Raw genomic sequence first — 57,671 nt, forward strand, 5'->3', positions numbered from 1 at the left:
TTGCCGGTTTCCGGGTCGTATTTGGAGAAGATGTCCGCTGTGATCTCGATCAGATAGCTGTCAAGCTCACCTTTGTTCCAGTCCGTGAAGATTTCATGCAGTTCCTCTACAGAAACGTTCAATACGGATTTGAGCAAGTGGTACGCCTCACCAATCAATTGCATGTCACCGTATTCGATACCGTTGTGCACCATTTTAACATAGTGTCCCGCACCGTCAGGTCCGATATACGTGCTGCATGCATCGTCGCCAACTTTAGCCGAGATGGCTGTCAGAATCGGTTCTACCAGTTCATAAGCACTTTCCTGACCACCAGGCATAATTGCCGGGCCTTTCAGAGCGCCCTCCTCACCACCGGATACACCTGCGCCAATGAAGCGGAAGCCTTTCGCTTCCAGCTCTTTGCTGCGACGCTGTGTATCAGGGAAGTAAGCATTACCACCATCAATAATGATGTCCCCTTGATCCAGATGCGGAAGAAGTTGCTCAATCGTTGCGTCGGTTGCTTTACCTGCCTGCACCATGATCAAAATTTTGCGCGGGGATTCCAGAGATGCTACGAACTCTTCGATGGAGAACGTACCGATAAGATTTTTACCTTCTGCTTCTTTCAGAAGATCATGTGTTTTCTCCGGGGAACGGTTAAATACCGCTACAGAAAACCCTTTGCTTTCGATGTTAAAAGCAAGGTTTTTACCCATTACTGCCAGTCCAATAACACCAATCTGTTGTTTACTCATTATGTCCTCCCAATACTCCATGAATGATATATATTTTTAGTTAAAACTCGTTCTCGTTCAAGCGCAGCTTATTGTACTGTTTTTTTCCAGTCAGCTGCAAATTTCTCCATCCCTTGATCTGTGAGCGGATGTTTGGAGATTTGTTCAATGACAGCGAATGGAACTGTTGCAATATGTGCTCCAGCCATCGCTACACGTGTAACGTGATCCGGATGTCTTACAGATGCTGCAATGATCTGTGCATCCAGGTTATGTGTACGGAACAGTTCAGCTACTTTAGCTACCAGTTGCACGCCGTCTTCGGAGATGTCATCGAGACGTCCCAAGAACGGAGATACGTATGTTGCACCTGCACGAGCTGCAAGCAGCGCCTGATTCACAGTGAAGATCAATGTCACGTTTGTTTTAACACCTTTTTTAGTCAAGTAGCGGCAAGCTTCCAGACCTGCAAGTGTCATTGGCAGTTTAATCGTAATATTTTTGTCGTTGTTGTTGATTTTGATCAATTCATTGGCTTGTGCGATCATCTCTTCAGCAGTCAGTGCATCAGGCGTAACTTCAGCCGAAACGGACTCAACCTCAGGGACAAGACGCAGAATTTCCTCAATGCGATCCTCGAATTTCACGCCCTCTTTAGCTACCAGAGAAGGGTTAGTTGTTACACCGGACAAGACGCCGATTTTATACGCTTTTTGAATATCTTCCACGTTAGCTGTATCAATAAAAAATTTCATGACTGAATAACCTCCGATTAGTTTGATTTTGTATTTTTTGAATTAGATGTTGCCGTTAACTGCCATAGGTACATCGCTGTCTTCCTCGGAAATCAGCTCTGTCGGCTCATCAAACCACCAGTGGTGACCATCTGCCTCCAACATAGCATCCGATTCCGCAGGACCATAACTTCCGGCAGCATACAAGTGAAGCGGAAGCAGGTTTTCATTAAAAGCATCCAGAATTGGCTGCACCCAAGCCCAGGATAATTCGACTTCATCCCAATGTGCAAAAAATGTTGGATCACCATGCAGCGCATCGCGAATCAGGTTCTCATAAGCCTCGGCCAGATCTCCCTGATCTGGAGCAAGATCAATGTGAACCGGCTTGAATTCACCTTTATTTTCAGGATCACTTGCATTCAATTGAAGCGTCATGCTTTGATCCGGGCTCATCTCGATCACAAGCAGATTTGGCTTCGAGCCGTTGTTCTTGATCAGGTGTCCTTGGCCTGAAGGCTCCTTGAACTCAATCACGATTCGTGTTGACTTCTCCTTCATTCTTTTACCCGTACGGATGTAAAACGGAACACCTCTCCAGAAGAAATCATCAATTTGCAGCTTGGCCGCAATAAATGTGTCATTCATCGTGTTCTCGGCTACGCCAGGCTCATCCGTGTATGCATGTACTGATTTGCCTTGAATGCTGCCCGCAGCATACTGTCCGCGAATGATACTTGCACCGACCGTCTGCTTTTGCAAAGGCTGGATGGATTCCATGATGTGCTTTTTCTTCTGTCCCACATTTTCGGAAGTGCTGTTGTACGGAAGCTGAATAGCCATCATCATCAATAATTGCAGCATATGGTTCTGGAACATATCGCGAACAGCGCCAACATGATCATAATAGGATGCGCGTTCTTCAACACCTACAGTCTCATTGGCAGTAATTTGCACATTGGAGATGTAACGGTTGTTCCAGAGAGCCTTCATAATCGGATTGCTCTGATGGAGTGTCTCCAGCTTCTGTACCATCGGTTTGCCCAAGTAGTGGTCAATCCGGTAAATCTCTTCTTCCGTAAACGATTCGCTCAGCTTGCGATTGAGGTCACGAGCAGATTGCAGGTCATGACCGAACGGTTTCTCAATAACAAGACGTTTCCAGCCTTGTGTAGAGCCCAGTCCGCTTGACTGAATATTTTCAGCAATCGGTTCGAAGAACTCTGGTCCAACAGAAAGATAAAACAAGCGGTTGGATGGAATGCCTAGCTCGGCTTCTCTTTGTTCAACCAAGTGCAGTAACTTTATATAATCTTCCTTATGGCTGATATTCAATACACTGTAACGGAAAGCTTTCACAAATGATTTGATCGAAGCATGATCCCCCTGACGTCTGGAGAATTCATGTAAAGATTTTTCCACTTGAGCCTGGAAAAATTCATCTGACCACTCTCTGCGGCCCATGCCGATCAGGGAAAAGGTTTCAGGAAGCTTACGCTCAAGATATAGATTATATAGGGCAGGATATATTTTTCTTTTGGCTAAATCGCCAGTAGCTCCAAATAAAACAATCGTAGTTGGTTCCATCTCTTACCGTGCTCCTTCCAAGTAACTCTGGTTTCTTTGTTGTAGTTACACTATAATACGTTTTATAGCTATACAAGTAATTAATATATTTCACAGGAGCTATAGAAGATATCTATGACAACAAATTATGAGCTATATAAAGTCTTTTATTGGGCTGCCAAAACAGGCAGTCTGACTCAGGCCGCCAAAGCTTTGTACATTACACAACCAAGCGTCAGTCATGCCATTAAACAGCTGGAGGAAAGCTTTGGACTCACGCTCTTTTACCGAAATTCTAAAGGTGTCGCATTGACTCAGGAGGGCGCGAGTCTGTATTCCTATATTGAACAATCTCAAATTCTGATCTCGCTCGCAGAAGAAAAGATGGCTGCACTCAAAAACCTGGACAACGGAGAACTGCGGATCGGAGGCAGCGACTCCCTGTTCAAGCATTACATGCTGTCGTACATCGAGGAATTTCACATTCAGTACCCTAACATCAAGCTTCATTTGAGTCACGGCACAACGCCGGAAGTCATTACGTTTCTGAAGGAAGGCAAAATTGATCTCGGTGTTGTGCGAATGCCGATCGTTGACCCGCAGCTGGAAGTTCGTGAGAGCATTCAGCTCAAGGATTGCTTTGTTGCTGGCGAGCGTTATGCCCAGTTGAAAGGGAAGGTGCTCACCCTTGAAATGCTGCTCGAGCATGAGCTTATTCTTTTCTCCAGAAACAGCCGGGTTCGTATGGCAATTACAGAGTTGTTCAACAGCTACAATTACACATTGAAACCCGAGATCGAAGTCGGCAGTGTTGATCTTCTCATTGAATTTGCTCGCCGGGGACTGGGTATCTCCTATGTCACACGCGAATTCATTTCCAAGGAGCTGGAGAATGGCTCTCTGTTCGAGATCCAGCTGGACGTACCACTCCCGCCTTCTCACGTAGGAATCATGACGAAACGCAACATGCCGATTTCCTCGGCTGCCAATCGTTTTATGGATTTGATTTTCAAGGGACAGACCGGGTAGCACTCAGTCATCCGTCTTTCATTAAACATAAACAGCCACCGGATTCCCGCATTAGCGGGAACCTTGTGGCTGTTTATGTTACTATTTTGGACTTGGTGACTGCACTGAAAACGACACAACGTGCCTCTTCCATACGTAGAGCTCAGCATATGTGAGTACTTAATGGCTAACAAGATACGATGCGTCCAGAATCAGAGCAACTTTACCATTCCCCAGAATGGTAGCCCCGGATAGATGGTTCATAGCTCCAAGATACGTTCCAAGTGTCTTGATGACCACCTCCTGATTGCCGATAATCTCATCGACCGCATAAGCTGCAACTTTATCAACCGAGCGAACAATGACGATCGGAATCGTTTTGGAACGACGCTCCGAATTTGCATAATTCAGCTTCTCACTCAAGCGATTAAAGGGCACAATACGCCCATGATTAAGAATGGATTGCTGACCCTGAATCATCTGAATATCCGTTGGCATGATTCGCACAATTTCGGCTACGTTGTACATCGGCAGAATCAGAACGCGACCCGAAACCTTTACCAGCAGTCCCTTGATAATGGCGAGGGTTAGTGGCAGCCGAATCGTAAAGGTCGTGCCCACGCCAACCTGTGTATCAATATCTATGATGCCGTTCAGTCTTCCGATCTGGCTACGCACAATATCCATACCAACGCCTCGGCCGGATACGTCACTTACTGTCGAAGCTGTGGAAAATCCAGGCTCGAAGATCAGATGAACAGCCTCGTCAGCATTCAATCGTGCAGCCTGTTCTTCATTAATGATCCCTTTAGCCAAAGCAGAAGCTTTGATCTTGTCACCATCAATACCCCGGCCATCATCCGAATAACGGATGACAACATGATTTTCCTCATGAAATGAAGTTAATGTAATACGACCTTTTGTTGGTTTCCCGTTTGCTGCACGTTCTTGCTCACTTTCAATGCCATGATCGGCACTATTCCGAATGAGATGGATTAACGGATCGCTTAACTCCTCAATAATCATCCGATCCAGCTCGGTCTCTCCTCCATGAATCACAAGCTCCAGATCTTTACCCAGCTTCTGCGACAAGTCACGTACCAGTCTCGGAAATCGGTTAAACAATTGATCAATGGGCAGCATACGTGTCTTCATGACCCCATCCTGTAATTCCTTGATTACCCGTCCCATATGATCGGATACTCCACCAATATTCTGAATTAGCAATGAAGTATCCTTTCGGGCACCAGAGCTGCTCAGATCAGCCAGGGATGTCTGATCAATCAATAGCTCACCTACCAGATTCATCAGATGATCAAGACGCTCCACACTTACCCGAACGGTAGGTTGCATCGTCTTTGCCTTATCCTCACTCACAGGTGAAGCGGGGTCAGGCATACTCCCACCGATCTCATTCTCTGGTTTTGACAGCTCCAGCGTGGCAGCTGCTTCACTGCTTTGCAACAGGTAAGGCTTCACCTCAATGGACTGAATATCTGAATCACCGGAAAGTAACTTTTTGATTACGTTATCACTTAATGACGAGGCAATGATCATGACAAACTGTCTGTAGTGTTCGTCTTGTTCATCCTTATTCGGATCATCAAGATCTATATCTTCTGTAGAACACGAGAGCACTGTTCCGCCGCCTTCCTCCAAACGCTTACGGAGAATGTGATATCTCGGCCCTTTCATCAAACAATCCTCTCGAAGCAGTATTTGCACAGCATACAATTGCTGACCCTTCAGGACAGCTTCTTGTGCAACGTTTGCATTAACCGGCTTCAGTGAAACAGATTGCAGTTTCACATCTATTTTAGGCTTGCGAATTAAGGCGTGTATCTCATCTACAACCGCTCGAACATCGGTATAGGGCTCCTCTCGTACATACTGATCACGCAGCTCCTTCATGGCATCCAGCGAACGAAAAAGTGTATCAATCAGCTCTGCCGTAACTTCCGGCTTCTCGGAGCGAACCCATTCCAGTGCAAATTCCACCTCATGAGTTAAATCGCTTAATTCACGAAAATCCATGGTAGATGCCGAGCCCTTGATCGTGTGAGCTGACCGGAATAACGTCTGAACCAGTTCAGCAGAAAATGATTGCTCCAGCGCAAGTAAAGATTGATCCATTCGTTCCAATTGATCATTCAGTTCTTCGATAAAAATGTCACGGTAGGCAGACAAGTCCATCATCATATGAATTCCTCCTAACCGCCCAATATCTCATCCAGCTTCAAAATACCCACCAGTTCGTCTCCTTGTTGACCGATCCCTTGAAAGAACGCCTCAAGGTGACGTCCATGCCCTGCGGAAGGGGGATGAATCTCTGAATAGGTCGTCACTTTATTGACTCGATCAACAATCAAGCCGATGTATTCTTCCTGATAACGAACCACAATAATTCTTGTGGCTCTCGTTTCAGGTTCATCAGGCATGCCAAGCAAGCCGCGCAGACTCATCACACAAACAACCTTACCGCGCAAATTCATGACACCTTTGATTTCAGGCCGGCTGAACGGAATATCCGTGATACTGAGCATTTTGATAATCTCATGAATCTCTTCTATGCGAATTGCACAAGTCTCTGCGCCAACAGCCAGTTCAATATATTGCTCTTTCTGAAGTGAAGACATCGTTTCACCCTCAATTCGTTGTATTTACTGGGTTTTGAAAGCTGCTGCGGATTGCGCCAGCTCTTCAGCCAGATGTGCCAGGGACTGACAAGTTGCCGCGGTTTCCTCTGAAGCAGCCGCAGACTCCTCACTGGAAGCCGAGATGGACTCCACAGAGCTCATAACCTCCGCAGCCTGGGCGGCTTCTTCTTCACATGCAGCCGCAATCTCATTCACTTTCTGTGATGAGTTGTTCACCATGTCAATAATTTGGTCGAAAGCTGCTCCCGTTTTGGAAGATTGCTCCACGCTGTCTGCAACAGCCTGTACACTTTGTCTTGTATTTTCCTGCATCACTTTAATAATGGTGGTAATCTCTTTCGTTGCTTCACCGCTTCGTTCAGCCAGCTTGCGAACTTCGTCAGCAACAACAGCGAAACCTCTGCCCTGCTCTCCGGCACGAGCCGCTTCAATCGCAGCATTCAGTGCAAGCAGGTTAGTTTGTTCAGCGATATCGTCAATGACTTCGATAATGTCGCCAATCTTACGTGAATCCTCTTCAAGCTTGGCCATCTTCGTATTTACAGCCTGCATGCCTTCCAACGAGGTTTGCACTACATGACCGCCTTCACGTGCAGTTTTCACAGTATCATTGGACAGTTCCGCCGCTTCCTCAGCGCTAGCCGCTACCGAATTAATAGCCAAGGAGAGCTCCTTGAAGAGTTCCGAAATGTTGCCGGCTTCACTGGATTGACTTGTGCTGGTGCTTGCAATTTCCTGTGTACTTGCGGAGATTTGCTCCGAGGACGCCGCTACACTTTGGGAATTCATCACAATGTTGTTGATTAACAATCTCAGATTATCCACCATACGGTTAAGTGCACCTGCCAATCGACCCACTTCATCCTTGCTGGAAATATCTGATTTAAGCGTCAAATTGCCGTTTGCTACTTCAGTTGCAAGTTCGAGCATAGCCATGAGCGGTCTCGAGATGGAACGAGAGATGATATATCCGATTAGAATGCTAAAGAGTACAGAACCAATAACCATAACAATGGTGACAGCAAATGCATTCGAGTATGCCTCTTCGGATTTGGCATTTGCTTCTGCGGCCAGATTTACATTGAGCTCTGTAAGTTTGGTCAGTGTAGCATTGACTTGATCACCTGGAGGTTTAAGAGACTCTCTCAAAAATGAGATGAATTTAGCTTGATCATTTGAGAGTGCCAATGTAATTCCCTCGTTATACAACTGTATGTAGCCGTTATATTGATCATTCAGTTCAGTAAGTAATGCAGCTTCTTGCTCCGTATTTGCGAGTGAACGATACGCGGAAAGACGACTTTCCAACGATGTCTGAATTTTAGTAATATTTTCTCTAATGTCACTTCTCTTAGTTGCATCCGTTTCTGTGCCAAGATCACGGATATTAACACGCATTCTTTGATACTCAATCTGAGCACTGGATAATTCCCTGACAGAGATCAGATTGCTGTTGTACATGTCTTGCATACGTTCATTCGTACTTCTTAATGTGAATATAGAATATATTCCAAGTGCTGCTAGAATTAAGGACACAACCAAAAATGCTGATATAATTTTTGTTGCTGTTTTCAAGTTGCCAAACCACTTCATTTGATCTCCTCCTAATGATTGTAGTGTCCAGTTAGATATTTAGCTTGCGAGCCCCTTCCCAGGCCGAGCCCTAGACAGTATACGATCTATTTCGACAGAAATGTAATAAAACTGAATAGATTATTTAAATATTTGTAATTTTTCACTTTTATGCATAATTTATTTGAATAAAAAGCCCCTATCATTCGTAACAACTATATTATTAACCTTTGATTTCCACATTATATTTTCATTTTTGCGAAAATCAGCACTGAACCAAAAGATATCCCGTCTAATCGACTATTTAATCTTTTTGAACTACCTTTTATATACACCAGTACTATAATCCTTAATATTTCTTAACATTTCTTCACACCTCTTAATAGTTCTTTCGTCTTATACGAATCGAAATCTATTCGCGTTTGGTTAGCGTTCAGCATAGTAACTTTACATTTTTGTATCTTTTACGTTCTTCAAGAAAAGTAAAGACCTATTTTGAGATTCAGAAAAAAATAACCAAACTCTCTGAAAAGAGAGCTTGATTATTAATTATAGCCTCTATTCTAGTTCTGCCAAACACTTCTCAATTCGCTTCGGAATGATCCTGAACAGCTCGTCCCACGTTATAAAGATCTCAGGATTCCATATGTACTCCTCAAATTCCATACTTGGAATAAATGCTTTCGTTTGCAAATACGCCTTCACTTTCTGATCTATTTGCTCATTCGTTTGAAAATAAGCTTCAAACATCTCATTTACAAGCAAACCCGCTTCTCCTGCATCAGGACCTGCTGCGGTATACAGATTTGGCAGTAGCTCAAACACCACTGGCAGCGGTGAAAACGCATGTTTCCCCGGCTGAGAGTACAAGCATACCCGCTGACCCATCAGGTTTGTCTTCTCTTTTAGAATCCCTCGCAATACTCTGCCATGAAAGCTGGCCTCGCAATCCACTACTTGCCCGTCATGTCCCACATGAATCCAGATATGTTCCATCTCATATAAGTGACCAATCTCATAATCCCACCATATTGCATATTCGATAACATATTGAACGATCTCTGTCGGGAATTGAATCTCTCTGCGGAAGGAGGATGATAATCCGGGCTGTTCAAACAAAGAGACCCCCACCAAGTCAGGGTAGAACGGTTCGTTCCGATCAAACAGGATAACAGGGGCATACCTCAAAGCGACTTCAATCATTTCATGTTCTGACATTGACATGTACGCTGCCTCACTTTCTATGGTGTAACTTCTCGGCGAAGAGAAACGAAATATGCTGGCTCGTCTCTTGCAGAGCGGTATCCCATTCCATATTAATCATTCAAGCAAAAACCTGCAAGCCGATTACTATGGCCGCAGGCTTTGTCTTTATTATATAACGGTGAACATAACGCTTGACTTAGCAGTTCATTCAGGCCGGAACGTTGTCTTGGTGGATAACGGCATCGTTGCAGCCTTTCCCTTCGCGGATTGATTAGAAGCCGCACTGTCACATCCTATCGGCGGGCCGAGAATTGCATCATTTTTGATCGACGCAACTGCTTTGGCATAAGCCTCTTCATCCAGACAGTATGCACGGTGAGCCACCTCAGACGGTGTAGCGGCAAGAAAATCTGCGCCAAATACGATATCAGGCGTTGGCTGATCAAATATGGTCAGTACGTACACGTCATCTGTCTCCGCAACAAACCAATGAAACCAGCCTTTTGGGAACACGCAGACCTGGCCCGGCTTCAGGCGATACGTAATCCGTTCGCGTGTGAAAGGATTAAACACCGAAGCAGTAATCTCCCCCCTGATAACGATAACCATCTCTGTTACATTGGTGTGCCAATGAGGCTGCACGATAATGCCCTTGCTCAGATATACGTTAAAAAAACCATTAGCAATCGTTGGCAATTGTTCTCCGAACAGCTGTGTGACATAATTTTGCGGATCTCTGCGGTAGTTTACAACAGCATTGGAGTCTGCGGCTAGTGGCACGTTTGGGGATTGCAATATCGGATTAATCATGAATGAACATCTCCTCCTTGGGCATACATCTCGTTGTTGTACTCTATGCGGAGAAATCACTGATTAATACTACACCCAAGCTTTACTAACCGTTGAAGCATCTATATGCAAAAAGAACACGAAAAGCCTCTTTCTTCACAGCACTGTGAAGAAAGAGATCTTGTCATATAACAACAATTCTGGATTTCAACTTCTTGCCTATAATTATACCTGCCACAATCTGAGCAAGTAATGACAATATAGATAACTTCCAGTCCAGAAGCATAATAAGAGGGGATAAAATCATACTAAGCTTGAGAAAGGTATCCCATTTCTCCCTGATGACCAGTTCTCCCTCCATCCAAACTACAGATATTGCAAAGATAAACATAATACTAAGTGAGACGGTTATAAAAGAAGTACCTAAATACACTCTATCCCATATGTTATTCTCCAGAATCGCAAGTGAAACGAACCATAGAACCGTAAAAAATATTGCAAAAATAATCAAAATGGGTTTTAAAGGATTAAATATTTTAAAGACCGAATCGAATGCATCTCCTGTTACTTCGCGAGAATCCAACATATTTCTTTGTTTGTCCACCCTGCTAATCTCTGCCTGAATAAGCACCATAACTGTTGCCAGGCTCTCCCTGTCCCTTCGCAGGTAAAACCCTTGTATTAATTTCCGAATATCTTCCGAGAAGCTCGAACCACATTCGCCTAACTTTTCAAACAAATTTTCCAGATTCCCGGAGCCATCCGGTCGAGCCTGATAACGAGCGATAGCTGCCTCCACCTTAATATGAGCGTCCAGCTTCCTTTGAACCCGATTCAGTTTGTTTTGAGTATCCTTCTCTTTCATCATTTTAAATTCTTTATAAAGCCAAATGACAATGGTACATATAGCAGTATAAATAACCGAAAATACCGGCTTTGCTTGTATGTATCCAAATAAATGCTGTAACATCTACTTTCCACCTTTGATTATAGTTATGAACAAGCGCCCTTTATTTGAGCTGCCTTGATGATTATGTTAACATAGTGGCAGCGATTTCCATGTTCTGCATTCACAACTTCATTTACTGGTCACACAGAAAGGACACTATGAATCTCTCAAGTCTTCAACATACACTAGAAAAGTCAATCCCACAACTCGATCTGCGGAGCTGTCTGATCCGCGTGCGCGGTGAGATGCTTTACAAGCATTATCGCAATATACAGGCGGAGACAGAGATCGCCAAAATCAATTCATGTACCAAAAGCTTGATTTCCGCGCTTATCTGTATTGCCATGGATCGAGGGCTGCTGCCCGAGGCAAGCACGCCCATCTCAGCCTTTTTCCCACAGCTTACATCTGATTCCGACCCGCGTAAACCAGCAATTACACTGGAACAGCTGCTTACGATGACAGCCGGGTTTAACTGGGACGAATTCGGCGGGCAAAATTCGTTTCCACGAATGACCCGAACGGATCATTGGGTTGCTTTTGCTATAGAACAGCGTTTACGTCATGAGCCGGGCACACACATGGAATATAATTCAGGAGTCTCCCAAATCCTGTCTTCCATCCTGATGCAGCATGCAGGAATGAGTGTTGCAGCATTTGCGGAGCGATATCTGTTCGGCCATCTCGGCATTCACGATTATGAATGGGAGCAGGACCCTCAGGGGGTGCATACAGGCGGGTTTGGGATGAAGCTATTGCCCGCAGATTTACTCAAATTCGGACAACTTTTTCTGCAGCAAGGAATGTGGGAGGGGAAAAGGCTCATATCCAGCGAACTGGTTCAACGTTCCACACAGGCTTTCATCACGGTGCCCCCTCCTAACCATGGAAGTTACGGCTGGCACTGGTGGGTGGATCAATACGAGCCTGCAAACGCTAATGAGAACATTGCCGGAAGCCTCGTATTGGAGAACACCTCTGCAGAACAACAGACCCCGCTGCATTATTACTATGCCAGAGGATTCGGCGGGCAGTATGTGTACGTTGTTCCCGAACTGGAGCTTGTGACTGTGCTGACCAATGATAAACGTAAAAAAGAAAAGCCCCCACTGGACGTATTTCCAAGATTAATCGTTCCTGAACTATGGAGGCTCGCTCGCTGCTCCGGCAACAGCTCTGGGGATTAGGCACATTTCATCCGATGATCTTCCTGAAGATTTACTTATAGATACTCCCTTGCCCCCACCTTACTCGGCAGAACTTTAAACCAGGAAACGAGTAAGCGTGAGGGTCTTATTATGTTCTCAGCATCTGCTCCACTGCCAGCGTGATTGGATATGGGCCCGAATCCTGATTGGATATCACAACAAGCTGCACACCGTACTCAGGATATACACCCGACATAAATGAAACGCCCGGATCAAAACCCATCACATGGCATTTAAACGTCTTCTCTGCCTCAAGCTCCAGCCAGACGCCTAGGCCGTAATGTTCCTCATCTTCATCATGCGCGTGTGACGTTAACAGGTTACGTGTCATCTCTTCACTCAATAACGTATTCCCCTGCAGAGCATCCCAGAAACGAATCATATCCGGTGCGGTCACATATGCTCCACCATCTGGTCCACCTTGTACAGGAATCGTGAAGATATTGCTTGCCCACGACCCGTCTTCAGCGTCAATATATCCTATAGCGGTATGACGTGGCAGTTGATCTGTCCGAAAATAACCCGAATCCTCCATACCGCATCGTTTGAAAATATGCTCCTGCACATAGCTGGCAAAGGGAACGCCCGTATGTTGCTCCACAATGAGACCCAGCACGATAAAGGCTGCATTGTTATAGTGGAATCGCTCCCCAGGTGCCGACTTCATCGGCAGATGCTGGAACAGGGGCAGAAAATCCCGAGGCTGTTGCATCCTGTACACGGGTCTGTCTTTCCACAGCTCCGAAAAATCATGCATAACCTCCTCATCGAAATAATCAGGTATGCCCGAAGTATGTGTCAATAAATGATGAACCGTAATTTGCGGGTCCCATGCCGGGAAAGTCACATTCAGAACATCCTGTAATCTGGACTCAAGTGAAAACTTACCTTGCTCAATCAACTGAGCGATACTTACCGCCGTGAAAATTTTACATCCTGAAGCGATACCAAAACGTGTATTCACATCATTCGAAAGCTCATCACTCCGGTTCGCATATCCACGTGTCAATTGAAACAACGTCTGACCATCCTGCTTGCACAGCACAACACCTGAGAAATTATTTTGCTCCATAACCTCTTTCACTTTTTCCATCGCCTTCTTATGATCGAGCATATTGAATTCACCTGCACTTTCTTGTGATTAGTTGGTTCGTTCATACCGCTGACCCGAAGCTCTCGCATGAATCAAATAATATAACGAAAGATAGATCGTGATCAGAAACGTTGCGAAGAACATACAAAACGCCAAGGAGGACCGGTTCACACTTTCATGCATCAATTGCAGAAGCGTCTCGCGGTTGGTTAAGGCATCCCAGCTGTTTAACCGGTATACACGCCCAAGCAAAACGCCATAACTGGCAAGTGCTGTTGCTCCCCATACAAAAACCCAAGAAGCCATGCGCCCCAAACGTTGATAAATTACACCTTGAAGCTGATACATAGAGAAAAATCCAATCAGCAGACCTGTCCATACAAACATCAGCACAACACTCAGATCATACCAGTAGTTGAAGCTCACACCGTTTCCAGAGAAATATCTGGAACTTCGGGAGGATAGATGAAGCAGATCGGTAACGATATACGAGGAATTGGGAAAAAAGAGCAGCCACAGCATGCCACTCGGAATCGCAAGCCATATCGCTAATTTCCATTTCAATTGGCTGAGCGCATAGGTTATGGAGGAGAATATAAATGGAAGCCAGCCCAGAAACAGATTCCAGATCAGGAAGCGGAAATACCGCTGATTCAGCCAATCGGCCGCCACATAGTATAAGGCCACTGTAACCACCGTGACTGCGCTGAGAAAAATAAACATATGCAGCCCATTTAGTTTTTTCAAAGCATACAACCTCACTTGTTGTAAAATCCAAAGCATTCTTCAATAATTACATATATTTACCTCTTTTCAATCTACTAGCATCATACCATATCTGTCTAACCCATCTCCATATTGCCAAAGAAACGCCAAAGCAAAAGGACACTCGGCTGAGTGTCCATAAACTGATGCGGAAACAATGTGAGTTTTTCATTCAACACGATTCACCGGCTGCACTGACACCAGTTTATCAGGATTAACGATAAGATATATTCCCTTGATCCGCTCGCTTGAAGCATGCATCTCCAGACACAGCACCTCAGTCAACCTGTCTTCTTTCATCAAAACCAGCTGCAGCTCACCATTAATCCAGGCAGGTAACCATTCCCGTTCTCTTAATGATTTCAGCACTCGTGGAGAAGTAAGAATGGCAAGCACACCCTTGGGTACACGCATCGTTCTCATAATCGTACGTACAACGCCGCCTCCGTCCGCTGTAAACACAGGCTCATCCGTTAGCAGCTCCAGCATCGCAGAGACATCATGCCGAAGAAAAGCCGTTGTGAATCGCCTAAGCACCTGCTCCTTAACTCTCCAATCCGCATTAGTCGGCTCGGCTGTCGCTGCATGCTCAGGCAGATGACCTCTGGCACGACGATAGATTTGACGACAGTTACTTTCCGTTTTTCCCAGCCATTCCGCTATCTCGGCATAGTCATGCTGAAAGGCTTCACGCAGGACAAAAACCGCCCGTTCCATAGGAGATAGACGCTCTAACATGACCAGATAAGCGTAAGATATCATCTCTTTTTGCTCAAGCGCCTGCTCCGGTATATCACTCGTCTCATACACACCCAGCGGCTCAGGAAGCCATTCTCCAACATATTGCTCCCGTTGGTTACGGGCAGAATTTAATACATTCAGGCTTCGATTCATCATTATTTTTCCAATGTACGTTTTGGGGTGATGAATTTCCTCATTTTTCATGCTTTGTAGAGTTGTGAAGCAGTCCTGCACCAGATCCTCTGCTTCTGTCACACTGCCCAGCATGCGGTAGGCGATGGAGAAAGCATAGTTTTTATATTGCAAATACAACGCACCAACATCCAGAGAAGACACTTGCGTAGTATGTTTATGTTGATCAGAATGAAGCTTGGATTGCACCGTATATCGCCTCCTCTGGCTTGATTCGTCTAAAGATCGAGCTAAAAACAACCGGGGTACATACCTGTCGTAATCGCTATACGGTTCCAGTTATTGATGGAGTTGATTGCCATGATCAGATCGACGATTTCATTTTCGCTGAAGTATTCTCCTGCTTTAGTATATAGCTCAGTCGAAATGCCCAGCTCTGATATTAATGTGATTGCCTCCGCCAGTTCAAGCATAACACGCTGCTTGTCTGTGAATATCGGCACTTCGCGCCAAACACTGAGTAGAAGAATATGATCACTGTAATCGCCCAGCTTCATTAAATCCTTAGCATGCATGTCCAAACAAAATGCACAGCCATTGATCTGCGAAACGCGAATCTTTAACAGCTCGTACAACACCTTGTCTTCAAATTGCCCGGACACATATTGCTCCATCGCCATCATCGCTTTATATGCTCCCGGACTAACCACTCTGTAATTCATTCGTAAATTCATGTTTTATTCGCCTCCATCATTTGATCTACATCATGAAGACAAACGACATATCCTGTTTGTGACAGCGTTATACAAAATTGAATCCATAATCAAAGCAGGCTCACCGTTTTGCAGCTTGAGCTGGAATTTATATAGAGCAATCCCGAGGACCAAAAAACCTGGAGGGTCGTGCGTATCCCCAGATTTTCAGTCTTCGGCGTTTCTGTGGAGCTAAATCGTTCAATGGTATAGCACGCCTATGTTCATTTTAGCTGAAACGTGATGATCCCAGTAGATAAACAGGTAAATAAGATCCCCTATGCTTCTTTATTTGAAGTTTGATGCACTGGGAGCTCGGTGTAATATGGGCATCCTGGTTCATGAATAATACGAGGGTCAACCCATGTGCCCCAGTATGGAAGACGATTTGCGTAGGGGGGGATATGGGGCGGAATGTTCGGCTGCACATTAGGCTGAATATTCGGTCCAGCATTAGGCATCGGGTTCGAAGCAGGGACAGTCTGTGTTTTGCAATTCGGCGGAGGGCCAATGATGACCGTATTCTGTATGGGCGCCAGTGCCTCCTGCACTTTCTGTTCGTCCAGACAATACGTGTGTGCCAACAATTGGGCAGGGGTCAACCGTAAAATGTCGGAGCCAAATATCGCTTCAGGCACAGGTGCATCAAAAATCGCGAGCAGATGTGTGTCATCGACTGTCGCCACTTCATAGTGCCACCAGCCTTGCGGAACATTGGCCGCTTGCCCCGGAGTAATCGGAAAATGGAGCAATTCATTCGTAAACGGGTTAATTAGAGAGACCACTGCTGCACCGCTAATACAATAAACAAGCTCGGTTGCATTTTGATGAATGTGAGGTTCAACGACATTTCCTTTACTGAGAAAAATATCAAGCAGCGATGTGTTGCCTAATGTGTTCAGCTGTTGTACTGAAAGTGCGTTAATGTAGTTATACTCATCCTTCTTAAAGAACGGATTTTTGCTTAGATCATAAGTAAATTGTGTGGTTGATAAGGTGTAGTCCATATATGAGGTTGACAAAATATAACGCCTGCCCTTCGCTCTCGGTTTAGGTCGTACCTATATCCTCAGCTTATGCCCATAGCCCATTTCTGTGAGCCCAATTCGGACATTTGAATTGCACTGTGTCAGCCCGGGCTCTTGCCGCATAGGCTGATATCATCCATTCAGATATTGGAGGCTTGTTATATGTCGTATGTACCGGGTTCAACAACAACCCAGCAGCCTGTTACTTATCCTTATTATCCGCCACCTCCCCCACCACCGCCGTATCCTTATCCCTACCCTTATCCTTATCCACCCGTAGTGCCTCTTCCCCTGCCGCTTCCCTATCCCATCGGAGGACCGGGCCCGTGGTGGCATGGCGGATATCCGGGGCATTATCCCGGATATCCGGGCGGCCCACACATCGGTGGACCCGGTGGGCCGGGCGGTCTCGGGGGACCCGGTGGACCTGGAGGTCCCGGCGGGTTCCATGGTCATCGTTTTTTCCAGTGGTAACATCTGAAAGTCCAAACGTTTAACCCCACAAAAGGCATCACGCAGAAGCTATGGATTAAGCTTCTACCGTGATGCCTTTTCATCTTCTTTATTTTTCTAGCCACATGTCAATGTACAAGGTGCACTTAGTATTCAATAGCATCCAGAAGGCTCAGGTTGCGGTTCGACATTTGAAGCAATTCTGTAAAGGAAGCAGCAGCATAATACACAAAATCCGGATCATGGACATGCATAATAATCTGCCCGTATGTACCTGCCACCGCCGGATCAAAGTCAAACAGCAGATATATTGAACCGCCAGCCATAGCAGCAAAAGGAATCCATGAGGTGTTGAATAAATACGGCTTGATCTCCGGGTCCAGCTCACGAATTTCTTCAGCCTTATAGTGCTCCTCCAGCCTCTCATCCACATCACAAAAAAATCGCTTGGTCTCCTGAATCTCCTCCAGCGACATCAGATAAAACGGAAGACAGCGCCCCTGCTCCGCATCCCCTGGATACAGCACATGCATACCATAGCCACTACCATTGGTATGACGGTAAAAAGCACGAAAATCCTCAGGCAGGCGAACATTATACTGCTGCTCGAACCTTTCCAGTTCTTCCTCTGCCACCCCTTCCAGCAGAAGGTATTGGTCATATAACAAGCGAATCTCTTCATCCTGAATTTTATCGTGCAACAGCTGATTCAGCTCATCCCGTAATCTGTCCATAGTCATATGTAGCTCAGACTTCATACCCCTTCACCTTCCGTATTGCCTCTTTTTTGTACATACTGCTCATATTCCCAGAAGGCCTCCTGCTCTCCGCCGTCTTCGACCAAAATCATGACTGCATACGAGAACATACTGAGCCACTGCTCCATTACAACCACCTGCTCGTCCGAGATCAGATGATTACTGCGAAGCATGCCTGCCGGTTCAATCGCCCATGCTCTCGCCAGATGAGGAATGCTCCACAAACAAGCCATCACTTCGCGATCTAACATAGGACGAGCAAGCTCTCGGGCCAGCACGCGTAATATGCTCATCAGCTCATGAAAGTTCTCTTCGATTAAATGACCGCGAAAGGGCCGAAGACTGCCCAGAAAACCTTGCTCCACTTTAGGATGAGTAACATCATCACAAGCGAATGCGTGACATTTTAATAAAAAAACGGCCTCTTCGCGTTCCATTCCTATCATCTCCAGCCTGAAATCTCTCATTCGATATTACCAGCGCAGCGGCTCCTCATCACGCCACAAAACATAACGCTCCAGTTCACGCAGTGTGCCTGTGCCTATGCCGTATTCATCCATACTTTGCGAACACAGATCAAGCAGATGCAGCATACCGCCGTATGTTCCGACTGCAAGCTGCGACTGATCGGGAGATACAGCCAGAGAATAGATCGTTGAGCCGACAAAATGCCGCCAAAGCTCCTGTCCTGCATTATTGATGCAATATAAATAACCGTAAGCATCACCAATGATCATACCTGCTTCAATCTCAACCATCGTATATACACGAGCGTTCTCGTCCATGATCGGCCATTCTTCCGAGTCTTCATGACCCTCCATATCAGCTAATCGGAGCTGAATGGTGACCCCGTTATAGAAATGACATGCATTAAACCAGACATGCTGATGATCCCGGCTGAATGCTGCACAATGCGGATAACTGGACTGCGGCTCAATCTGAACTACTTTGTTCATTTTTCGATCCATAACGGTATGGCTGCTCATCTGGCTGCCCCATGCAATCCAGCGTTCATCATATGAAACAGCAGCATGCCCCATCGATAAGCGGGTATCTTCATATTCGTACTCTTGAATCTCGCCCACGTCCGGATGAAGAATCGTCACCTTCGCCTGCTCCAGCAGGTATATCCCCAATTCAGATTGAAGCAGTAACGTCCGCCCATGGTCAACAGGTATCAGCTTTTCTAACGTATATTCGGGATGGGGAGAGTCCGCAAGGGATTCAATTCCGGGTAAAACGGCCCTGATCTGCTCCTGGATCTCACTCCAGTGATACCATGCCACCTGTTCTCCTTCCAGCCTGCAGTCAGGCTGACGGATGACACGGACCCCTTCGCTATTTGCGAGAGCAATGTACCTTCCATCTGGCGAACTGCCTGCAAATGCTGCATCCGGGCTTCGCCACCAGCCTTGCTGATCCATCGTGTACACTTGACCCTTATTCGACGACAAACCTGTATTACAGAGAATCGTTCCCTCATTCAGATAACCTGCAACCTGAACCGCCTGCATCGAATTTTGAAAATAATTGCTGAGCGGCCAGGTTGCTGCCGGCAATTCCTTGCGAAGCCGTTCCACCTCTCCCTGAAGGTTGGCCTGCTTCACCATTTTCATTACTTTGGCACTGATCGTATGACGAGTATCATCTGAAAGCTCGGATTCGTCTGGCTGCTCACCCTTCAGCAAGCTGCGGACGAATGTGTTAACATCGCCTGCATACCGCATGCCCTCCATACGCCATTTTTCAGCAATCTCTGTATTAAGCCAGCTCATGCCACTTCTCCCCCTTATTCTGTTCGCTGCTTTACTTCCGTACAATAATGTGCCAGCAGGAACTGTCGTATCTCCCGAATTACCTGTATGTCCTGAGTTTTCTGCACTTCCATTTTCTGATCCTCTGTCTCCTGTTGTTGACATTCTGCTTCCTCAAAAATCAATGCAATCTCTCGTTCATAGGCATAATTAAAGCGCACATACCCACCGATTGATGCTCGAAACAGCTTGCAGATATATTCGTCTTCAATGACCAGATCCCACGCGAACTGCGATTGGCACAGGCCAGCCAGCTCTTTCATGGAAAGCCCGTTTTCTTTACCTGTATAATGATAAAAAGTATACGTCCGCATTTCATTCCATGGTTCATAATACGCAGGTCTGAAAGGCTTATCCTTTTGATAATATCCACAGTAGATTTGATCCAAAATTTCGGGAAAGGACTTATCGGCGCAAGGCCACAGCGTTATCTGTTCATCATGCCGTGGAAGCCAGATCAGCCCCTCCACCTGTGCATGAACAGCCAGAAAGTCTCCATCCACCGAAGTCCCGATACACACACACTCCTGCAACTGCTGCTGGTTGATTGGCGTTTCGTCTATATGCTCCCAAAGATCATATTCCACAAATGGCTTCAAAACCTCAGGATCAGGCCGCTGCACATTCATCCAGCCTGAATATGTACCCTCCCCATATTGCTGCATCCAACGCTGATAGGCCGAGGGCAGACGAATGCTGTGCTTGTGCTCCACTTGCTGCAATTCTTGCATAGATACCGGCTTAATTAGATGAGACACAATATACATTCGACAATCGCTCCTAGCGTTGAATTTTCCGACTTTCCCCAGGCAAAATCAGTTCCATTACCACTTAGGCCAGCTCTTCCTGAACAATTTCTGTATCAATCCCTTTCCGATTACGAATTCGGATCGCAAATGCATCATAACCATTACGCTTGACCTCATTAAAATGCACACGTTCTCCTGTAATCAGCTCATACGTCCCATCCTCCTCAACATCCTCGCCAAACTCCTCATCCCAAGGCACGTTGTAGAACGCTGTCAGATGAACTTCAAAGGTATCCTCACCCTCAACGTCCAGATAAGGTCGAAGGGGGCGGTTGTTCACGTCTTCCTCGGGGTACGTCTCACACAACATCGCATCATAGCCTTGCTCCGCCGCATCAATCAGCAGATAACGCTCTCCTGTAACGGTATGTTCGGCATAAACCAACAACGGTGTCATATCATGCCAGAGAATCAGATCATCCTCATCAAGGTCACCATAATAAAAAATATGAAACTGATCATGTCCATCAGGTGCCTGAAGCTTGCCATTCCATTGCACCTCATGAGCCACACCTTGGGTCTCCCTTTTCGTCAGCCCATCGAGGTATAACGGTCCATGCAGTACACCATACATATTCATCATTTTTCCTCCATTTTGTTCATTCGAATCGTTACCACTTTATGCTCTTCATCCACCGTCAGCTTTACATCCACATGCAGCTTCTCACGAAACAACGCCGTAACGTTCAGATACGGGTCACGAGCAGGTCCTGAGCCACGGTTACTTGTGCGGCTCATGCCTTGATGAATGATAGACTTTACCAGGTTGTCATCACCTTTGCCCGTTTGTTCATAGGTGTAAATGACCTTTCCCTCACGATCCACCAGTGTCAGGAGGGTAACAAAGTCTTTGGCATTCTCGTATTTATTTTCGGTACGAACATACTTGTGCCCGGATTGCAGATATTCCACTTGTCCATCCAGAAACGGGTTATCTCCTCCGGGTTTAACCTCATACTCCCTGTACGCCAACTGGAACAAGTTTTCAAGTCCACTCGTATCAATACGGTAGTAGAGCTGACGATCCTCTCCCTTTTTATCCATCGCTGTGAAGCTGTTGACAATCGGCCATGTCTGATATGATTTCCCCTGCACATCTACAGCAATGGCATAATCGGATAACACCTTTTCTTTTTGAAATACACCGTAAGTCTGCATAATAAAAAATCCAGGAATACACAACATGGCGATGACAAACAAAATAACACCAAACATGATTCGTTTTCTCAATGCATTCTCTCTCCCCGATTCGGTTAATACCCACGATGTCTGATGTAATGCTTAGAACTTATGTTGCATTTTCGACAGTACACGAGTGACCGTTTCTCTGTTTTTGGCATCTTTAATATACGCAGGGATGCTATGCGAAGCTGTTTTGATCAGTTTCCCTCCAGGTTTCACTCGCAAATCGGCTGATACATAAGCAATCAGATAATTCAGGTGCTCCCGGTTTACAGCCCAAATCTGCTTGCCCCGTACATGATCCATAAAATATAACTCCAGGTTAAAAACGGGGTCTCGGCCATTTTGAATTTCCCTATAATAACCTCGGCTGGCTGATCTTTTGTGCATCTGGGCCTGATTAACGGCTCCACAGTGTGGACACGTAATATGTACAAGAGGATGGGAGGTTTGTTTCTCATCGGTTAGCTCAACAGAAATCCAACGCTCACATACAGCACAGTATCCTCGGCCTGTATATTCGTAGTCTTCTTCTTTGACCGCTTGAGCATAGCACTGGCTGCATTTCCATTGCACTTCCCCATTAGAACATTCAATATAAGCGTGCCCCCCACATTCAGGACAGCTGACATCAATTCGTTCACCACGATGCAGCACCGCATAATAGCTGTATTTATACGCCCCTTCATCTTCGAAACGTTTCACTTTAATATCACCTCTTCTGTGAATCAATTGCTGAATCAACCTCGTTGCCCCATATTGTTCCATATAACCATTCCCCAAATTATATGAAACTCTCCATGCAAGCACAACAAATCCTGACATGACAACTCAAAATAACATCCTTAGTCCTACATAAGTGTGTGCCGCGTCACACCGATCACCTCATTGATGTCATAATCTGAATACAAGAGCGAGAGATTCATGCATTGCATATCCTCTTTTTTGATCAAGGTTGAGCTGCAATATCCCACTAAGCTGTGACACACGCATATAATCCGTACATAACTCATCACATGTGAGGTGATATTTAACGATGATTTGTTCTCAGACATCCGATGAATTCTGTTTTTCCAAAGTGCCCCTCTTTGAACATCTGTCACCATATGAGGGCAGCTTGCTAAACTCCCTTCTACACACAAGTCACTACCACAAGGGAGAGCTTGTCGTTCAGGAGGGCGAATGCTCAGACACACTTTATATACTTCAACTAGGCAGTGTGAAGCTGTGCAAATACAACGAGGCTGGCAAGGAGCATATTATACGCTTTCTGTTTGCAGGAGATTTTTTCGGGCAGGACTGCTTGCTTCATCAAATCCCCCATCCATCAAATGCTGTGGTTCTAGAAAATTCAACGATATGCTCTATACGCCAAAAAGAATTTGAGCTGCTGCTCACACACGCTCCCAAGCTGGCTTATTATTTCCTTCTGGCGCTATCCCATCGGTTACGTGAAACGGAGGAGTGGAATAGCTCCATCAATGCCATGACGACGGAGCAAAAGATTGCCAAGCTGCTTCTGGACTTCCATATGCGTAATCATGCAAAACCCGAGCTGCGCTTGCCTGTTTTCAAAAAAGACATGGCTCTGCTGCTGGGCATTACCCCGGAGACGCTAAGCCGAAAACTCAACAGCATGCAGCGTCAACAACTGCTTCAGGTCAATGGAAATGATATACGTATTTTGCAGCTTGAGCGTCTGCAACATATGATCTCCTGACCCAGACTGTCAGCAACTTATGCAAAAGGGTATCCAACGATCAGAGCCTTTCTGACGGAGGGATACTCTTTTTTTCAGTTTCTTCTGTTGTGACCTTTATCACCTGATATGTACGAAAATCACGCTATGATAAAATGATGAACTCACAGCAACAGATACCACATCAGGCAATGAACAGGGAAGAGGCAGCCACAATGGACTGCTTGTTTAAGATACGAGCTCAAGTCAAGCCATGTAGAAGAAAACAGAGTAGCAGTAACGGAGAGGATGGATATGCATGACCCGCATAAACAAGGATACAGCCACAGAATTTCTCCAGCAGTTCCCTATTTTTCAGGATCTGAGCCAAGAGGAATTAAAGCAGGTTGAAGAAATCGTCATAGACCGAAGCATGAATCGAAAAACCGTGATCTTTAGCGAGGGTAGTGAGAAAGAAGCTGTTTTCTTCATCCGTTCAGGTATTGTCAAAACTTATAAAACGGATGAAAATGGGCAGGAGCAGATCGTATCATTTCTTAAAACAGGCGATATGTTTCCACACACCGGCTTTTTCAACACACATCCCTATCCTGCTACCGCTGTAGCCATTACGGCTTCAAGTTTACTAGCAATTCCCGTCCGGCATTTCGAACGACTAATGCTCAGCACGCCCTCCATTTCCATCAAAATTATGCGTGTGCTGGGTGATAAAATTAGGGAGTTGCAAGATAAATTACAGGTACTATCCGGCCAGGATGTTCGCAACCGAGTACTCTCCTTCCTTCTATTGCTGGCAGAGCAGCATGGACAGCAGCATAAAGATAAGATTGTCATCAATCTGCCTATGACACATCAGGAGTTTGCAAGCTCCATTGGAACAACAAGAGAAACCGCCAATCGACTGTTGAACCACCTGGCAAAGCATGAATTATTAGAAGTTGATCGCAGCCGCATCATCATTCATGACCTGCAAAGCCTGAAGGAACTACGGGATACCTGATCAAGACGTTCATCCTACACCCGGTCCAAGTCATTGACATGGAGCACCTCGTTATCCCATGTTCCGATCGTTCGATGCTAAGGTCTATGGTCTGTTAAATATCCTTGGCATAGGAAGCCTCTGGCACTTTGCTCAGCACCACAAACAATCGAACCTCTGCATCACTTGTATTATGAAAAGCAAACGCCGTCTCACCGCTGCAGGATACTACGTCTTCTGCCTGAATCCGCTGCTTTATCCCATCCAGAATCACTGTTCCTCCACCCTCAACGACAAGCAGCGTTAGGGTTGCACCGGGGTGCATATGAACAGGAAGCTCTTGTCCAGGCAAAAAATGAAGCACAAAGGTAACGCCCCCACCCTGCTGAGAAAGTATCCGTTTGGTGAACCGTTCCTTGCTGAATGCTTTGACGTCCTGCAATGACATCATACTCATCATATTCAACCTCCTGTACATATTTTGTTTATAGTTATAGCTTAACGCGAACAAACCTGCATTTCCTTGATTCAAATCAAGAAAACACAGGTTTCAGATGAGCATTATAACAGAAGAAACATTTTCATATCACCAAGCGTCCTCTCTTGTCGGCAAGGCCGACCTTGGCATGCACACCAGAGTTGAATTCCAGAAAATCCTGCTCCACACCGTCACTAAAAATAACCCCATCCTCCGGCATCTGTGACACGATGTGCAGCGGCTGCTTGGCGTGAATCTGTCCAAATACAAGACTGGCCGATGTCGTACGGCTCGGGAACGGTTCCCTGACGGTGTAGTATAAATAAGGGGCATCCCACGTAAACCCACCTGTGTTCGCTCTTCCCGCTGACTCAGCTTTTGATGCCACATCTGTACTCCCTGCATTGCTCAAATGCTGCCAGGCCTCAGAACCTACAATGCCTGAAGCACCCTCCAGCACACTCTTGAACCATCCTGTCGAACCCATGCCTGTGGACACGATAATTCCGCTAGATGATTGCTGTTCGCTTCTTGCTCCCAAACGCACTTCATACCGTGCCGACACATGTGTCTTGCGGCCAATAAACAGATCATTGACACCGTACAGAACCTGTCCGTCATTCAGCTCAACCTTGGCAAGAGTCACCTCTCTCAGCGCACGCTGCTTGCGCATCACATCCGGCACGATGAAGCTTAAATCCTCCACTGTAAAAGGTAACAACACCCCATCCCACCTCATCGGGTCTGGATTCACACCAATCAGCGGCTGCTCGGTAACATATTTCAGCGTGTTTGCAACCAATCCATCCTGCCCAACCACAACGACAATATCCTGATGTCCAAAAATAAAATTCGGCACATGCTCGCGATCAATCAACTGAACACGTCCAAGCTGGCTCAAATGCTGCTGTGCAAGCTGTATCGCTTGCCGATAACGCTGGTCCTCTTCGATGTAATCACTAAAATCAGCACCAAGGCGTTCGATGTAGAACTGGGCCTGCTGCACTGTGTTGTATCGGACAATCAGCTCCTCTAGTCGGGTTCTGCGTTTGACCAGAATTAATTTGTGCTCGCTCATGGGTTCATGTGATTGGGATATCTGACCTCGATTGGTCCTTTGGTTACCTCCACTGGTTTGACTTACCTGACTTGACTGATTATCAATCCCCTTCTGACTCAAACGGCTCGATCGTTTAGCCTGTGCTTTCGAAGCAGACAGATTCGTTTGTTTGCTCCATCCAAGAATCATCGTGCCGCACCTCCCTTGCCTCTGCCTTCTGCTGGCGTCATCAGACCCTGAAGCAGATCTGGCGAGATGTTAAGCTGTCCGATCTTGCCCGCATTCTCGGCCAGCTCCTGGAACGCAAGTGCAATTAGCTTATCCGAATTCATGCCCATATTGGCCATTGCCTGCAGCACATTCGGCTGAACATGCTGAAGTGAATTCATCACAGCTGAAATCTCGTACGCCTTCGCATCTGCCTCGGCATTCTGATTCGCTATTGTCAGCTCAATCAGCTGCTGCTTGCGTTCCTCCATCGCAGTATTAAACTGGAGCTGCTCCTGCTCCATCTCGTTCTGCTTCTGCTTCACCGAGCGTTCGGCCTGCAATTGCGTTTCCCGAATCTGCTGTCTCTTCGTTTCCACAGCAATCTCGGTGTTCAGTTCATTTTCCTTCACTCTTCTCTCCTGCTCAATGGAAGCATTACGCCGCACATATAACGCCTCGTCCGCCTGACGCAGAATTTCCTCTCTCGCCTGCGCCTCCAATGCACGCATTGTTTCCTTGTTCGGCAAGATCGCCAGTATGGACAGATTCATAAGCTCAACACCCAGCTTCTCCAGCTCCTCATGCTGTGTAACCTCACGCTTCATGCTGCTGGCGAGCCGTTCACTTGACTGAATCGCTTCTCTCAGCGGCAACTGCTCCAAATATTTTTTGGTGAGCACCTTGGCAATCGTAATGACACGCTGATCCAGCTTGCCGGGATCGTCGGACATATATTGATTTTTTCGTAAATTGTACGTGTAATTCAGGCTCTGTGTAATTTTACTGTAATCCATAATGCGGTAGCTAAGCTGCCCCTGGACAGTAACCGTTTGATAATCAGCTGTGATCTCTTCAAACATAAAGGGTACATCCACTGACGATACAGGCAGCACAACTACCGAGGTCGTCGGCTCATAATAATAAAAGGATAAACCTACGCCCTCGCGCTGCACCCTGCCGTTCTTCACCTTCATTACATATTCACTGGGTTGAAACTTCACGAATCGAAATCCAAACATGGCTCATTCCTCATTTCATATATAATGTCGTTTTGATATTATCGAAATGATAACAAAAGATTTTGATATTGTCAATACGACATTAACAATAATAAGAAAAAAGAGACCGAATCCGCGATTCGATCTCTCTTTTCTTACGTTTTAAATGATTTGATCAAGCTTGAAAGAAAACTCTTAGTATAACTTTTCCAACAGCCTCGCTACCGCAACAGCTCCTTGCGCACGATTGGCGGTCTGTTTTGGATCAAACGTGCTGTTCGGTAGGCCGTTTAATACGCCAAGCTTCAGCATGTTGTTCACTGCATCCTGTGCGTATCCGGCTATAGACGTCTGATCTTTGAAGACAGATTGTTCAGCAGCTGTTGCAGAACCCATATTGTTCACGTTACCTGTTGCCAGCATAGCCCGATGCAGCATCACAGCCATGTCCTGACGTGATATGCGATCATTTGCACCAAATGTTCCATCCGCTCTGCCCTGAACAATGTTCATCGCAAGACCTGCCCGAACAGCATCTGCATACCATTGATCTGATTGCACGTCTGTTGGTAGCAAAGCTGAAGAATCCGTCTGCTTCGCTTGTCCGATCGCATTAACGAGCATTTGCAAAAATTGTGCACGGCTGAGTTCACCTTGCGGTTCAAAACGGGTGTCATTCATGCCTGCAATGATGCCTTTGCTGTAGAGATGTTGAACCTCCTGAACTGCCCACGCATATTGCTGTAAATCAGTGAATGGGACTTCAACATGACTAATGACATAGCTGCCAGGCTTGGACGGCTTGAATGCCATCGTAGCTGTAGCTTGCTCATACCTGGTGTATGTCACAGGTTGCAGTTCACCACTCGTTGAGATGGAGTTGACAACCATAACCGTATGATCTGCTTTGACAGGCTGCACATTGGATAAAAGCACTTCAACTGTCTTGTCCGCCCACAGAATCGACTTTTTATTGAGCAGCATCTGCACATCAATCACAGGATGATTGCCAATATTGGCTCTCTGGGCAGCAGACACTTGCTCTACTGATCCTTCCGCAACGACAACGTCAAACGTACCTGCGGTCTCCGCAATCGTGAGCGGCAGAGCGCGAAGCGGGATACGGACTGTCGTTTTGCCTACAACCACATCAATGGACTGTACTTCCGCCGATTTCACCCATGAAGAGAGTTGACTCGATGAAATCTGGAGTGTCACCGCTTTGGAGCTGTCAGGCACATCGGCCACCAGCTTCAAGGTACGTTTGCCTGTGTCCATTGATTTCAAAGCCTGAGCAAGCTCAGATGTACTTGGAATCACTGCAAATTTGCCTTCTCCTGTGGCTGTTCCTTTTATGGTAATGGAACCACTCGTTGTTTCGTTACCAGGCGCCGGCTGCGGTGTTGCTGTCGGATTATTCGTACCTGCCGATGATGAAGGCGAACCGGACGAACTACCTGGCTGGGATGGCTGTCCTGTGCCGGGGTTTGCAGTCTGGCGTACGAGCTGCGCAGCAGCATCCTTCAGCTGTTGGTCCGCACTGGTTAACTCTTGCTCTGTAGCTTCCGCATCCAGAAGCAACTGTTGAGCTTGCATCAGCGCTTTGCTGAATACATTCCAGCTGGAAGCCGTGTAATCGGCTTGCTTCAACGCTTCTACAGATGCAAAGGTTGACTTCAAGGCAGTTCTGTCCGCCGGGATTGTACCATAAGCCTCAAATTCCATGAACCCGACCCAGGAGGAACCTGCGGTAATGGTCACGCGAACGTAACGCCCCTCTGTTCCCTCGGGGAGAACGTGACTTGGGGATGTAGACACAACAACATCACTGGTTGTATCCACGACCGTTTTGAAATGTTCATTATCATCGGAGACATCAATTCTGTATTTGATGCCACCGCTCCACATCGACATTTCAATTTTCCTTAGATTTGCAACCTGTTCAAGGTCCACCGTCCACCAGGTGTTCTCACCCTTTCCCTGACCTGTCCCCCATGATGTGGTTGGATCATTGTCAATCGCGCCTGCCGGCGAGTTGTCCTTGCCGCCACCATTTCCTTCACTGCTTGATGCTGTAGCTGTTTTACCTGTCGTCAAGGCCTCCAGTTTGCCCAGATTCGTGAAAGCTTGTTTCAACGTATCCAGTGCTGCATTTACCTGAGATTGCTTAGCATCCGTATTATCTCTCACCTGGATAGCACCCTGCAAAGCTTGCTGTAGAACAGACCAGCTGCGATGTGTATAGGATGATTCATTTTCCAGCTGCATGAGCTGAATGTACTGGTGCAGTTCTGTTTTATCCACATCAGACAAGCCCTCGATAGCTGCTTTAAGACGATCTGTTGCTTGATTTACATCTGTTTGGGTAGCTCTTTCGTTATTTAGAACGGATTTCGCATGTTCCAGCGCTTTGCTGAATACAGCCCATGTGGCTGCCGACCAGTTATTGTGTTGAATTGTCTCAGCTTCTGCAATCTTATCATTAAGTGCTTTACGATCTGGCGTTTTCACGCCAAGCTGTAACATCACACTTTCCAAAGATGCTGTCGCTGCATTGGTTTCCTCTTGACTCACACCACCTGACGTATACGCTTTAGCGTAGACCTCTTTAGCTGCAACAATTGCAGGAGCCAGACTACCCCAGGTTTCTGATGTAAAATCACTTTCTACAAGGGAGTTTGCCCGTGTCAGTGCTGCTGCCAGTTGTTGCCGATCTGTCGGCACTTCTGCAAGCCCTCTTTTGAATACGTCGAGAGACCACAAGGCTCTGCCCTCTTTGGAATATCCGCCATTCGCCGGAAACTCATCGTAATCAAACATGCCCTGGTTCTCCCACGCATCGCCTTCGGTATCAATCCAGCCTACACCTGCCGGAATCCAAGCCGGCTCCCAGTAGAAGAACCCTGCCCCACGATTATTCGGCACGTTGGAAATCAAATCCATAATTCCCGCAATCGCATCGTATTGACCTTGAACCGACGCCGGGAAGGTTGCCCCTCCAACATGGAGCGCCTGATCTGAGCCAATGATATTTCCATGCTTGTCCCCGTTTTTATAAGTGAAGGGATAGGACGTTTCAGCGATGATCACATCTTTACCAAACTGTGCGGATACTTCGTTCATCGTTCGCTGCACATCGGCAAAAGTTCCATGCCAGAACGGGTAATACGATAGACCGATAATGTCATACTTGAGTTCTGGTTCTGCTTTTTCCAACTCTCCAAAGTACCATTTGATACTATCCGTCTTGCCGCCTTCGGCCAGATGAATCATAATTTTCGCCGGATCACCGCTGTTCCCGTCTGCTGCTTCAACTGCGCGTACAGCGTCAATTCCACTTTTCAACAATGCTGCATTTTTGGCAAAATTAACAGTAAGGTTTTTGCCGTTTAAAAGCCCGCTGTTAATCTCGTTGCCGATCTGCACCATATCCGGCATGGCACCTGCCTTCTTTAAATCCCCAACGACTTCCACCGTATAATTGTATACCGCTTTCTTCAGTCCTTCGAAATCCAGATTCTTCCACGCTTTTGGCACAAGCTGCTGACCCGGGTGCGCCCAATCATCCGAATAATGGAAATCCAGCAGCACCTTCATGCCTTTTTGCTTTGCACGTACAGCCATTTCGATAACGTCAGCCTTGTCGTTATAACCGCCTGATTGCTGTGGATCATTCCACAAGCGCAGACGTACATAATTGACACCGCGATCCTTGAGAATATCAAGCAAGTCCCGTTCGGTGCCGTTGCTGTCCAGATATTTTCCATCCTTCGCTTCAATCGCCGTGAGTGTTGAAATATCAACGCCTCTTACGTAATCGGAACGATACCCTTGTACAATAACCTTTGCTTCAGGTTTAAGCTCCGTACCATATACGACACCTGTTACAGTGAATTCACCTGCTTTCTCATATTGCGATGGGTCGATGCTGCCCCAGGTTACGGGAACCAGACCTGACTTTTGATTTGCATAATTGGCTTTGACCTCCGCAGGCAGAACCGGCGCACTACGTGGCAGTGTGCTTACTTGAACCGAATCATATTCCTTAATGTTTGCTGGCTCCATGCCTTCTGATTCTCCCCATACATTGAACTCCAATATTTGAGGCCAAACCCCCTCTCCCTTATAAAAAAAGATGTTGAGTCTGATATAACGCACATCATTTTTCTCAAATGTCAGATCTGCAACCTGAATTGCATCCGCATTCTCACGCTGATCTGCAACAGTAGACCATTCCTGCTGGTCAGCAGACGTTTCTACTGTATACTTTACATTCGTGTTGTCACGCCATCTGATCTCTGCTCCAGACAGTTTGTACGTTTCTCCCAAATCAACTATGACCCATTCAGGTTTGTCCGCAGTCACTCCGGCTGTTGTACTCCAATGGGTATTGATATCACCATCTACCAGATGTGTTTTATCGCTCCCCCATTCCTTATATTCGGAACTCACCTTTACCGTCTTGTTTAGCGCAACATTATTTTTTGCTGCTTCTGCGGGCCTTGCGATCAGACCCAGATCACAGAATAACAACAACAAAACAAGGCAGCCGCTTATGTACCTTTTGTTCACCCTTGATCTCCCCCTTTAAGTGTTTGTTTGTGCTTGGATCAATGAATGTCATGAATCCTCCCCATTGTAAGCGCTTCATGATCTTCGGTCATACGGCATTTTCGAAAGGAAACAGCAGTTATTTTAACAATGTATCCTTTCTCAAGCGCCTTCCCGCCTAGACCAGCCCTGATTTTCCAACTGTAGGGAGCAACGTGAACGTTACATTATATTTTCAGACTGTGTGTTGTCAGCCCTTCCCTTCACTTCGTTTGAGCATCTTGGAAGCGAAATGTACAAACTAAAAAAATCTGCTCGTCTGCCCTAAGGCAGAAACGAACAGATTTCAAGTGTGCTACAGAAATAAAGGACACTTTATTTCTAAATGAAGTACCTCCTGCTTTTAACGAACGTCCTTCTAATTTTATAGAAGAAAAACGTCTCTATTTCGCCAGCTTCAGCTCCAGGCGCACCTGGATATCATTTTCCGTGGAGAGCACAACCGAGTGCGGGTTTTTCATACCAAAGTCTTCGAACGTCACCTTCGTTGTGCCTGACAGCAGCACCTGATTGTTTTGATACGCCGCCTTTGCATCAAAGGTTACTGGTTTTTCAATCCCTTTGACCGTCAGGGTGCCTTTCATTTTCACATCCACCGTCTGTCCCTCTGTCCATTCGGCCGGCATGCCTTCAAATGAAGTCGCTTTAAATGTCGCCTGTGGATACTGGGCCATATCGAAGAAATCTGCACTCTTCACATGCTCGTCGCGCTGACTGTTGCCAGAATCAATGCCACTCATCTCGATCTGTCCTTCAGCAGTTGACTTAGCTGGATCCTGGTCGTTCAGGGACCATTTCCCGCTCACCTGCTCGTCCACAAAATTCACCGTTTCCTGTGACGTCGTTACCGAAAAATAAACCTTCGAGCCTTGGCTAATATTCCAGTCCCCGCTCAGCTTTTCTGCACCCGCTGTTTTGTTCTCCACCTTGGCTGTCGAGCCGCTGTCCGTTGCTTTTGCAGAAGCCGCTGTGCTTGCAGGCAGAACCTGCTCAATCTCTACGTTGTTGCCCAAATAGCTATTCGTAAAGTAATAACCGCCTCCACCAATAATGGCTACTGCTGCTACACCTGTAATAATCCATGTCTTCGTCTTGTTATTCATCTCTATAATTCCTCCAGTACAGTATGGTATGGTTAATGGCTCCTCTTTGATATGGATCATACCAGTCGAATGTGTCAGGAAGAAGTCAAGATCAGATTATTTTCCAACTTTATCGAAAACCAAAAAACAGCATTGGCTTTACGTCTTACCTCATGTAAAATCAGTACACAAGCTTTCATGTGAAAGGAGAACACCCTGTTTGAAATCTATACTCATCGTGGAGGATGAGCAGGCGATTGCACGCGTTCTGGCTGCTTACCTGCGCAAAGCGGAATTCGAAGTACATCATGCTGCGGATGGACAGTCGGCTTTAACCCTTTTTGATTCCGTGGCCCCCTCTCTCGTATTGCTGGACGTGATGCTTCCGGGCATGGATGGATGGGACCTGTTGAAGCTGATTCGGGAAAAAAGTACATGCCCCGTCATCATGCTAACCGCACTTGACGATATTACAGACAGGCTGAACGGACTGAATTCCGGGGCCGATGACTATATGAGTAAACCTTTTGTACCCGAGGAAGTCGTCGCACGGGTTAATGCTGTTTTAAGGCGGAATCCACACTGGACCTCCGGGGGCCAGGACAAGCGCTCCTTTGGCAACCTGGTCATTGATCTTGCGGCCAAGCAAGTGCTGTTGAATGGTGCGGAAGTCGCACTGACACCACGGGACCTGTCATTGCTTATTTTCCTGTCCGAGTACCCTAATCGCACGTTCACCCGAGATCATCTGATTGAGCAAGTATGGGGCATGGATTACGAGGGCAGTGATCGGGCGGTAGATTTATCAATCAAACGATTGCGTCAGGCGCTCTCCCACTGGACAACCGACACAGGAGAAATACGCACACTGCGAGGAATGGGGTATCAATTTTGGGTCGCCAACTGACTTCGAATAAGCGTAAACGAACGATTTCTATTTTGTCACACTGGACATTGCGTTATTTCCTCATTTTATGCATTGGCTTTGCGATCATTGCGGCGGGTGCACTCTATTGGATACGCACAACATCCATTGAGAAAAGTTTGAAGACGGCTGAGCTGCTCGGTTGGGAAATTGCGGATCGCGTTACGGTTAAGGATCATCAACTTCAGGTTCCGTCTGATCTGAATACCATTGTAAGCAGCCGTGAGAAGCTGTTTGACACCGATCAATATTTTTGCGTCATGGTGCTGGACAAAAACAATAAGCTGGTCTTCTCCCAGCCTGAGATGGGCCAAGAAGATGTCTACTACCGACTCTCCGATGATTTTCTCAAACCGCGTAACAGCAAGTATGCCGGGGTGACTGTAGATATCGCAGATGGGAATCAGACGCTCGGTAAAGTGTGGGTCATGCAGTCCAAACAGTCCATCACATTCAGTCCTGAAACGATATGGTTTGTTGCGCTCATCTTTGGAGGTCTCATTCTATGCGGCTGGTATACGATCTACTTGTTATCCAGTAAGCTGTCCAGACCGATTCGTCAGGTTGCTTATGCAGCAGAGCAAATACGTGGCGGAAATTACGAGGTGAGTCTAGATATTAATACCAGAGAGCGGGAGATTAACGAGCTTGTGGACTCCTTCGGTGATATGGCAGCACGTCTGCGGCAGCTTGAGGAGTGGCGCACACTTTCGCTCGCAGGTGTGAGTCACGAGCTCAAAACACCCGTTACCTCCATCAAAGGACTTGTGATGGCTGTGCGAGATGATGTCGTCAGTGCTCAAGAGGGCAAGGAGTTTCTGGATATTGCCCTGAAAGAGTCCGAGCGTATGGAACGTATGATTGCCGATTTGCTGGATTATAATGCGATGACTGCTGGCAGTGTCGCTGTTCGAAAGGAACGCACGGATCTGAAGCTGCTCGTTGGTGAAATTCTCTACCAATGGAAGATCGCGTATGAGGATCAGATGCCGGAGATTCAGCTGCATGCTCCGTCCGGTTCACTTTACGTTGTGGGTGACGCTCTTCGCATTCAGCAAATTGTGGTGAACTTGCTTAATAACGGACTCCATGCCACAGCCCCCGGACAACAAGTCAGGTTCCATATCATTCTGCATGCAGATGAGCACCTGTTACATGTGGATGTACAGGACAATGGCACGGGCATTTCGATTGAGGATCAGCCAAACATTTTCGAACGCTTCTATCGTGGTGAACTGAAGAAACGCCGCAATCGCGGCTTGGGTTTAGGGTTAACCTATAGCCGTCTTCTTGCTCAGGAGCAGGACGGTGAGTTAATCTTGGTATCTAGCAGTTCGGAGGGGAGCACTTTCCGATTGAGTCTGCCGCGCTGGCTTGCTCAGCAGGATGTGCTCATATCCGAAAAAACATATCGTACACCGGTCAAAGCGTGACCGGTGAAAGACAAGAAAAGGCCCGGCTTTCCCCACATAACAGGAAGCCGGGCTTTACTTTATCCTTGAAGCACTCTTGGTCGGTATTCATTGTACGCATCAGCGATCAGTTGCCTCTGCAGCGGGGTGCTGCCAATAATTGCTTTTCGTTTCGCCTTTAACACAATTTGCTCGACATCAGCATAACTGCAGCCAGCCAGATGTTCACAGATGTAATCCTCCAGCCGATTCTCCTGCTCAAAGCTTCCCACCAGCTTGCTGATATACAGCCTTCTGCTGTCTTCATCTGGCATGCTGTATGTCATCTTCGTATCAAAGCGACGCCATATCGCGTGATCCAGTTGTGTCTCCAGATTTGTCGCGGCAACCAGAATGCTATCTCCTTCAAATTCATCCAGACATTGCAGCAACGTGTTAACTACTCTGGCCATCTCTTTGACCTCATCATTACTTTCCCGTGTACGGCCGATGGCGTCAAATTCGTCAAGGAAGAGCACACAGGGATTAAGACGTGCATATTCGAACAATTTTCGTACGTTGCTGCCCGTTTCCCCCAGATGACTGTGAATGAGCGCATCCAGACGGACGAGCACAAGTGGCAGTTCTAATCTTTGAGCCAGATATGAAGCGGTCAACGTTTTTCCTGTCCCCGGAGGGCCAAACATAACCATTTTGTTAGGGATGGATACATCATGCTCTCTGAACTTCTCCTTCATGCCCAGAATCGTAATAAACTCCTCAACGATTCGTTCGTTCTCGGCGGAGAACACAATATGTTGTGCTTTGCGTCGGCATTCCTTAGGTGTGTAAAACGCCGCCATATCAATTCCCTTGGCACGCGGAATTCGGTTACTGTTATTCATTTTGCTCATGTGCTGGTGTAGCTCCTTCATTCTTATAATTATAGAACTGGATCAATCCAGTCCCTAAATACATCGCTATTTAATCGTAATTTTTACTATTAAATCATACCATAATGCGGCCTCTTTGCAAAGCAGATAACTGCTTGTCTACACGTTTATTTGCTAATAAGTTGTGGTTGAGTTGCATGGACTAGTTAAATTTGCTATTCTGGAGGTGCATCGTTGTGTACAACGCAAAAAAGCCCTCTTATTTCATGAGAGCGTGAAAATTTTTCCAGATAAGCAAGCGGCAACTTGCATCCGGACAATGTTTACCAACGAATGTAATCCCATTCAAAGTGAGGTTAACAATCATGGCAAAAGACGTATTGTGTGAAGTAAACTCCTGTCGTCACTGGGCTCAAGAAAACAAATGTAATGCTACCTCCATCTACATCGTGAGCCATGCTTCCAAAGAAGCAAGCGAGTCTGCTGAGACAGACTGCAAAACGTTCGAAGTTAAATAACAGTTGCTTGTATTACTCAGGAGCCCCTCGGGGTTCCTTTTTCTTTTCTCATTGTAGCAAGAATGATAATTATTATCAAGCTTAAAAATCAATTTTTTTCTTCCTCTGGTCATCTGCACATTGGACAGAACGTTCACGTAGAATATGTTTAGAAGTGAATATGCCCATGAAACATGAACCAAGAGGTGAATAACGATGCCCGCAAAAACTGGCATGCAGTATTGTGAACGAATTAACGCCCAAACCGTGCCCTGCTGGTACAAGGGAGAGCTTCTGAACGGTAAACGTTCAGAGCATATCGCCTTTTCCGGCTTGATGAAAACCCAGAGGTTCATGTATGATATGCAATCTGATCCACAGCTGGCAGAGCGGTTAACGTACGCCTCCCCGTCGGATGGCAAACCTGTAGGCATGTCCTTCCTGCCTCCAACCAGTAGCGACGATCTTCGCAAAAGACGTGAAGCGATGACACTATGGACTCAGGTCCATCACGGCTTTTTGGGACGTTCACCTGATTACATGAATACGGCTATTATGGCTTTTTACACAGCTGCCGATCTGCTGAATGAACTATCTCCCCAGTACGCTGAGAATCTGAGAAATTATTACGCCTACTGCCGCGACCATGACATTACGCTATCACACGCCTTCATTCAGCCACATGCAAGCAAGATTTCAGGACAGCTTGATGCAACAGAGGATGCCATTGCAGCCAAAATTGTTGAACGAACGGAAGAAGGACTCGTTATTAATGGGGCTTTTATGATGGCTACGCAAGCAGCCACTTCGGACGAAATTTTCGTCTATCCTTCCCCTTCACCCGCACCTTTTGATGATGAGAACCCGTTTGCTTTTTCTTTTGCCGTTCCCAATGATCTGCCAGGCATCACCTTGGTTTGTAGAGATACGTACGCCGCATCCTCAGATTACAACTATCCTTTAAGCTCCAAATATGAGGAAATGGACAATATCGTTATTTTTGACCATGTGCTTGTACCCCATGAACGCATCTTTTTTGCGGGTGATGAACAGATGTCCTCCGCTCTTTTCAGTGCGAGCAATTTTCATATCCACGCTGGACATCAGGTTTTATGCCGTTATATAGCCAAAACTGAATTTGTTCTGGGTACAATACAGCTGCTTACCGATACACTGGATCTAAAAAGTGAAGCCCATGTTGTAGAGAAAACAGCTCGTGCCCTCGCGGGTCTTGAATCATTAAAGGCGCTCGCGATTGCCGCCGAAGCAGGTGCTGTACCGGACGGCAGAGGTTATGTATTGCCAGCACCCAAACCACTTATGGCAGCCAATCTGCTATATCCGAGGTTGTACCCTGAACTGATCGAAATTTTGCAGCTGCTTAGCTCCAGCGGCATGATCATGGTTCCGCAGGAAGAGGACTTTCAATCCGGAGCGGCCGAATCCTTGAACATTTATCTGAGGGGCACAGATCTGAACTCGCCGGAGCGCAACGCGCTGTTCCGTTTGATCTGGGAACTTGGAGCAGGTTCTTTTGGCGGCAGACAGACACAGTTTGAGCGCTTTTTCTTTGGTAATACGATCACCGTGTCCAACCGCTTATATACTGCAAGTGCTCAGGATCAGTCACAGCGGGAACGTGTTCGTCAATTTCTTGCCCGCTCTGCAAAATAGACAGACCGTTTTATAGTTAAGTGCATCGGGCAGCGGAGACTTCACCCTATCCCCTTTACACCAGATGGTCGTACACCGTCATGAGTTCAGAGGCTGGTCTGCCTGCTTCTATATGGCGTGGTCCAGACTGGTCTCCGTAGCCGATGTGAAATACACCGAGCACCCTTTCTTTGGTGGTTAATCCCATTAAATTCATAAATACTGGATGCTGTTGATAATCATTCATCTTCCAGACCGCATGTAACCCTTGCTCTGCCGCCAACATACCGAAGCGTTTGCTCCATGCCTTGGCAGGCATCACATCCTCCTTTGATGTGTCAGCCGGTTCCGGAGCAACCACGACCAGATGCGCCGGAATGGCTTCTGTATATTGATACGCAGCCCAGCTTCCATGACAATCCGCAAGATGAGGAGGAAAGCTCTGTCTGACAGCCTCCATATAAAGCTGTCTGCCTTCGCCAGAGAACAGCATATAACGCCAGGGTGTCGAGCTCATAACATATAAGGATGGATCTGCCTCATCCAGCAACTTTCGGATCACGGATTGAGGCACGGGCATAGAGCTGAATTCATAGGTTCCCGCTCTTCTTTTTCCAATGCTGTTTTCTTGCCTGTATAACGTTGTCACCTTCATTCCCTCCTCTGCAATAGTCACTGTCACACCTCTGGAAACCTGCGTTACACTAACCATGTTTTTTTGGAATCTGCTCCTTCGGCTCTCCACCGATCCACTTCTTCATGTACACGGCTCTTGTCTTTGGCCGTAAACCGTTGAGATGCAGTCTCCTGCGGTCTTGGCAGACTATCTCGTATGAGACGAAGATAATCCATAGAACGCTGTAACGATTGGCGGCCTGGCATGAATCTGATCTTGCGACCTTCGAGCAGGCAGTAAATCTCGATCATACCTGGCAGCTTGCCAAACGCCTCCCAGCAGAACACGCTGACCATATGCTGGAACGCCTCCACAACATTCGCATCATGAACGACCATGTATTTCTGTACAAGCAATTGATCCCAGCCTTCAGGCTGCCAGACTGCCTGGAAGATAATCGACAAATCCATCGCCAAGGAAGGCACCTCTGTTTTCCATTGTTCAAACAAAATTACCGGACGTTGAAGATCCTCATTAGCTGCAATGGAGAGTGACAGTTCATCAATCATTTTGTGTTTGACATCCCAATAATGAAGAACGGAATCAAAGCCGTCCGTTTTTCTGGGCCACCATTTTTCAAGTACATACTGAATCGGAATTTCTTTGCGAATCTCGGGGTCTACACTGTAAAAATAATTGATGGCATGACTGACTGCATACTGTACACGATGTCTCCATTGCAGTGCAGGCTGTTGCTCAGACGACGGTTCAGGGCGGATAAACCGATACGGGCTGCGAAGCAGCTCCTCCAGCTTGTAATCTTCCAGCAAACGACCGGGAAGCCCGGTGTTCCTCGCGGTCATTGCTGAAGTAACATCACGCTGTAACATCTGGTTACGATACCTTTTCACCGGCAGTAACGAAACGTCTGCCAAAATCCCGGCATGTTTCCTTCTCCTGCTCCAGCGGACTATATTCAATCTTGAGCGTCTCTGGTGATACTTCCGCCCCACGCTCCTGCAGCTTCTCAGCTGTCAGGTCCACTGCCTTGCAAAACTGTTCATAGGAGGTGTCGCCGCTACCGAATACAGCAGCTCTTTTGCCACTCAGATCAAGCTCATCCAGTTCTTCATAGAAATCCAAAAACTCATCGGGCAATTCCCCGTCTCCCCAGGTATAGACACCGATCATACATCCGTCGTACTCCAGCACATCGGCCGCATTACAGTCCGTCACGGACTTGAGGTCCACATCATGCCCGCTCTGTGTTATGCCCTCCACAATCAACTCCGCAATCTCTTCTGTATTTCCTGTCATACTGGCAAAAGCAACCAACCATTTAGCCATCTATTGTCCCTCGCTTTATCTTTGTTATATACATATGTCCCTAGGATGATCTTCGGGATTACTCACATATTGGATTGTTAAAATCATAATTGATAATGATTATCATTGTCAAATTAATTTTTGAATCATGTACTTTTCCTCTCCTGTCGAATTCCGTCTTGATCCTGTCTCTCCACTGGGAACTTCGCTGGCGTAGAGCCCCTTTTTTGTTGTACAATAGTATCCAAATGAATTTTGAAGGATGGATAAACCACTATGTACGTAGCAAAGAACTGGAAAGACTATGAAGTGATTGATACTGGAGGCGGCGAGAAGCTGGAGCGCTGGGGCGATGTCATTCTGCGCAGACCTGATCCACAGATTATCTGGCCGCTCGAAAATGAAACTCATGAATGGCGTCAAGCTCACGGTCACTATCACCGTAGCTCTTCTGGCGGCGGCAGCTGGGATATGAAAAAGCCTATTCCAGAACGCTGGACCATCGGGTACGAAAACCTGAAATTTCATATTAAACCGACCAGCTTCAAGCATACCGGACTGTTCCCTGAACAGGCCGCTAACTGGAGCTGGATGATGGATAAAATTTCAAACGCGGGACGCCCGATCTCTGTTCTGAACCTGTTTGCTTATACTGGCGGAGCTACGGTAGCAGCAGCATATGCGGGCGCTTCCGTTGTACATTGTGATGCTGCCAAGGGCATGGTGCAATGGGCGAAAGAAAATGTACAGTTATCTGGACTTGCTGACCGTCCTGTTCGTTTTATCACGGACGATGTGTTCAAATTCGTACAACGTGAGCAACGTCGCGGCAACAAATATGACGCGATTATTATGGACCCTCCTTCCTATGGACGTGGCCCGAACGGCGAAACCTGGAAGCTGGAAGAGAATCTGTATCCCTTCCTGAAATCCTGTATGACCATTCTGTCGGACAACCCGCTCTTTATGCTGGTGAATTCGTATACGACAGGCATCTCCTCCACAGTGCTGCGCAACATGCTGACGATGACGATGTCAGCCAAGTATGGCGGACAGATCACAGCAGGAGAGATCGGGCTGCCGATTACGCGCAGTGGTCTGGATCTGCCATGCGGTATTTTGGGCCGCTGGGAGTCCTGATGATGTCTGCTCATCTGCAAAGTGGAGAGATTGAAATTCTGTTTGAAGATAATCATCTGCTCGGGATCAGCAAGCCCGTGAATGTGCCTACACAGGAGGATGCATCCGGTGATCCCGATCTGTTAAATTTGCTGAAACAGGACCTGAAGGAACGCTACAACAAACCCGGTAATGTATATCTGGGCCTGGTGCATCGTCTGGATCGGCCAGTTGGAGGCGCGATGATTTTTGCCAAAACCTCCAAAGCCGCCTCCCGATTATCCGAAACGGTGCGCGGACGTCATTTTCGTAAAATCTATGCAGCAGTTGTACATGGCAAATTGCCCGCACGCAAAGGCACGCTGAAGCACACACTGCTGAAGGATAGCAGAACCAATACCGTCACTGCTGTACCCAAGGGCACAGCTGGTGGCAAGGATGCGGTACTGGACTATCAGGTCATTGGGGAAACCGATCGTTACAGCCTCGTTTATATTGAACTGCATACCGGACGCTCCCACCAGATTCGTGTGCAGATGAAAGAAGCTGGCTGCCCGCTGTTCGGAGATCAGAAATATGGCGCTAAACTGAACAAACCGGGGCAGCAGATTGCCCTCTGGTCTGTCATCGCCGCATTCCCACATCCAGTCACCAAGGAAGATGTGGTGCTTCAATCTCTGCCAGCACGAGAATTTCCATGGGCGGAGTGGCCCTCTCATATTTATGAGGAAGCTTTCGCGGAGAGCAGGCTTTAGCCTCCTCCTATGCGCACCAAACAGGCAGCACCCGTCTGAGCCTGCAATGTGTCGTTCAGATCTGATATCTGAGCGGCACTTTTTTATATTCAAGTATCCTTATTTTGCAAATCTGTTAATTTCAGTTCACAGACAGGAGTGGATCATTATGACCCTGTTTACGAAACAGGTGGTCGCTATTATTGCTGCGATCCCTGAGGGGAGAGTCATGACCTACGGGCAGATTGCAGCACATGCAGGGAGCCCCAGAGCGGCCAGGCAGGTTGTTCGCATCCTGCACTCCATGAGCCGCAAGGAACGTCTCCCATGGCACCGTGTAGTCAATGCCAAGGGAGAAATTGCTATAACAGACGATGAATCACGTACGATGCAGGAGAACGAGCTTATCAGTGAAGGTGTAGCGTTTCAAATGGATGGCTCCATTGACCTCACACGCTTCAGGCATGAGCCTGATCCAGATTGCCTGCTGCATCATTTGGCTTCGATCAAGGACGAGCATGAGTGACCGTATGGATGAATTAATCTTGTGATGCCTCGGTTGCAAAACAATAAAAAAGAGAACTCTCCCTGCCCCATGAATCGGGTCCTACTGGCAGTTGAGAGTTCTCTTTTTCTATTTCGTTTTTGAATTACTTTGAAGTCTGGTTAAGCTGTCGCCACATTTTGGGCTTTTTCCTTCTCGGCGTTTATCGGCTCAGTGGCCGGCTTCGTTTTCTGGATAAAGAAGGCCATAATCAGCGCGACAATCGTCATGCCCGTAGCTACCATGAAGGCATAATTAACACCATAGATCGTTGCATCTGCTGTAGCAGCCAGCATCGCCGTTTTGTTATTGGGATCAACTGTACCTGTAGCCAGCGTTTCGGCCAGATGCGACTTCAGCTTACTGCTCATGATCGTTACGAGAATGGCTGTACCGATCGCACCGGCCACGGTACGCAAAGTATTCGACATTGCTGTACCGTGTGCATTAAGTCGCTGAGGCAGCTGATTCAGACCTGCAGTCTGGATCGGCATCATCAGCAGTGACATCCCGAACATGCGAGCAGTATAGATAAACATCATATATCCATACGTAGTATCAATCGCCAAGCGGCTAAGTCCCCATGTGGTAATGGCAGTAATCGCCAGACCTGCAACGGACAGCCAGCGCGCACCCACTTTATCGAAGATCCGACCTGTAATCGGAGACATAATACCCATCAGGATGGCACCAGGCATCATGAGCAAGCCGGAATCAATAGGCGAGAAGTCCCGAATATTTTGCAAGAAAATCGGCAGCAGGATCATACCCGCAAACATCGCCATCGTAACCAGCATATTAATAATCGTTGTTAAGGTGTACATGTTGTATTTGAAAATACGGAACTCAAGCAGCGGATGATCCGTTGTCAGCTGGCGAATAACAAACAAAATCAGGGAAATCGTACCCACGACCAGACAGCTGATCACGACAGCACTGCCCCATCCATCTGTACCTGCATCACTGAATCCGTAAAGCAAGCTCCCAAAACCAAGTGTAGATAAAATAACGCCTAGCGAGTCCAGCTTCGGTTTGGACTGACGTGTTACATTTTTGACAAAAGCAATACCAATCGCTGTTGCAATGACCGAGAATGGCAGAATGATGTAGAACAATAATCTCCAGGAATAGTGCTCAACGATATAACCGGATAAGGTAGGTCCGATCGCCGGTGCAAGGATCATAGCAATCCCCATCGTACCCATCGCCTGACCACGCTTTTCGATCGGGAAGATCGTCAGAAATACAACCGTCATCAGAGGCATTAGAATCCCGGCACCTGCCGCTTGAATGACACGACCAACCATAAGAATGGAAAAGTTCGGACTAAGTCCACAGACCAGCGTACCTAGTGTAAACAAGGTCATGGCTGTTATAAAAATCTGTCGTGTTGTAAACTTGGAAATCAGGTAGGCCGTAACCGGAATTAATACCCCGTTCACCAGCATATAACCCGTAGTCAGCCACTGGGCTTTGTTCGGCCCGATGCCGAGGTCATCCATAATTTTAGGAAGAGCTACGTTCATCAGGGTCTGGTTCAAAAATGCCACAAAGGCACCAATCAATAAGGCCGCTACAATCGGACCTTTCTTGATGTTGTCCATCGCGGAGGACGGAGCTGCAGCAGTTGTCGTACTCATAAGTTGTTCATCTCTCTTCCTTGTAACTTTTCAATCATCAGACTATGAATGTGAAGCAGGTGCTCAAGATCTTCCTTCGGAATCTCCAGTATCGGTGATACTCGTTCCATCCAAAGCTGGTGTGTTTCCTGCTGCGCCTTTTCCCCTTTGGCTGTAATCTGTAGCATAACAGAACGGCGGTCTGCATCAGAACGTGTTCGCTCGATGTAATCCCCCTTCACGAGACGCTCTACCACAGCGCTCATTGAGCTGCTGCCCATATGGGACAATTCAGCAAGATCATTAATGCCAATGGAAGGCCGCTCTTTCAGAATGGATAACACCATAAACTGGATCGAAGTCAGCTCGATCTCCTTGTTTTCATTCCAGAATGCCCGGAAGAGCATCTGATTCACTTGTCGAAATGAATTGATAATGTAAAATACTTCGTACGTGTCCGTCATTGTTTCACCCTTTTACTTATGGAATATAATATTTCGTACACGAAATATCAGGGGAACAATTACTTATTATAACAAAAATATTTACATAGTCAACTCTTTACATATTAAATTACAATAAAATTATATCAACGCATACTATACTTAATATAAAGCAAATTCTGTCCTGTCTAATCCATTATCCACGTATCTTCTTCATGAGCTCATTTGATGATCGCCGGCCCAGATTATTTAGTTGTAGCCTGTCCCCAAACGATAAGATTATTCAAACGAAAAACCTTTATCCCACTATACAGTGGAACAAAGGTTGTTTGAAAAATCGAGATGAATGTTGTTCTATTTAGATAAACAAATTATGATTCGCCTGATCTGCTTGGCCGAGGTAATAGCCCACTCCGCCAATGACAGCTTCATTAATCAATTCCTCATGCTGTATGCCCATCAGATCCATCGACATCTGGCAAGCCACGATCTCTACCCCTTGCGCGATAGCCGATTGCATCAGCTGCTCCAGCGAAGCTACATTATTTTTTTTCATCAGTCCACGTATCATCTTTGGTCCTGCACCAAACATATTCATCTTGGAAAGTCCAAGTTTCAGGCTGTTTTTGGGCAGCATCATATCAAACATACGAGCCATGCCGGTTTTCACTGGTGATTGCTGCATCTCTTGCTTACGGATGATATTTAAACCCCAGAAGGTGAAAAACATCGTTACTTTACGACCGCTCGCCGCTGCCCCGTTAGCAATAATGAATGATGCAATTGCTTTATCCAGATCACCGCTGAACACAACCATTGTGCTAGCTTTGTCAAATGGCTGCGACTCACTTCTGGCAGGTGCTGTGTTTTTGGACAAAACAGCCTCAATTACACCGCCCTTCTCACGCTCAAGCCGCAGCACATCCGAACCGGACATACTTGCCCAAGCCTTGACATCCTCATAAAATCCCGGATCAGAAGCTTTAACCCGCAGCGTTTGTCCATCTTCGAGCTGATCCATCTTCTGTTTAACCTCGATGAGAGGACCAGGGCAGCTCAAACCGCACACATTCAGCTCATTATCAATTTGAATTTCCTTGGAGGTTTCAGCCAGCTTTTCATTTGGGGTATTGTTTACGTCCACAGATATGCTCCTGTGATCCTCCTGTGATTCTGCATTTGATAAGCCACCACTGTTACTATTACCTTTGTTGTTTACTCCTGACAGGGATGCAGGCTGGAATTGAGCCTGACGATAGGTTTTGTAACCTCCGCTCAAATTCTTCACCCGATAACCATGCTGACGCAAAATTTGCGCAGCTGTATACCCCCGCAGCCCTACCTGGCAATAAACCCAAATTTCCTTGGAAGCATCCAGTTCAGCAAGCCGATGACGAAGCTCGTCTACGGGAATAGACAGCGAACCTGGTATGTTCCCGTTACGGTGCTCCAGATCACTGCGTACATCCAGCAATACAGACTGGGCAACATCCCGTTCCGCAAGCTGATCATATGTGAATGAATTCACTCGTCCATCAATGATGTTTTCGGCAGCGTATCCGATCATATTCACCGGGTCTTTCGCCGAAGAGTACGGCGGTGCATAGCTTAACTCCAGTTCCGTCAGATCACGTACATTTCCCCCGTAATGAATCGCCACCGCAATATCATCAATCCGCTTATCCACGCCTTCGTAACCTACCGCTTGAGCACCCAAAATCTTGCCCTCTGGTGTGAATAACAGTTTCAACGCAACTGCACTGGAGCCTGGATAGTAGGACGCATGAGAAGCCGGGTGAACCGTTACGGTGCGATAGTCTTTGTTCAAGCGCTTCAGCGTTTTTTCGTTGGTGCCCGTAGTGGCTCCAGTCAATCCGAAAACTTTGATAATTGACGTTCCTTGAGTCCCTTTATACGTCGTTGGAAGTCCGGCAATCTGGTCCGCTACAATTCTTCCTTGTTTGTTTGCAGGACCCGCAAGTGGTATCGCTGTTTGTGTCCCGTGAATGTAATCCTTCACTTCGATGGCATCACCTACCGCATAGATATGCGGAACACTGCTCTCCATCTTGTCATTGACTACAATGTGTCCGCGTGCACCAAGCGCTACTCCGCTATTTTGCAGGAAAGAGGTATCCGGTGTAACACCAATAGCCAGAATGACCATGTCAGCGGATAACACCAGACCCTCTGACAGTTCTACGCCAATGCCTTGATCCAGGGCACGGAAGCCCTGCACACGCTGTGAAAACAACAGATGTACACCATGCTGCTCCATCTCTTGAGCAAGTGAAGCTGCCAGTTCAGCATCAAATGGTGTTAACAGCTGATCATTACCTTCAACCAAAGTGACATCAAGTCCGGCTTCCTTCAAATTCTCAGCCATCTCTACCCCGATAAAGCCACCACCGATGACAATGGCACTTTGATTGTTACGTGAACTTACCTGTTCCTTAATTCTGTCGATATCAGGAATGTTCCGCACCGTATAGATTAACGGATTATCTTTTCCTGGCAGGTTAGGCACAATCGGACGAGCACCGGGAGACAGAATCAACTTATCATAGCTTTCCTCATATACACCACGTTCCACGCTCCGTACTTGTACAGTGCGCTTGCTGGAATCAACCGCAATGACCTCGCTTTCTGTACGGACATCAATATTAAAGCGATCCTGCATACCTTTAGGCGTCTGTACAAGCAATCTTGCACGCTCTTCAATTGTGCCACCAATGTAATAAGGCAGGCCGCAGTTCGCAAATGAAATATAAGGACCTTTCTCAAACATAATAATCTCGGCTTGTTCATCCAGACGACGGAGACGTGCAGCGGCAGAAGCTCCCCCTGCAACACCGCCTACGATTAACACTTTTTTACGTTCACTCATCTTCACATTCATCCTTTGCAAATAAAATTTGGATCAGCTGCTCCACACGAGGATCAGCAAGTACATAATTAACCTCAAGACCATTGCGCTCGGTTGCTACAATGCCTGCACTTCGAAGCTTTTGCAGATGCTGAGACACGGTAGATTGCGGAAGGTCCAGACATTCCTGCATATATGAAACATTACATTTCTTCTTGCGCATCAACCCTCGTACAATGCATAAACGTACCGGGTGAGACAACGCCTTGAGAAATTCAGCGGGTTCATCAAACTGCTTTAATTGATTCCGATCAAAAGCAGGGAAATCCAACAGCAACTCCTCCTCAATCGTTATATCGTAATATTACGATATATTGATACGGTTGTCAACATTCATCTCTTTCTTGCGACACAATCAAAAACAGACTCCTGCTCAAAAGCCAGAAGTCTGTTCAAACGCATCCTTTATGGATTCGCTCAGTCATCAAGAACGAGCGAATCTTCTTCATAGCATCGCACTGTGCATCACTGTGCATCACTGTGCATCACTGTGCATCACTGTGCATCACTGTGCATCACTGTGTATCAGTGTCTATCTTAATTATACATCGTTTTAAACCGAGCTAGTTACCTGCGCATGAGCTTTCGGTGTTGTCATTTTTCCAAGCAAATATACTAACAATTGTTGATTGTGCATCGAAATGTTGCTCAGCACAGAATTCATAAACTCGTTACGGATTGTAATTCCTCGTTTTGTTTCCATGCGTCCCTTTTCCGAGAGAGACACCCAAACAATTCGTCTGTCCTGATCATCCCGATCCCTGCGGATAAGGCCGTTCTTCTCCATACGATCAAGCAGCATCGTTACTGCAGCAGGGGTAGTCGCCAGAAACGGAATCAGATCAGACGGCTTCATCTTCTCATGATCCTCCAGCACTTCCAATACAGCGAGCTGTGCCTCCGTGAGAGAAGGCGCAAGTTCCTGATCCATATGCAATTTATAATCCTTCGTTAATCTTGACCAGCACTTGGCAAAATCAGAATAATACATTGAACATCACTCCTCCTGGCAACGATTTATCTGTTCATTAGCTTAAGTTTTCGCGCTTTGAAGCCGCATTCCTGCTGCATTTTTTTAATTTCCCAGCGATCGACCACAATCGACGAAGGTTGTTAAACTTCGCTTGAAGGCGCGCTGCACAACCGCCCTGGAACAACAAAAAAAGACTCTTCGCCCGACAGAATAAGCCATGTCTGCGGAGAGTCTTTCTGTAATTTTTACACTGTAGCTTCAGGTTGATTATCATTGAAGTCCGGGATCAGCTCGGTAATTTCATCCTGCTTATCCACAGATACGAGCAATTTGCCTATATGTTTCCGCTCAGTAAGTGGTACATTCTCCGAGGAAATGGAATGAGCATGCCCTTCTCTGGTCATCACCATCAACTGACGCTGCTCTCTGCAATAAAATGCCCCTGCTAAGCGGCTTCCATTCGGCTTGACTCGTTTGCCTTCCTTGAATTCAAACGTAGCCAGACCTTTGCCTCCACGGCTTTGCAAGGCATAATCAAGCAGCAAGGAACGTTTACCATAGCCAATATCGGACAATACGGCAATTTCTCCCTCTTCCCCTTCTACCCACAAAGCGGCTACTACCTCATCCGTATCTTTAAGCTGTATACCGCGAACACCGCCAGAGACACGTCCCATCGGATTGACCTCGTCCTCACGGAAACGAATGGCCATCGCTTCTTTGGTGATCAGCATAATGTCTTTACCACCTGTACTCAAATGTACAGAGAGAACTTCATCATCCTTGCCCACCTTACATGCAGCAACTGCACCGGAACGTTTCGTCACGTACTCCTTGAGCTCGGTTCGCTTCACCTGCCCCTTGCGTGTCACAAATACAAGGCTGTGCTCCGGCTCCTCAAAGGATTTGACAGCCAGAACACTGGCAATCCGATCATCCTTCGCCAGCGGAATCACGTTAACAATAGCTGTGCCTGGATCTTTCCATTTGAATTCCGGCACCTGATGGACCGGCAGGAGGAAATATTGCCCTTTTTGCGTAAAGACAAGCAGGTTCTCCAGTGTGTTCACATCCAGCACTTGCGAGATGTAATCCCCTTCCTTCACACCACTGGCACTGCGTTCACCGCCGGACCGCGTGAAGGACTGCATGCTCGAACGTTTCACATACCCTTCTTTGGACAACGTCACCAATACATCCTCTGCATTGACAAGAACTTCAAGATTCACCTTGAGCTCCTCTACCTCGCCCTGAATCGCAGAGCGGCGATCAATTCCGTACTTCTCCCGAATCTCCAGCAATTCCTTGCGAATGACTCCGATCAGTTTGCGATCACTCTCCAGAATTGAACGCAGCTGTGAAATCTTCTTCATAAGCTCATTCAATTCTTTTTGCAGCGCATTGATCTCCAGATTCGTCAAACGATACAACTGCAAGGTGAGAATGGAATCAGCCTGACGCTCCGTGAAGCCAAACATCCAGGTCAGATTGTTCTGGGCGTCCTGACGGTTCTTGGACGCTTTGATGGCCGCGATCACTTCGTCCAGAATGTTAAGGGCCTTCACAAGCCCTTCAAGCACATGCGCACGATCCTCTGCCTTTTCCAGCTCATACCTTGTTCGGAAGGTCACAACTTCGCGCTGGTGCGCGATGTACGCCTCCAGAATGGCCTTCAGCCCAAGCTGCTGCGGTGCTTTGTTTACAATAGCAACCATATTGAAGTTATACGTGACCTGCAGATCGGTTTTCTTGAGCAAATAAGCCAGAATACCTTGGGCATCCGCATCTTTTTTCAGTTCCACCACGATTCGCAGACCTTCACGGCCGCTCTCGTCACGGACCTCTGCAATGCCCTCCACCTTTTTCTCCAGACGGATGTTTTCCATCGTGGTCACCAGACGTGATTTCACAACCTGATAAGGAATCTCGGTAATCACAATCTGCTGCTTGCCGCCACGCATATTTTCAATGTCGGTTTTGGAACGTATGTAGATTCGTCCCTTACCTGTCCGATAGGCATCCAGAATACCATCGCCGCCCATGATTAATCCACCGGTCGGAAAATCGGGACCTTTCATAAACATCATGATCTCGTCCAGCTCAATAGACGGCTTCTCCATAACAGCGATGCAAGCATCAATCGTTTCCCGCAGATTATGCGGCGGAATCTCTGTTGCAAAGCCGGAGGATATGCCACTTACGCCATTCACCAATAGATTCGGATAACGTGAAGGCAGCACAACGGGTTCTTTCGCTGTATTATCGAAGTTATCCTTAAACAGCACCGTCCGCTTCTCAATATCACGCAGCATCTCCATCGCGATTGACGACAGACGGGCCTCCGTATACCGCATTGCCGCAGCCGGATCATCATCCTGCGACCCCCAGTTACCGTGTCCGTCCACCAGCATATGACCCATTTTCCACGGTTGGGCCATCCGCACCATACCCTCATAGATGGAGGAATCACCGTGAGGGTGATAATTACCCATAACATCCCCAACGGTTTTGGCAGACTTCCGGTATGGCTTCTCCGGTGTATTGCCCGAATCGTACATGGCGTACAAAATACGGCGCTGCACCGGCTTTAATCCGTCCCGTACATCGGGAATTGCCCGATCCTGAATAATATATTTAGAGTAGCGACCGAAACGGTCACCAACGACCTCTTCCAGAAAGGCCGGCATAAATTGTTCTGATAGACTCATTCCAAGCACCTTCTATTCTTCGTACTCTGTAAAGTCGACATTCTCTACGATCCAGCGTTTGCGCGGGTCCACTTTATCCCCCATCAGGGTAGATACACTACGCTCTGCTTTGGCTGCATCCACGATCTCCACCTTCAGCATCGAACGTGTCTCGGGATTCATCGTGGTTTCCCACAGCTGATCCGGGTTCATCTCACCCAAACCTTTATAACGCTGTAGCTCGACATTGTTGCCGAATTCTTTCATGTAATTGGCAAGCTCCTCATCCGTCCACGCATATCTTACCGTAGCCATTTTGCCGGATTTACGAGTTAGTTTATATAAAGGCGGTTGCGCAATATATACTTTCCCTGCATCAATCAACGGTTTCATGTAACGGTAAAAGAACGTAAGCAGCAGCACCTGAATATGTGCACCGTCCGTATCGGCATCCGTCATGATGATGATTTTAGAATAATTGCTATCCTCTACAGCAAATTCCGTACCAATTCCTGCCCCGATTGCGGCTGTAATTGCCCGATACTCTTCATTTTTCAAAATATCCGCCAGCTTGGATTTTTCCGGATTCAGCGGTTTTCCCTTTAACGGCAAAATCGCCTGAATTTTGGAATCGCGACCTTGCTTGGCTGAACCTCCCGCAGAGTCTCCCTCCACGATAAACAGCTCATTACGCGTAAAATCCTTCGATTGCGCTGGTGTCAGCTTGCCGTTCAAGTTGGAGCTCTCACTACGCTTCCTACCCGAACGCATCTCGTCACGGGCTTTACGTGCAGCTTCTCTCGCCTTGGATGCCTGAACCGCTTTGCGAATCAACGTCTGCGCTACCTGCGGATTCTCTTCCAGAAAACGCTGGATATTGTCAGACACGACCGAGTCCACCGCGCTGCGTGCCGTAGCACTGCCAAGCTGGTCTTTGGTCTGACCGACAAATTCGACCTCCGACATTTTGACACTAATGACAGCCATCATGCCTTCACGCAAGTCATTGCCTTCCAGATTTTTATCCTTTTCCTTAATCATGCTGGTACGACGGGCATAATCGTTCATCACACGGGTATATGCCGCTCTGAATCCGGTCTCATGTGTTCCGCCACCTCGAGTCGGAATGGAGTTAACAAACGAGGCAATCGTTTCGGTATAACCCGCGTTGTATTGAATTGCAATTTCCACCTCAATGTCATCCTTCTCCGCATAGAAGTGGATGACATCATGCAGCACATCTTTATTTTCGTTCAGATACTCGACAAACTGGCTTGCGCCGCCCTCGTACATGAATTCATCCTGATGACCCGAGCGCTCGTCTTTTAGCACAATTCTCAGACCTGAATTCAGAAAAGCAATCTCCTGAAGACGCTCTGCAAGCGTATCATAATTCAGCTGGATACCGTTTTGAAAAACACGAATATCCGGTTTAAATGTTACTTTTGTTCCTGTTCGATTGGTATTTCCGATCACTTCAAGCCCCGAAACAGGCTCACCAACATGCTCGACACCTTTTTTATCCTGCCAATATTCGAAACGCTGACGATGAATCTTGCCGTCCCGGAAAATTTCGACTTCAAGCCACTCAGACAACGCATTGGTGACCGAAGCCCCTACGCCATGCAGGCCCCCGGATTTTTTGTATCCTGATCCACCGAACTTACCGCCTGCGTGCAAAATCGTAAACACGACCTGGGGAGTGGGAATCCCTGTTTTATGTATGCCTGTCGGAATTCCCCTTCCGTTATCCTGAACTGTAACAGAACCGTCCTTATGCAGCGTGATATCGATTTTGGAGCAGAATTTGGCAAGGTGCTCATCGACAGCATTGTCCACGATCTCCCATACCAAATGGTGTAGACCTGAAGTACTGGTGCTGCCGATATACATCCCTGGCCGTTTCCGAACCGCTACCAGTCCTTCAAGTACTTGAATGTCGTCCGCGTCGTAGCCCGAGGCAACTTGCCCTCCGCCTGTCGAACCTGCCGACACATCGATTTGCTCGACCATTCATGCTCCCCCTTCTTAACTTGAAACTACAAAATTGCCTAAAATGCAAACAGATGTTTTCTTATCCTTGTCCATTTTAATTCAAGATATCCCGTTTCGTAAAGACAAGGAATGAGACGATCAGTGAGGCGGCCCCCCAAACGCTTAGTACAATCAGGGAAAAACCGAGATTCATGCCTTCTATTGGCGGCAGTCCGCCGGACAAATAATCAGGCAGTTCAAGGTTGACCATAAACAAATATTTGGCTGATTCCCACGAAGCCGCCATATTCGTCAAAATAGTTCCTGCAATTAGCGAAGCCATCATAATGACAATACTTGCGGCTGTACTGCGAACCAACACCGAAACCATGAAGGCAAGCATCGCTACAATAATGCTCACAAACCAGATCAGCCCCGCCTGCATCAGCATATACTGCCATTGACTTACCGCATGTACTGCCGACATATCTACATCCGTGCCGACTACTTTGAAGCCCGTGAAAACAGGCATTCCGAAGCCTTTGTATCCAAAGACAGCCCCGGATATCCCATAACAGATCACATAGGCAGATACTACGATAATGGAAACAAACATCATCAGCGTAATCAGCTTGCTGAGAAGCACTTTCCAGCGTTTGACCGGACGGGTCAGCAGCATCTTAATCGTACCCGTAGTCCGTTCGCCCGATACAATGTCCGAAGCAATCGCCATAATTAACAGAGGAATGAACAAGCCTACTGCATTGTTCATAAACTCTCTGGTAAACGTCACCCCTCCAGGCTCTTTAGGATTAATATTATTCTCCAAATAATACTGCATCTGCTGAATATAAACGGTTCGGTACTTTTTATATTCCTCAGGAACGCGATCACTTCCCAAAGAATTCTGATTGTCGGTGATTGCCTGCTGCAATTCAAGCCTCCAGTCACCGCCAAATTTATCTTGGTTATTTTGAGCTGATTTCATCTGTGCATACGTGAACATCGGTACAAGTACAGCCAGAACGATGAAAATAATATAAAGACGTTTCTTTTTCACCATCTTGATCGTTTCGTTACGAATCAGCGGCATGATATTATTCAATGGATTCACCTTCTGTCATCTTTAAAAATAATTGTTCAAGTGTAGGCTGAATCCGCTGCACGCCTTCAACCTGAATACCTGCTTGCACCATCTGCTGAACCAGCTCGGGAATCAGCTCTTCGTGCATCTCAGCAACAACCGAATTGGACCCGAGTCCTGCAACAATCGTATCATCCATCACATCGCCAGGTCGATCAATCAATGTAATGCCTCGATCAACCAGCATTTGGCGGCCTGCATCAAGCGGCGTAAGATGCCAGATTGCCACCTTCGAATGATCCTCGATCAGTTCATTGACACCCCCCACGGCAAGCACACGACCGGCACTGATAATCGCAACTCTGTCACACAACAGCTGAATTTCGCTTAACAAGTGACTGCTTACAAATACTGCCATGCCCTCACTGGCAAGCTGTTTGATAAACACCCGCAGCTCCTTGATGCCCTTTGGATCAAGTCCATTCGTCGGTTCATCCAGAATAAGCAGCCTTGGTCTGCCAAGCAGTGCCTGTGCAATTCCCAATCGCTGACGCATACCAAGAGAATAGGTTCTGACCTTATCATGAATGCGTTGATCAAGACGTACAATGTTAACCACTTCCTGAATACGGTCATGGTCTACACCAGGCTGCATCCGGGCGAAATGCTCCAGATTCTCCCATCCGGTCAAATATGTATATACCTCGGGATTTTCAACGATGGAGCCAACATACTTCAACGCCCGTTCAGGATCTCGGTTTACATCATACCCACAAACAGATATTTTGCCTTCCGTAGGTTTGATCAGATCGACGAGCATGCGAATGGTCGTTGTTTTCCCCGCCCCGTTTGGTCCGAGAAAGCCAAAAATCTCGCCAGGCTTCACATCAAACGTTACATCTTTAATAATCCATTTTCGTCCGATCTTTTTCTTCAAATGCTGAACGGAAAGCACCGAATCGTACTGCTGCTCTGCCATCTATTTCGAACCCCCTTTTGCCGTTTTATTTCCCTGGTACTCCTGTGCAATACGAACCGCAATCTGCTGATATCCTTGTGCATTGGGATGGAAATGGTCTGATGACAGATACTCGTCCAGATGATTTTCAAACAGATCAAAGGTCGGTACAAGTGTCATTTTGTCCTCATTATTCAAAATACTCATCGCCGCCTCGTTCCAAGCAGCAACGACCGCATTCCCCGGCTTCTCAAGCTCTTTCACATTGCCAAACGGATTGTATAATCCAACATACACGATCTGTGCTTCAGAATTAATTTGCTTCACTTTCTTCAGGATTTCCTGTAGCCGCTTTGATGTTTCAGGCAGCGCAGCTGCCAGCTTTTCGGCAGTCGGCGGGTCCTCACCCTGAAGAACCTGCCCCCCTTGAAACAGGTCATTCGCACCGATGGAGAGCAAAATAAAGTTGGCTTGCTGCAGGACATACCTGACGCCTTGCTCATCCAGCTTTTTTAACAACGTATCTGTCCTTAGCCCGTTTACACCCAGATTATTAAGCACCTGCACATCATAGCCCTCATCTTTAAGCAGATTACCCGTCCGTCTTACAAAACCAAGGCCTTCATCATCTCCCGTGCCTCTGGCAAGAGAATCACCGATGACCGCCATGCGAATTTTTCCATCTTTCACAATCGCTTTGTTAACTTTATTTTGGGCTTGATTAGCTGGGCTCGTAGCCTGCTGTCCATCACCTAGCTTCGAATCTCCTTTAGGATAAATCACATCTTTTATCGCATAACCAAATCCAAACAACAGCAGCAACGTTGCCAAGATGGATATGGCGCTGACACTTCGCCAGATCCAGGGAGCTGAATCCAGATTTTTGTTCTTTTTCATGCATCACATCTCCAGTCAGGTGTGTATAATGTATAATAGCTTTACCTTAAAATGACCCTATTCTAAATAACATAAAACTTCTATCGTTAATTTGCAAATTTTGCCGACGTATTCAGAAAACCGAGCTGGATTCTACTCAAAAACTGGAAAAAAGCCATATCTCACACCGCATTGCGCTAGGTGAAGATATGGCTTTTTTATTATGACGTTATTTATAGAGGCTTCAATTCCAGCTCTTATTTACCGATAAACTCTTGAGCCCAGTAGCCATTGTAATAACCCACACCGATATGTGTGAAGTTTGCACTCAGAATGTTTGCACGGTGACCCGCGCTGTTCATCCAGGCCGTAACGACTTCCTGAGGTGTTTTTTGACCTTTGGCGATATTCTCTCCTGCATAACTGTAGGTTACCCCGAATTGTTTCATCATATCAAACGGAGAACCGTATGTTGGAGACTGGTGATCAAAGTAGTTGTTGTTGCTCATATCTTTAACTTTGGCTACAGCAACCTTGTCCAGAAGTGCATCGGAGGACAGTGCAGCCAGGCCTGCTTTGGCACGTTCAGCGTTGACCAGTTTCACCACTTGTACTGCAAAATCGGATTGTGTGCTTGGTGTACCATTGTTGCCAGTGCTTGACGGATCTTTGGCAGGTGCTGTTGTAGCCGGTTTTTCTGGTTGTACTGGTGTAGCAGGTTTACTTGGTTGAGCAGGAGTCGTTGTTTGATCCGGCTGTGCAGCAGGTTTTCCGGTTGTTTGTCCATCAGCCACAGTATAACCATTTTGCTTGAGCCACGCCTCAATATAAGCTTTCAAACTATCCGCATTCAAAACCTTATACGTCGTTGTCGTTGTTGTCTTATATGTTGAATCTGCAGCAGACGCGGAGGCTGGGAGCATGATCCCTACGGCGAGTACAGCTGTCAGACTGCCTGTCACAACGGTTTTCATCCAGTTCTTCTTCAAATTCATTCATCTCCTTAAAATTTAATTATTACAACTTTGTAATCATTACTCTAGCAGTATATCAAGCCATCAGGAGATTGTGAACCCACAAATACTGGAAGAATTACATTTTTGTCATAAAAAAAGGCACTCAGTCAGGTTTGCACCCGCTGAATGCCGCATCATCTATTATAAAAGAACCTTACTGAAACGATAACCTTTCTTCTGGAAGCCGATATGCTCATAGAACGAATAGGTTGTTGAGGTTACTTCACGATTGGCACCTGTAACAAATAATTGCTTACCACCTTGCTGCTTGCCCCAATCCTCAGCACGAGCCATCAAACGACGGCCGATTCCACTGCCGCGATGCTCCTGACCAACGATTAGAGATGTAATCTGTGCAGCAGGCT

General features: G+C 46.7%; 54 protein-coding genes (1 of these 54 running past the window's edge). 12 read left to right on the top strand and 42 right to left on the bottom strand.

Going from position 1 to position 57,671, the window contains the following annotated elements:
- From gndA to zwf, 3 genes are all read right to left on the bottom strand, one after another.
- Positions 1-740, bottom strand: a 740-nt coding sequence (gene gndA / locus DFQ00_RS03105) for an NADP-dependent phosphogluconate dehydrogenase (protein ID WP_110894092.1), incomplete at its 3' end; no start/stop codon positions are given.
- Positions 741-808: 68 nt separating this feature from the next.
- Positions 809-1,474 carry a fructose-6-phosphate aldolase gene (gene fsa, locus DFQ00_RS03110; RefSeq protein WP_110894094.1) on the bottom strand — a complete coding sequence of 222 codons (666 nt, stop codon included), beginning with the start codon at positions 1,472-1,474 and terminating at the stop codon, positions 809-811.
- Between the two features lie 42 nt (positions 1,475-1,516).
- Positions 1,517-3,040 carry a glucose-6-phosphate dehydrogenase gene (zwf, locus tag DFQ00_RS03115; protein WP_110894096.1) on the bottom strand — a complete coding sequence of 508 codons (1,524 nt, stop codon included), beginning with the start codon at positions 3,038-3,040 and terminating at the stop codon, positions 1,517-1,519.
- A gap of 114 nt (positions 3,041-3,154) precedes the next feature.
- Here zwf and DFQ00_RS03120 point away from each other — a divergent pair, with 114 nt between their 5' ends.
- A complete protein-coding gene (locus DFQ00_RS03120; RefSeq protein WP_110894098.1) occupies positions 3,155-4,048 on the top strand; it encodes a LysR family transcriptional regulator in 894 nt (297 codons plus the stop codon).
- A gap of 159 nt (positions 4,049-4,207) precedes the next feature.
- On the opposite strand, the gene DFQ00_RS03125 is transcribed toward DFQ00_RS03120, so the two are convergent.
- The 6 genes from DFQ00_RS03125 to DFQ00_RS03150 form a co-directional block, all read right to left on the bottom strand.
- Positions 4,208-6,226 (bottom strand): chemotaxis protein CheA, encoded by a 2,019-nt coding sequence (locus DFQ00_RS03125; protein WP_244213677.1) that lies wholly within the window; start codon positions 6,224-6,226, stop codon positions 4,208-4,210.
- Positions 6,227-6,237: 11 nt separating this feature from the next.
- Positions 6,238-6,663 carry a chemotaxis protein CheW gene (locus DFQ00_RS03130; RefSeq protein WP_110894100.1) on the bottom strand — a complete coding sequence of 142 codons (426 nt, stop codon included), beginning with the start codon at positions 6,661-6,663 and terminating at the stop codon, positions 6,238-6,240.
- A gap of 24 nt (positions 6,664-6,687) precedes the next feature.
- A complete protein-coding gene (locus tag DFQ00_RS03135; protein ID WP_110894102.1) occupies positions 6,688-8,277 on the bottom strand; it encodes a methyl-accepting chemotaxis protein in 1,590 nt (529 codons plus the stop codon).
- Positions 8,278-8,814: 537 nt separating this feature from the next.
- The gene (locus DFQ00_RS03140) at positions 8,815-9,480 is read right to left on the bottom strand and encodes a hypothetical protein (RefSeq protein WP_110894104.1); all 666 of its coding nucleotides are present in this window, start codon (positions 9,478-9,480) and stop codon (positions 8,815-8,817) included.
- Between the two features lie 186 nt (positions 9,481-9,666).
- Positions 9,667-10,272, bottom strand: a complete 606-nt coding sequence (locus tag DFQ00_RS03145; RefSeq protein WP_110894106.1) for a cupin domain-containing protein — start codon at positions 10,270-10,272, stop codon at positions 9,667-9,669.
- Between the two features lie 163 nt (positions 10,273-10,435).
- A complete protein-coding gene (locus DFQ00_RS03150) occupies positions 10,436-11,221 on the bottom strand; it encodes a hypothetical protein (RefSeq protein ID WP_110894108.1) in 786 nt (261 codons plus the stop codon).
- 212 nt (positions 11,222-11,433) lie between these two features.
- Here DFQ00_RS03150 and DFQ00_RS03155 point away from each other — a divergent pair, with 212 nt between their 5' ends.
- Entirely contained in the window at positions 11,434-12,387 is a 954-nt protein-coding gene (locus tag DFQ00_RS03155; RefSeq protein WP_341866248.1) for a serine hydrolase domain-containing protein, read from the top strand.
- 109 nt (positions 12,388-12,496) lie between these two features.
- Here the strand turns inward: DFQ00_RS03155 and DFQ00_RS03160 are convergent, their stop codons facing one another.
- From DFQ00_RS03160 to DFQ00_RS03180, 5 genes are all read right to left on the bottom strand, one after another.
- The gene (locus tag DFQ00_RS03160) at positions 12,497-13,522 is read right to left on the bottom strand and encodes a serine hydrolase domain-containing protein (RefSeq protein WP_110894111.1); all 1,026 of its coding nucleotides are present in this window, start codon (positions 13,520-13,522) and stop codon (positions 12,497-12,499) included.
- Between the two features lie 27 nt (positions 13,523-13,549).
- A complete protein-coding gene (locus tag DFQ00_RS03165) occupies positions 13,550-14,248 on the bottom strand; it encodes a DUF1361 domain-containing protein (protein WP_110894113.1) in 699 nt (232 codons plus the stop codon).
- A 186-nt stretch (positions 14,249-14,434) separates the two neighbouring features.
- Positions 14,435-15,388 (bottom strand): sigma-70 family RNA polymerase sigma factor, encoded by a 954-nt coding sequence (locus tag DFQ00_RS03170; RefSeq protein WP_244213678.1) that lies wholly within the window; start codon positions 15,386-15,388, stop codon positions 14,435-14,437.
- A gap of 41 nt (positions 15,389-15,429) precedes the next feature.
- Positions 15,430-15,873 carry a carboxymuconolactone decarboxylase family protein gene (locus DFQ00_RS03175; protein WP_110894115.1) on the bottom strand — a complete coding sequence of 148 codons (444 nt, stop codon included), beginning with the start codon at positions 15,871-15,873 and terminating at the stop codon, positions 15,430-15,432.
- Between the two features lie 296 nt (positions 15,874-16,169).
- Complete coding sequence (locus DFQ00_RS03180) at positions 16,170-16,913, bottom strand: cupin domain-containing protein (RefSeq protein WP_110894117.1); 744 nt, start codon at positions 16,911-16,913, stop codon at positions 16,170-16,172.
- Positions 16,914-17,081: 168 nt separating this feature from the next.
- On the opposite strand from DFQ00_RS03180, the gene DFQ00_RS29405 reads away from it, so the two are divergent.
- The gene (locus DFQ00_RS29405) at positions 17,082-17,393 is read left to right on the top strand and encodes a hypothetical protein (RefSeq protein ID WP_174812102.1); all 312 of its coding nucleotides are present in this window, start codon (positions 17,082-17,084) and stop codon (positions 17,391-17,393) included.
- Positions 17,394-17,518: 125 nt separating this feature from the next.
- Here the strand turns inward: DFQ00_RS29405 and DFQ00_RS03190 are convergent, their stop codons facing one another.
- The 7 genes from DFQ00_RS03190 to DFQ00_RS03220 all read right to left on the bottom strand — a co-directional run bounded on the left by DFQ00_RS03190 (position 17,519) and on the right by DFQ00_RS03220 (position 22,703).
- Positions 17,519-18,106 (bottom strand): SMI1/KNR4 family protein, encoded by a 588-nt coding sequence (locus tag DFQ00_RS03190; RefSeq protein ID WP_110895399.1) that lies wholly within the window; start codon positions 18,104-18,106, stop codon positions 17,519-17,521.
- Positions 18,107-18,126: 20 nt separating this feature from the next.
- Entirely contained in the window at positions 18,127-18,567 is a 441-nt protein-coding gene (locus DFQ00_RS03195; protein WP_110894119.1) for a hypothetical protein, read from the bottom strand.
- Between the two features lie 36 nt (positions 18,568-18,603).
- Positions 18,604-19,905 carry a hypothetical protein gene (locus DFQ00_RS03200; protein ID WP_110894120.1) on the bottom strand — a complete coding sequence of 434 codons (1,302 nt, stop codon included), beginning with the start codon at positions 19,903-19,905 and terminating at the stop codon, positions 18,604-18,606.
- 14 nt (positions 19,906-19,919) lie between these two features.
- Positions 19,920-20,711 carry an SMI1/KNR4 family protein gene (locus DFQ00_RS03205; RefSeq protein WP_110894122.1) on the bottom strand — a complete coding sequence of 264 codons (792 nt, stop codon included), beginning with the start codon at positions 20,709-20,711 and terminating at the stop codon, positions 19,920-19,922.
- A 64-nt stretch (positions 20,712-20,775) separates the two neighbouring features.
- Complete coding sequence (locus tag DFQ00_RS03210) at positions 20,776-21,333, bottom strand: hypothetical protein (protein ID WP_110894124.1); 558 nt, start codon at positions 21,331-21,333, stop codon at positions 20,776-20,778.
- On the bottom strand, positions 21,333-21,983 hold the full coding sequence (locus DFQ00_RS03215) for a hypothetical protein (protein ID WP_244213679.1): 651 nt from the start codon (positions 21,981-21,983) through the stop codon (positions 21,333-21,335). Before DFQ00_RS03215 ends, DFQ00_RS03210 begins: the two co-directional genes overlap by 1 nt.
- Positions 21,984-22,034: 51 nt before the next feature.
- Positions 22,035-22,703 carry a hypothetical protein gene (locus DFQ00_RS03220; protein ID WP_244213680.1) on the bottom strand — a complete coding sequence of 223 codons (669 nt, stop codon included), beginning with the start codon at positions 22,701-22,703 and terminating at the stop codon, positions 22,035-22,037.
- Between the two features lie 268 nt (positions 22,704-22,971).
- Between DFQ00_RS03220 and DFQ00_RS03225 the strand changes: the two genes are divergently transcribed.
- Positions 22,972-23,655: a Crp/Fnr family transcriptional regulator gene (locus tag DFQ00_RS03225; protein ID WP_110894126.1), complete on the top strand. Its 684-nt coding sequence runs from the start codon at positions 22,972-22,974 to the stop codon at positions 23,653-23,655.
- A gap of 277 nt (positions 23,656-23,932) precedes the next feature.
- Positions 23,933-24,634 (top strand): Crp/Fnr family transcriptional regulator, encoded by a 702-nt coding sequence (locus tag DFQ00_RS03230; protein ID WP_110894128.1) that lies wholly within the window; start codon positions 23,933-23,935, stop codon positions 24,632-24,634.
- Positions 24,635-24,728: 94 nt separating this feature from the next.
- Here DFQ00_RS03230 and DFQ00_RS03235 read toward each other — a convergent pair whose 3' ends face one another.
- The 5 genes from DFQ00_RS03235 to DFQ00_RS03255 form a co-directional block, all read right to left on the bottom strand.
- The gene (locus DFQ00_RS03235) at positions 24,729-25,070 is read right to left on the bottom strand and encodes a cupin domain-containing protein (protein WP_110894130.1); all 342 of its coding nucleotides are present in this window, start codon (positions 25,068-25,070) and stop codon (positions 24,729-24,731) included.
- A gap of 124 nt (positions 25,071-25,194) precedes the next feature.
- Positions 25,195-26,169 carry a diacylglycerol kinase catalytic domain-containing protein gene (locus DFQ00_RS03240; protein WP_110895405.1) on the bottom strand — a complete coding sequence of 325 codons (975 nt, stop codon included), beginning with the start codon at positions 26,167-26,169 and terminating at the stop codon, positions 25,195-25,197.
- A 167-nt stretch (positions 26,170-26,336) separates the two neighbouring features.
- The gene (locus tag DFQ00_RS03245) at positions 26,337-27,380 is read right to left on the bottom strand and encodes an SPFH domain-containing protein (protein ID WP_110894132.1); all 1,044 of its coding nucleotides are present in this window, start codon (positions 27,378-27,380) and stop codon (positions 26,337-26,339) included.
- A 174-nt stretch (positions 27,381-27,554) separates the two neighbouring features.
- Positions 27,555-31,931, bottom strand: a complete 4,377-nt coding sequence (locus tag DFQ00_RS03250; protein ID WP_110894134.1) for a glycosyl hydrolase 53 family protein — start codon at positions 31,929-31,931, stop codon at positions 27,555-27,557.
- A 422-nt stretch (positions 31,932-32,353) separates the two neighbouring features.
- Positions 32,354-33,073 carry a YceI family protein gene (locus tag DFQ00_RS03255; RefSeq protein ID WP_110894136.1) on the bottom strand — a complete coding sequence of 240 codons (720 nt, stop codon included), beginning with the start codon at positions 33,071-33,073 and terminating at the stop codon, positions 32,354-32,356.
- A gap of 199 nt (positions 33,074-33,272) precedes the next feature.
- Between DFQ00_RS03255 and DFQ00_RS03260 the strand changes: the two genes are divergently transcribed.
- Together DFQ00_RS03260 and DFQ00_RS03265 are read left to right on the top strand one after the other, a co-directional pair.
- On the top strand, positions 33,273-33,959 hold the full coding sequence (locus DFQ00_RS03260; RefSeq protein WP_110894137.1) for a response regulator transcription factor: 687 nt from the start codon (positions 33,273-33,275) through the stop codon (positions 33,957-33,959).
- The gene (locus tag DFQ00_RS03265) at positions 33,944-35,410 is read left to right on the top strand and encodes a sensor histidine kinase (RefSeq protein WP_110894139.1); all 1,467 of its coding nucleotides are present in this window, start codon (positions 33,944-33,946) and stop codon (positions 35,408-35,410) included. The genes DFQ00_RS03260 and DFQ00_RS03265 overlap by 16 nt, the downstream gene beginning before the upstream one ends.
- A 59-nt stretch (positions 35,411-35,469) precedes the next feature.
- Here DFQ00_RS03265 and DFQ00_RS03270 read toward each other — a convergent pair whose 3' ends face one another.
- A complete protein-coding gene (locus DFQ00_RS03270) occupies positions 35,470-36,282 on the bottom strand; it encodes an AAA family ATPase (RefSeq protein WP_110894141.1) in 813 nt (270 codons plus the stop codon).
- 344 nt (positions 36,283-36,626) lie between these two features.
- Between DFQ00_RS03270 and DFQ00_RS03275 the strand changes: the two genes are divergently transcribed.
- Both DFQ00_RS03275 and DFQ00_RS03280 read left to right on the top strand, forming a co-directional pair.
- Positions 36,627-36,779, top strand: coding sequence for a DUF1540 domain-containing protein (locus DFQ00_RS03275; RefSeq protein ID WP_110894143.1), 153 nt, complete (start codon positions 36,627-36,629; stop codon positions 36,777-36,779).
- Between the two features lie 195 nt (positions 36,780-36,974).
- A complete protein-coding gene (locus DFQ00_RS03280; protein ID WP_110894145.1) occupies positions 36,975-38,432 on the top strand; it encodes a 4-hydroxyphenylacetate 3-hydroxylase family protein in 1,458 nt (485 codons plus the stop codon).
- Positions 38,433-38,487: 55 nt separating this feature from the next.
- Here the strand turns inward: DFQ00_RS03280 and DFQ00_RS03285 are convergent, their stop codons facing one another.
- From DFQ00_RS03285 to DFQ00_RS03295, 3 genes are read right to left on the bottom strand one after another with little or no spacing between them, the layout of a single operon-like run.
- Positions 38,488-39,123 carry a nitroreductase family protein gene (locus tag DFQ00_RS03285; RefSeq protein ID WP_110894148.1) on the bottom strand — a complete coding sequence of 212 codons (636 nt, stop codon included), beginning with the start codon at positions 39,121-39,123 and terminating at the stop codon, positions 38,488-38,490.
- Entirely contained in the window at positions 39,111-40,007 is an 897-nt protein-coding gene (locus tag DFQ00_RS03290) for a hypothetical protein (RefSeq protein WP_244213681.1), read from the bottom strand. The genes DFQ00_RS03285 and DFQ00_RS03290 overlap by 13 nt, the downstream gene beginning before the upstream one ends.
- Complete coding sequence (locus tag DFQ00_RS03295) at positions 39,922-40,374, bottom strand: flavodoxin (RefSeq protein WP_110894152.1); 453 nt, start codon at positions 40,372-40,374, stop codon at positions 39,922-39,924. The genes DFQ00_RS03290 and DFQ00_RS03295 overlap by 86 nt, the downstream gene beginning before the upstream one ends.
- Positions 40,375-40,629: 255 nt before the next feature.
- On the opposite strand from DFQ00_RS03295, the gene DFQ00_RS03300 reads away from it, so the two are divergent.
- The 3 genes from DFQ00_RS03300 (at position 40,630) to DFQ00_RS03310 (ending at position 42,732) form a co-directional block, all read left to right on the top strand.
- Positions 40,630-41,493 (top strand): class I SAM-dependent methyltransferase, encoded by an 864-nt coding sequence (locus DFQ00_RS03300; RefSeq protein WP_110894154.1) that lies wholly within the window; start codon positions 40,630-40,632, stop codon positions 41,491-41,493.
- A gap of 2 nt (positions 41,494-41,495) precedes the next feature.
- The gene (locus tag DFQ00_RS03305; RefSeq protein WP_425271003.1) at positions 41,496-42,227 is read left to right on the top strand and encodes an RluA family pseudouridine synthase; all 732 of its coding nucleotides are present in this window, start codon (positions 41,496-41,498) and stop codon (positions 42,225-42,227) included.
- A gap of 148 nt (positions 42,228-42,375) precedes the next feature.
- Positions 42,376-42,732: an MGMT family protein gene (locus DFQ00_RS03310; protein ID WP_110894158.1), complete on the top strand. Its 357-nt coding sequence runs from the start codon at positions 42,376-42,378 to the stop codon at positions 42,730-42,732.
- A 140-nt stretch (positions 42,733-42,872) separates the two neighbouring features.
- Here the strand turns inward: DFQ00_RS03310 and DFQ00_RS03315 are convergent, their stop codons facing one another.
- The 12 genes from DFQ00_RS03315 to DFQ00_RS03370 all read right to left on the bottom strand — a co-directional run.
- Positions 42,873-44,390: a DHA2 family efflux MFS transporter permease subunit gene (locus DFQ00_RS03315; protein ID WP_110894159.1), complete on the bottom strand. Its 1,518-nt coding sequence runs from the start codon at positions 44,388-44,390 to the stop codon at positions 42,873-42,875.
- On the bottom strand, positions 44,387-44,833 hold the full coding sequence (locus DFQ00_RS03320) for a MarR family winged helix-turn-helix transcriptional regulator (protein WP_110894161.1): 447 nt from the start codon (positions 44,831-44,833) through the stop codon (positions 44,387-44,389). Before DFQ00_RS03320 ends, DFQ00_RS03315 begins: the two co-directional genes overlap by 4 nt.
- 337 nt (positions 44,834-45,170) lie before the next feature.
- Positions 45,171-47,699, bottom strand: coding sequence for an FAD-dependent oxidoreductase (locus DFQ00_RS03325; protein ID WP_110894163.1), 2,529 nt, complete (start codon positions 47,697-47,699; stop codon positions 45,171-45,173).
- The gene (locus DFQ00_RS03330) at positions 47,692-48,009 is read right to left on the bottom strand and encodes an ArsR/SmtB family transcription factor (RefSeq protein ID WP_110894165.1); all 318 of its coding nucleotides are present in this window, start codon (positions 48,007-48,009) and stop codon (positions 47,692-47,694) included. The genes DFQ00_RS03325 and DFQ00_RS03330 overlap by 8 nt, the downstream gene beginning before the upstream one ends.
- Positions 48,010-48,291: 282 nt before the next feature.
- Positions 48,292-48,729, bottom strand: coding sequence for a MarR family winged helix-turn-helix transcriptional regulator (locus tag DFQ00_RS03335; protein WP_110894167.1), 438 nt, complete (start codon positions 48,727-48,729; stop codon positions 48,292-48,294).
- Between the two features lie 227 nt (positions 48,730-48,956).
- A complete protein-coding gene (gene gyrA, locus DFQ00_RS03340; protein WP_110894169.1) occupies positions 48,957-51,419 on the bottom strand; it encodes a DNA gyrase subunit A in 2,463 nt (820 codons plus the stop codon).
- Between the two features lie 12 nt (positions 51,420-51,431).
- The gene (gene parE / locus DFQ00_RS03345) at positions 51,432-53,411 is read right to left on the bottom strand and encodes a DNA topoisomerase IV subunit B (protein WP_110894171.1); all 1,980 of its coding nucleotides are present in this window, start codon (positions 53,409-53,411) and stop codon (positions 51,432-51,434) included.
- Positions 53,412-53,487: 76 nt separating this feature from the next.
- Positions 53,488-54,477: an ABC transporter permease gene (locus DFQ00_RS03350; RefSeq protein ID WP_110894173.1), complete on the bottom strand. Its 990-nt coding sequence runs from the start codon at positions 54,475-54,477 to the stop codon at positions 53,488-53,490.
- Positions 54,470-55,435 carry an ABC transporter ATP-binding protein gene (locus DFQ00_RS03355; RefSeq protein WP_110894175.1) on the bottom strand — a complete coding sequence of 322 codons (966 nt, stop codon included), beginning with the start codon at positions 55,433-55,435 and terminating at the stop codon, positions 54,470-54,472. The genes DFQ00_RS03350 and DFQ00_RS03355 overlap by 8 nt, the downstream gene beginning before the upstream one ends.
- Positions 55,436-56,311, bottom strand: coding sequence for a GDSL-type esterase/lipase family protein (locus DFQ00_RS03360; RefSeq protein WP_110894177.1), 876 nt, complete (start codon positions 56,309-56,311; stop codon positions 55,436-55,438).
- A 236-nt stretch (positions 56,312-56,547) separates the two neighbouring features.
- Positions 56,548-57,279 (bottom strand): CAP domain-containing protein, encoded by a 732-nt coding sequence (locus DFQ00_RS03365; RefSeq protein WP_244213682.1) that lies wholly within the window; start codon positions 57,277-57,279, stop codon positions 56,548-56,550.
- 168 nt (positions 57,280-57,447) lie between these two features.
- Positions 57,448-57,671 carry the 3' portion of a GNAT family N-acetyltransferase gene (locus DFQ00_RS03370; protein WP_110894181.1) on the bottom strand. It continues 235 nt past the right edge of the window, so only the last 224 of its 459 coding nucleotides appear in the window; its start codon lies beyond the right edge, outside the window; its stop codon occupies positions 57,448-57,450.

The sequence above is a fragment of the Paenibacillus barcinonensis genome, assembly GCF_003217495.1.
Lineage (GTDB): Bacteria > Bacillota > Bacilli > Paenibacillales > Paenibacillaceae > Paenibacillus > Paenibacillus barcinonensis.

Bases quoted from the DNA above. Each gene is read 5' to 3' on its own strand.
- DFQ00_RS03360 (WP_110894177.1), bottom strand. From the start codon at position 56,311: ATGAAAAAGAACAAAAATCTGGATTCAGCTCCCTGGATCTGGCGAAGT.
- DFQ00_RS03325 (WP_110894163.1), bottom strand. From the start codon at position 47,699: ATGAGTGAACGTAAAAAAGTGTTAATCGTAGGCGGTGTTGCAGGGGGA.
- zwf (WP_110894096.1), bottom strand. From the start codon at position 3,040: ATGGAACCAACTACGATTGTTTTATTTGGAGCTACTGGCGATTTAGCC.
- DFQ00_RS03175 (WP_110894115.1), bottom strand. From the start codon at position 15,873: ATGAATTTACGAATGAATTACAGAGTGGTTAGTCCGGGAGCATATAAA.
- DFQ00_RS03200 (WP_110894120.1), bottom strand. From the start codon at position 19,905: ATGAGCTGGCTTAATACAGAGATTGCTGAAAAATGGCGTATGGAGGGC.
- DFQ00_RS03270 (WP_110894141.1), bottom strand. From the start codon at position 36,282: ATGAGCAAAATGAATAACAGTAACCGAATTCCGCGTGCCAAGGGAATT.
- DFQ00_RS03190 (WP_110895399.1), bottom strand. From the start codon at position 18,106: ATGGACAGATTACGGGATGAGCTGAATCAGCTGTTGCACGATAAAATT.
- DFQ00_RS03230 (WP_110894128.1), top strand. From the start codon at position 23,933: ATGACCCGCATAAACAAGGATACAGCCACAGAATTTCTCCAGCAGTTC.
- DFQ00_RS03245 (WP_110894132.1), bottom strand. From the start codon at position 27,380: ATGTTTGGATTTCGATTCGTGAAGTTTCAACCCAGTGAATATGTAATG.
- DFQ00_RS29405 (WP_174812102.1), top strand. From the start codon at position 17,082: ATGTCGTATGTACCGGGTTCAACAACAACCCAGCAGCCTGTTACTTAT.
- DFQ00_RS03295 (WP_110894152.1), bottom strand. From the start codon at position 40,374: ATGGCTAAATGGTTGGTTGCTTTTGCCAGTATGACAGGAAATACAGAA.
- DFQ00_RS03205 (WP_110894122.1), bottom strand. From the start codon at position 20,711: ATGTATATTGTGTCTCATCTAATTAAGCCGGTATCTATGCAAGAATTG.
- DFQ00_RS03305 (WP_425271003.1), top strand. From the start codon at position 41,496: ATGTCTGCTCATCTGCAAAGTGGAGAGATTGAAATTCTGTTTGAAGAT.
- DFQ00_RS03210 (WP_110894124.1), bottom strand. From the start codon at position 21,333: ATGAATATGTATGGTGTACTGCATGGACCGTTATACCTCGATGGGCTG.
- DFQ00_RS03240 (WP_110895405.1), bottom strand. From the start codon at position 26,169: ATGAGCGAGCACAAATTAATTCTGGTCAAACGCAGAACCCGACTAGAG.
- DFQ00_RS03255 (WP_110894136.1), bottom strand. From the start codon at position 33,073: ATGAATAACAAGACGAAGACATGGATTATTACAGGTGTAGCAGCAGTA.
- DFQ00_RS03130 (WP_110894100.1), bottom strand. From the start codon at position 6,663: ATGTCTTCACTTCAGAAAGAGCAATATATTGAACTGGCTGTTGGCGCA.
- DFQ00_RS03300 (WP_110894154.1), top strand. From the start codon at position 40,630: ATGTACGTAGCAAAGAACTGGAAAGACTATGAAGTGATTGATACTGGA.
- DFQ00_RS03235 (WP_110894130.1), bottom strand. From the start codon at position 25,070: ATGAGTATGATGTCATTGCAGGACGTCAAAGCATTCAGCAAGGAACGG.
- gyrA (WP_110894169.1), bottom strand. From the start codon at position 51,419: ATGAGTCTATCAGAACAATTTATGCCGGCCTTTCTGGAAGAGGTCGTT.
- DFQ00_RS03220 (WP_244213680.1), bottom strand. From the start codon at position 22,703: ATGGAACAATATGGGGCAACGAGGTTGATTCAGCAATTGATTCACAGA.
- DFQ00_RS03280 (WP_110894145.1), top strand. From the start codon at position 36,975: ATGCCCGCAAAAACTGGCATGCAGTATTGTGAACGAATTAACGCCCAA.
- DFQ00_RS03120 (WP_110894098.1), top strand. From the start codon at position 3,155: ATGACAACAAATTATGAGCTATATAAAGTCTTTTATTGGGCTGCCAAA.
- DFQ00_RS03315 (WP_110894159.1), bottom strand. From the start codon at position 44,390: ATGAGTACGACAACTGCTGCAGCTCCGTCCTCCGCGATGGACAACATC.
- DFQ00_RS03355 (WP_110894175.1), bottom strand. From the start codon at position 55,435: ATGGCAGAGCAGCAGTACGATTCGGTGCTTTCCGTTCAGCATTTGAAG.
- DFQ00_RS03225 (WP_110894126.1), top strand. From the start codon at position 22,972: ATGATTTGTTCTCAGACATCCGATGAATTCTGTTTTTCCAAAGTGCCC.
- DFQ00_RS03195 (WP_110894119.1), bottom strand. From the start codon at position 18,567: ATGGAACGCGAAGAGGCCGTTTTTTTATTAAAATGTCACGCATTCGCT.
- fsa (WP_110894094.1), bottom strand. From the start codon at position 1,474: ATGAAATTTTTTATTGATACAGCTAACGTGGAAGATATTCAAAAAGCG.
- parE (WP_110894171.1), bottom strand. From the start codon at position 53,411: ATGGTCGAGCAAATCGATGTGTCGGCAGGTTCGACAGGCGGAGGGCAA.
- DFQ00_RS03125 (WP_244213677.1), bottom strand. From the start codon at position 6,226: ATGATGATGGACTTGTCTGCCTACCGTGACATTTTTATCGAAGAACTG.
- DFQ00_RS03135 (WP_110894102.1), bottom strand. From the start codon at position 8,277: ATGAAGTGGTTTGGCAACTTGAAAACAGCAACAAAAATTATATCAGCA.
- DFQ00_RS03335 (WP_110894167.1), bottom strand. From the start codon at position 48,729: ATGTATTATTCTGATTTTGCCAAGTGCTGGTCAAGATTAACGAAGGAT.
- DFQ00_RS03320 (WP_110894161.1), bottom strand. From the start codon at position 44,833: ATGACGGACACGTACGAAGTATTTTACATTATCAATTCATTTCGACAA.
- DFQ00_RS03145 (WP_110894106.1), bottom strand. From the start codon at position 10,272: ATGATTAATCCGATATTGCAATCCCCAAACGTGCCACTAGCCGCAGAC.
- DFQ00_RS03160 (WP_110894111.1), bottom strand. From the start codon at position 13,522: ATGCTCGATCATAAGAAGGCGATGGAAAAAGTGAAAGAGGTTATGGAG.
- DFQ00_RS03310 (WP_110894158.1), top strand. From the start codon at position 42,376: ATGACCCTGTTTACGAAACAGGTGGTCGCTATTATTGCTGCGATCCCT.
- DFQ00_RS03150 (WP_110894108.1), bottom strand. From the start codon at position 11,221: ATGTTACAGCATTTATTTGGATACATACAAGCAAAGCCGGTATTTTCG.
- DFQ00_RS03140 (WP_110894104.1), bottom strand. From the start codon at position 9,480: ATGTCAATGTCAGAACATGAAATGATTGAAGTCGCTTTGAGGTATGCC.
- DFQ00_RS03285 (WP_110894148.1), bottom strand. From the start codon at position 39,123: ATGGTTAGTGTAACGCAGGTTTCCAGAGGTGTGACAGTGACTATTGCA.
- DFQ00_RS03275 (WP_110894143.1), top strand. From the start codon at position 36,627: ATGGCAAAAGACGTATTGTGTGAAGTAAACTCCTGTCGTCACTGGGCT.